At 72.5% G+C, this 56419-nt stretch carries 54 protein-coding genes (1 of these 54 running past the window's edge); 40 read left to right on the top strand and 14 right to left on the bottom strand.

What is annotated here, in order from left to right:
• The 8 genes from ACIRB4_RS13890 to ACIRB4_RS13855 form a co-directional block, all read left to right on the top strand.
• Nucleotides 1–895, top strand: partial view of a helix-turn-helix transcriptional regulator gene (locus tag ACIRB4_RS13890; RefSeq protein WP_403290955.1) — the 3' portion only. Its footprint begins 62 nt before the window's first position; only the last 895 of its 957 coding nucleotides appear in the window; its start codon lies off the left edge, out of view; it ends in the stop codon at nt 893–895.
• 16 nt (nt 896–911) lie between these two features.
• Nucleotides 912–1868 (top strand): helix-turn-helix transcriptional regulator, encoded by a 957-nt coding sequence (locus ACIRB4_RS13885; protein ID WP_403290953.1) that lies wholly within the window; start codon nt 912–914, stop codon nt 1866–1868.
• A 140-nt stretch (nt 1869–2008) separates the two neighbouring features.
• Nucleotides 2009–2272, top strand: coding sequence for a hypothetical protein (locus ACIRB4_RS13880; RefSeq protein ID WP_356895589.1), 264 nt, complete (start codon nt 2009–2011; stop codon nt 2270–2272).
• Between the two features lie 137 nt (nt 2273–2409).
• Nucleotides 2410–2607, top strand: coding sequence for a hypothetical protein (locus tag ACIRB4_RS13875; RefSeq protein ID WP_403290950.1), 198 nt, complete (start codon nt 2410–2412; stop codon nt 2605–2607).
• A 186-nt stretch (nt 2608–2793) separates the two neighbouring features.
• A complete protein-coding gene (tatA, locus tag ACIRB4_RS13870) occupies nt 2794–3078 on the top strand; it encodes a Sec-independent protein translocase subunit TatA (RefSeq protein ID WP_403290949.1) in 285 nt (94 codons plus the stop codon).
• 100 nt (nt 3079–3178) lie between these two features.
• Nucleotides 3179–4081, top strand: coding sequence for a twin-arginine translocase subunit TatC (tatC, locus tag ACIRB4_RS13865; protein ID WP_403290947.1), 903 nt, complete (start codon nt 3179–3181; stop codon nt 4079–4081).
• A gap of 136 nt (nt 4082–4217) precedes the next feature.
• On the top strand, nt 4218–7046 hold the full coding sequence (locus tag ACIRB4_RS13860; RefSeq protein ID WP_403290945.1) for a DEAD/DEAH box helicase: 2829 nt from the start codon (nt 4218–4220) through the stop codon (nt 7044–7046).
• A 160-nt stretch (nt 7047–7206) separates the two neighbouring features.
• Nucleotides 7207–8622: a cytochrome P450 gene (locus ACIRB4_RS13855; RefSeq protein ID WP_403290943.1), complete on the top strand. Its 1416-nt coding sequence runs from the start codon at nt 7207–7209 to the stop codon at nt 8620–8622.
• A 91-nt stretch (nt 8623–8713) separates the two neighbouring features.
• Here the strand turns inward: ACIRB4_RS13855 and ACIRB4_RS13850 are convergent, their stop codons facing one another.
• Together ACIRB4_RS13850 and ACIRB4_RS13845 are read right to left on the bottom strand one after the other, a co-directional pair.
• The gene (locus tag ACIRB4_RS13850) at nt 8714–9178 is read right to left on the bottom strand and encodes an ABA4-like family protein (RefSeq protein WP_403290940.1); all 465 of its coding nucleotides are present in this window, start codon (nt 9176–9178) and stop codon (nt 8714–8716) included.
• The gene (locus tag ACIRB4_RS13845) at nt 9175–10128 is read right to left on the bottom strand and encodes a hypothetical protein (protein ID WP_403290938.1); all 954 of its coding nucleotides are present in this window, start codon (nt 10126–10128) and stop codon (nt 9175–9177) included. Before ACIRB4_RS13845 ends, ACIRB4_RS13850 begins: the two co-directional genes overlap by 4 nt.
• 130 nt (nt 10129–10258) lie before the next feature.
• Between ACIRB4_RS13845 and ACIRB4_RS13840 the strand changes: the two genes are divergently transcribed.
• Nucleotides 10259–10891: a MerR family transcriptional regulator gene (locus tag ACIRB4_RS13840; RefSeq protein WP_403291229.1), complete on the top strand. Its 633-nt coding sequence runs from the start codon at nt 10259–10261 to the stop codon at nt 10889–10891.
• Nucleotides 10892–11296: 405 nt separating this feature from the next.
• On the opposite strand, the gene ACIRB4_RS13835 is transcribed toward ACIRB4_RS13840, so the two are convergent.
• Both ACIRB4_RS13835 and ACIRB4_RS13830 read right to left on the bottom strand, forming a co-directional pair.
• Nucleotides 11297–12133 (bottom strand): siderophore-interacting protein, encoded by an 837-nt coding sequence (locus tag ACIRB4_RS13835; protein WP_403290936.1) that lies wholly within the window; start codon nt 12131–12133, stop codon nt 11297–11299.
• An 82-nt stretch (nt 12134–12215) separates the two neighbouring features.
• Entirely contained in the window at nt 12216–13121 is a 906-nt protein-coding gene (locus tag ACIRB4_RS13830) for a 5'-3' exonuclease H3TH domain-containing protein (RefSeq protein ID WP_403291227.1), read from the bottom strand.
• Nucleotides 13122–13512: 391 nt separating this feature from the next.
• On the opposite strand from ACIRB4_RS13830, the gene ACIRB4_RS13825 reads away from it, so the two are divergent.
• The 4 genes from ACIRB4_RS13825 (at nt 13513) to ACIRB4_RS13810 (ending at nt 17866) form a co-directional block, all read left to right on the top strand.
• On the top strand, nt 13513–14586 hold the full coding sequence (locus ACIRB4_RS13825; RefSeq protein ID WP_403290934.1) for a glycine betaine/L-proline ABC transporter ATP-binding protein: 1074 nt from the start codon (nt 13513–13515) through the stop codon (nt 14584–14586).
• Nucleotides 14579–16390, top strand: coding sequence for an ABC transporter permease/substrate binding protein (locus ACIRB4_RS13820; RefSeq protein ID WP_403290932.1), 1812 nt, complete (start codon nt 14579–14581; stop codon nt 16388–16390). Before ACIRB4_RS13825 ends, ACIRB4_RS13820 begins: the two co-directional genes overlap by 8 nt.
• Before the next feature lie 196 nt (nt 16391–16586).
• On the top strand, nt 16587–17138 hold the full coding sequence (locus ACIRB4_RS13815) for a helix-turn-helix domain-containing protein (RefSeq protein WP_403290930.1): 552 nt from the start codon (nt 16587–16589) through the stop codon (nt 17136–17138).
• The gene (locus ACIRB4_RS13810) at nt 17135–17866 is read left to right on the top strand and encodes a helical backbone metal receptor (protein WP_403290927.1); all 732 of its coding nucleotides are present in this window, start codon (nt 17135–17137) and stop codon (nt 17864–17866) included. The genes ACIRB4_RS13815 and ACIRB4_RS13810 overlap by 4 nt, the downstream gene beginning before the upstream one ends.
• Here ACIRB4_RS13810 and ACIRB4_RS13805 read toward each other — a convergent pair.
• Entirely contained in the window at nt 17793–18950 is a 1158-nt protein-coding gene (locus ACIRB4_RS13805) for a TDT family transporter (protein WP_403290924.1), read from the bottom strand. The two genes, ACIRB4_RS13810 and ACIRB4_RS13805, sit on opposite strands and share 74 nt — an antisense overlap.
• Before the next feature lie 70 nt (nt 18951–19020).
• Between ACIRB4_RS13805 and ACIRB4_RS13800 the strand changes: the two genes are divergently transcribed.
• A complete protein-coding gene (locus ACIRB4_RS13800) occupies nt 19021–19953 on the top strand; it encodes a LysR family transcriptional regulator (protein ID WP_403290922.1) in 933 nt (310 codons plus the stop codon).
• Between the two features lie 154 nt (nt 19954–20107).
• Here ACIRB4_RS13800 and ACIRB4_RS13795 read toward each other — a convergent pair whose 3' ends face one another.
• From ACIRB4_RS13795 to ACIRB4_RS13785, 3 genes are all read right to left on the bottom strand, one after another.
• Complete coding sequence (locus ACIRB4_RS13795) at nt 20108–20794, bottom strand: gamma-glutamyl-gamma-aminobutyrate hydrolase family protein (RefSeq protein WP_403290919.1); 687 nt, start codon at nt 20792–20794, stop codon at nt 20108–20110.
• A 29-nt stretch (nt 20795–20823) separates the two neighbouring features.
• The gene (gene eat, locus ACIRB4_RS13790) at nt 20824–22266 is read right to left on the bottom strand and encodes an ethanolamine permease (protein WP_403290916.1); all 1443 of its coding nucleotides are present in this window, start codon (nt 22264–22266) and stop codon (nt 20824–20826) included.
• Nucleotides 22267–22558: 292 nt separating this feature from the next.
• Nucleotides 22559–23287: a FadR/GntR family transcriptional regulator gene (locus tag ACIRB4_RS13785; RefSeq protein ID WP_403290913.1), complete on the bottom strand. Its 729-nt coding sequence runs from the start codon at nt 23285–23287 to the stop codon at nt 22559–22561.
• Between the two features lie 78 nt (nt 23288–23365).
• Here ACIRB4_RS13785 and ACIRB4_RS13780 point away from each other — a divergent pair, with 78 nt between their 5' ends.
• From ACIRB4_RS13780 to ACIRB4_RS13765, 4 genes are all read left to right on the top strand, one after another.
• Complete coding sequence (locus tag ACIRB4_RS13780; RefSeq protein WP_403290910.1) at nt 23366–24736, top strand: glutamine synthetase family protein; 1371 nt, start codon at nt 23366–23368, stop codon at nt 24734–24736.
• 19 nt (nt 24737–24755) lie between these two features.
• On the top strand, nt 24756–26129 hold the full coding sequence (locus ACIRB4_RS13775) for an aldehyde dehydrogenase family protein (protein ID WP_403290907.1): 1374 nt from the start codon (nt 24756–24758) through the stop codon (nt 26127–26129).
• Nucleotides 26130–26134: 5 nt separating this feature from the next.
• Nucleotides 26135–26932 (top strand): 3-oxoacyl-ACP reductase, encoded by a 798-nt coding sequence (locus ACIRB4_RS13770; RefSeq protein ID WP_403290904.1) that lies wholly within the window; start codon nt 26135–26137, stop codon nt 26930–26932.
• A 116-nt stretch (nt 26933–27048) separates the two neighbouring features.
• Nucleotides 27049–27963: a DUF2510 domain-containing protein gene (locus tag ACIRB4_RS13765; protein WP_403290901.1), complete on the top strand. Its 915-nt coding sequence runs from the start codon at nt 27049–27051 to the stop codon at nt 27961–27963.
• A 24-nt stretch (nt 27964–27987) separates the two neighbouring features.
• Here the strand turns inward: ACIRB4_RS13765 and ACIRB4_RS13760 are convergent, their stop codons facing one another.
• Nucleotides 27988–29190, bottom strand: a complete 1203-nt coding sequence (locus ACIRB4_RS13760; RefSeq protein WP_403290899.1) for an amino acid deaminase/aldolase — start codon at nt 29188–29190, stop codon at nt 27988–27990.
• Nucleotides 29191–29452: 262 nt separating this feature from the next.
• Nucleotides 29453–29899: a hypothetical protein gene (locus ACIRB4_RS13755; RefSeq protein WP_403290896.1), complete on the bottom strand. Its 447-nt coding sequence runs from the start codon at nt 29897–29899 to the stop codon at nt 29453–29455.
• A 120-nt stretch (nt 29900–30019) separates the two neighbouring features.
• Here ACIRB4_RS13755 and ACIRB4_RS13750 point away from each other — a divergent pair, with 120 nt between their 5' ends.
• From ACIRB4_RS13750 to ACIRB4_RS13740, 3 genes are all read left to right on the top strand, one after another.
• Nucleotides 30020–31408 (top strand): hypothetical protein, encoded by a 1389-nt coding sequence (locus ACIRB4_RS13750; RefSeq protein ID WP_403290894.1) that lies wholly within the window; start codon nt 30020–30022, stop codon nt 31406–31408.
• A complete protein-coding gene (gene mycP, locus ACIRB4_RS13745) occupies nt 31405–32604 on the top strand; it encodes a type VII secretion-associated serine protease mycosin (protein ID WP_403290891.1) in 1200 nt (399 codons plus the stop codon). The genes ACIRB4_RS13750 and mycP overlap by 4 nt, the downstream gene beginning before the upstream one ends.
• A gap of 89 nt (nt 32605–32693) precedes the next feature.
• The gene (locus ACIRB4_RS13740) at nt 32694–33428 is read left to right on the top strand and encodes an SseB family protein (RefSeq protein ID WP_403290889.1); all 735 of its coding nucleotides are present in this window, start codon (nt 32694–32696) and stop codon (nt 33426–33428) included.
• A gap of 54 nt (nt 33429–33482) precedes the next feature.
• Here ACIRB4_RS13740 and ACIRB4_RS13735 read toward each other — a convergent pair whose 3' ends face one another.
• Nucleotides 33483–33851: a DUF1844 domain-containing protein gene (locus ACIRB4_RS13735; protein ID WP_356895643.1), complete on the bottom strand. Its 369-nt coding sequence runs from the start codon at nt 33849–33851 to the stop codon at nt 33483–33485.
• Between the two features lie 308 nt (nt 33852–34159).
• Between ACIRB4_RS13735 and infC the strand changes: the two genes are divergently transcribed.
• The 10 genes from infC to ACIRB4_RS13685 all read left to right on the top strand — a co-directional run bounded on the left by infC (nt 34160) and on the right by ACIRB4_RS13685 (nt 45477).
• The gene (infC, locus tag ACIRB4_RS13730; RefSeq protein ID WP_403290886.1) at nt 34160–34879 is read left to right on the top strand and encodes a translation initiation factor IF-3; all 720 of its coding nucleotides are present in this window, start codon (nt 34160–34162) and stop codon (nt 34877–34879) included.
• Nucleotides 34880–35004: 125 nt separating this feature from the next.
• A complete protein-coding gene (rpmI, locus tag ACIRB4_RS13725) occupies nt 35005–35199 on the top strand; it encodes a 50S ribosomal protein L35 (RefSeq protein WP_019884943.1) in 195 nt (64 codons plus the stop codon).
• A gap of 105 nt (nt 35200–35304) precedes the next feature.
• On the top strand, nt 35305–35691 hold the full coding sequence (rplT, locus tag ACIRB4_RS13720; RefSeq protein WP_356895645.1) for a 50S ribosomal protein L20: 387 nt from the start codon (nt 35305–35307) through the stop codon (nt 35689–35691).
• A gap of 323 nt (nt 35692–36014) precedes the next feature.
• The gene (locus ACIRB4_RS13715) at nt 36015–36854 is read left to right on the top strand and encodes a TrmH family RNA methyltransferase (RefSeq protein WP_403290882.1); all 840 of its coding nucleotides are present in this window, start codon (nt 36015–36017) and stop codon (nt 36852–36854) included.
• 81 nt (nt 36855–36935) lie between these two features.
• On the top strand, nt 36936–38051 hold the full coding sequence (locus tag ACIRB4_RS13710) for an ATP-binding protein (RefSeq protein ID WP_403290880.1): 1116 nt from the start codon (nt 36936–36938) through the stop codon (nt 38049–38051).
• A gap of 166 nt (nt 38052–38217) precedes the next feature.
• Complete coding sequence (pheS, locus tag ACIRB4_RS13705) at nt 38218–39345, top strand: phenylalanine--tRNA ligase subunit alpha (protein WP_403290877.1); 1128 nt, start codon at nt 38218–38220, stop codon at nt 39343–39345.
• Complete coding sequence (gene pheT, locus ACIRB4_RS13700) at nt 39345–41858, top strand: phenylalanine--tRNA ligase subunit beta (protein WP_403290874.1); 2514 nt, start codon at nt 39345–39347, stop codon at nt 41856–41858. Before pheS ends, pheT begins: the two co-directional genes overlap by 1 nt.
• 350 nt (nt 41859–42208) lie before the next feature.
• Nucleotides 42209–43285 carry a PP2C family protein-serine/threonine phosphatase gene (locus ACIRB4_RS13695; protein WP_403290872.1) on the top strand — a complete coding sequence of 359 codons (1077 nt, stop codon included), beginning with the start codon at nt 42209–42211 and terminating at the stop codon, nt 43283–43285.
• 269 nt (nt 43286–43554) lie between these two features.
• Complete coding sequence (locus ACIRB4_RS13690; RefSeq protein WP_403290870.1) at nt 43555–44895, top strand: transcriptional regulator; 1341 nt, start codon at nt 43555–43557, stop codon at nt 44893–44895.
• Nucleotides 44896–44946: 51 nt separating this feature from the next.
• Complete coding sequence (locus ACIRB4_RS13685; protein WP_403290869.1) at nt 44947–45477, top strand: NUDIX hydrolase; 531 nt, start codon at nt 44947–44949, stop codon at nt 45475–45477.
• Nucleotides 45478–45543: 66 nt separating this feature from the next.
• Here the strand turns inward: ACIRB4_RS13685 and ACIRB4_RS13680 are convergent, their stop codons facing one another.
• A complete protein-coding gene (locus ACIRB4_RS13680; protein ID WP_403290868.1) occupies nt 45544–46404 on the bottom strand; it encodes a 3-hydroxybutyryl-CoA dehydrogenase in 861 nt (286 codons plus the stop codon).
• A gap of 172 nt (nt 46405–46576) precedes the next feature.
• Here ACIRB4_RS13680 and ACIRB4_RS13675 point away from each other — a divergent pair, with 172 nt between their 5' ends.
• Nucleotides 46577–47827 carry a glycoside hydrolase family 10 protein gene (locus ACIRB4_RS13675; RefSeq protein WP_403290866.1) on the top strand — a complete coding sequence of 417 codons (1251 nt, stop codon included), beginning with the start codon at nt 46577–46579 and terminating at the stop codon, nt 47825–47827.
• Between the two features lie 92 nt (nt 47828–47919).
• Here ACIRB4_RS13675 and ACIRB4_RS13670 read toward each other — a convergent pair whose 3' ends face one another.
• The gene (locus ACIRB4_RS13670) at nt 47920–48114 is read right to left on the bottom strand and encodes a DUF1918 domain-containing protein (protein WP_403290864.1); all 195 of its coding nucleotides are present in this window, start codon (nt 48112–48114) and stop codon (nt 47920–47922) included.
• Between the two features lie 96 nt (nt 48115–48210).
• Nucleotides 48211–49179 (bottom strand): DMT family transporter, encoded by a 969-nt coding sequence (locus ACIRB4_RS13665; protein ID WP_403290862.1) that lies wholly within the window; start codon nt 49177–49179, stop codon nt 48211–48213.
• Between ACIRB4_RS13665 and ACIRB4_RS13660 the strand changes: the two genes are divergently transcribed.
• The 8 genes from ACIRB4_RS13660 to argC all read left to right on the top strand — a co-directional run bounded on the left by ACIRB4_RS13660 (nt 49178) and on the right by argC (nt 56235).
• A complete protein-coding gene (locus ACIRB4_RS13660) occupies nt 49178–50614 on the top strand; it encodes a PLP-dependent aminotransferase family protein (protein ID WP_403290860.1) in 1437 nt (478 codons plus the stop codon). The genes ACIRB4_RS13665 and ACIRB4_RS13660 overlap by 2 nt on opposite strands.
• A 206-nt stretch (nt 50615–50820) precedes the next feature.
• A complete protein-coding gene (locus ACIRB4_RS13655; RefSeq protein ID WP_403290857.1) occupies nt 50821–51396 on the top strand; it encodes a histidine phosphatase family protein in 576 nt (191 codons plus the stop codon).
• A 152-nt stretch (nt 51397–51548) separates the two neighbouring features.
• Nucleotides 51549–52751: a methyltransferase gene (locus ACIRB4_RS13650; protein ID WP_403290855.1), complete on the top strand. Its 1203-nt coding sequence runs from the start codon at nt 51549–51551 to the stop codon at nt 52749–52751.
• Nucleotides 52752–52980: 229 nt separating this feature from the next.
• Complete coding sequence (locus ACIRB4_RS13645; RefSeq protein WP_403290853.1) at nt 52981–53229, top strand: hypothetical protein; 249 nt, start codon at nt 52981–52983, stop codon at nt 53227–53229.
• Between the two features lie 649 nt (nt 53230–53878).
• Entirely contained in the window at nt 53879–54241 is a 363-nt protein-coding gene (locus ACIRB4_RS13640) for a PRC-barrel domain-containing protein (protein ID WP_403290851.1), read from the top strand.
• A gap of 148 nt (nt 54242–54389) precedes the next feature.
• Nucleotides 54390–54683 carry a hypothetical protein gene (locus ACIRB4_RS13635; protein WP_403290848.1) on the top strand — a complete coding sequence of 98 codons (294 nt, stop codon included), beginning with the start codon at nt 54390–54392 and terminating at the stop codon, nt 54681–54683.
• 77 nt (nt 54684–54760) lie between these two features.
• Complete coding sequence (locus ACIRB4_RS13630; protein WP_403290845.1) at nt 54761–55069, top strand: hypothetical protein; 309 nt, start codon at nt 54761–54763, stop codon at nt 55067–55069.
• A 137-nt stretch (nt 55070–55206) separates the two neighbouring features.
• Entirely contained in the window at nt 55207–56235 is a 1029-nt protein-coding gene (argC, locus tag ACIRB4_RS13625; protein ID WP_403290842.1) for an N-acetyl-gamma-glutamyl-phosphate reductase, read from the top strand.
• The last annotated feature ends 184 nt before the right edge of the window (nt 56236–56419 follow it).

Below are 56419 nucleotides of genomic sequence, written 5' to 3'. Positions count from 1 at the left end.
CCCGCTGAGCAAGCGTGAGCTCCGCGGCTCCATCGAGGCCTACCTCGACGCGGGCGGAGACGACGCCTTCAACCGGATGTTCGAGCGCGACAAGGACGATCTGCGCGAACTCGGTCTGGTGATCGAGACCGTCGAGAACCTCGAGGGCGAGACCGGCTACCTCGCGCGCCGCGACTCCAACCGGCTCCCGCCGATCACCCTCGACGCCGAGGAGGCCGCCGCGCTCGGCCTCGCCGCCAAGGTCTGGCAGCAGGCCCGCCTCGCCGGGGCCGCCAGCGGCGCCCTCCAGAAGCTCCGCGCCGCCGGCATGCCCGAGGCGGAGGACTCGTACGACATCCAGCACAGCGCCCTCGAACCGCGCATCCCGGTCCACGAGGCCGCCTTCGAGCCGCTGATGCTCGCCTGCCGCGACCGGCGGCCCGTCGTCTTCGACTACCGCAAGGCCACCGCCGCCCGCCCCGAGACCCGCCAGGTCGAACCGTGGACGCTGGAGTGCTGGCGCGGCCACTGGTACCTGGCCGGCTGGGACCGCGACCGCGGCGCCGAGCGCGTCTTCCGCCTCTCCCGTATCACCGGCAAGGTGCGCTCCCGGGCCGGCGCCTTCACCGCGCCCGTGCCCGATGTCGTCACCGTCCGGGAGACCGTCGAGAGCTGGGCGGGCGAGACCGCCACCCGTTCCGCCCGGATCCGGCTGCGCGCCGGCTGCGGCTACCCGCTGCGGGCGCGCGCCCAGTCGGTACGGGAAGGGGCGGACGGCTGGGACGAGCTGGAGATCCCGTACGGGCACGGCCTCGACGCCTGGCTGGTCGAGTTCGGCCCCGATGTCGTCGTACTGGAACCCGCGGACCTGCGGGCCGATGTGGTGGACCGGCTGCGCGCCGTGGCCAAGGGCTGAAGGGGAGACGTACGGCATGGCCGCGAACGCGATCGACCAGACGAGGCGGATGCTCTCCCTCGTCACCTACCTGCGGGAACGCCCCGGCGCCCATGTCGCCGACGTGGCTCGCGCCTTCGGGATCACCGAGGACGAGCTGATCTCCGACCTCGATGTGCTGCCCATGTGCGGCACGAGCTTCCGGGGCGGCGATCTGCTCGACATCGACACCGACGGTGACCGGATCTGGTGGCACAACCCGGACGACGTCGCGGAGCCGCTGCGGCTCGCGGCCGACGAGGCGACCGCCCTGCTGGTCGCCGCGCGCGCCGTGTCCACGCTGCCGGGGCTGCGCGAGAGCGACCGTGAGGCGCTGCTGCGGGCCACCGCCAAGCTGGAGGCCGCGGCCGGGGAGGCCGCCGGGGCCAGCTCCCGGCTCTCGGTCACCTTCGAGTCCGAGGGCGGGGTCTTCGCGGAGGTCGACCGGGCGATCTCCGAGCGCCGGCGGCTCTGGGTGCGCTACTACTCACCCGCGCGGGACGAGCTGACCGAGCGGGAGGTCGACCCGATCCGGCTGTTCGCCGTGGGCCACACCTACATGGAGGCCTGGTGCCGGCTCTCCGAGGCGCGCCGCACGTTCCGGCTCGACCGCGTCGCCGAGATCCGGATCCTCGACGAGCACGCGGCCCCGCCGGAGATCGAGCTGCGTGATCTCTCCGAGGGGCTGGTCCAGCCGTCCGCGGAGGATCCGGAGGTCGTGGTCGAGGTCGGTCCCGGCGGCCGGTGGGTGGCCGAGTACTACCCGCACGACCGGGCCGAGGAGCTCGCCGACGGAGGGCTGCGGATCACGCTGCGGACGCCCGTGCCCGCCTCGCTGCGCCGTCTCGCGCTGCGGCTGGGCAGCGACGGGCGGATCGTCTCCCCGGCCGAGCTCGCCGAAAGCGCGCGGGAGGCGGCGACCGCCGCACTGGCGGCCTACGACGGCGTGGAGTGACCCCGCCGGAGTGGCCCCCCTCCGAGCGGGGGAGCGAGGGGGGTAAGGGGGAATGTGACATTCAATGTGACATTCCTCGTGCAGTCGACGCTGTTGCTTCTGTGAGCCGACAGACCGCGCGAGCGCGGGAGTCGAGAGAGATGAGGGAAATGTCCGTGATGCACGGAATGACAGCGTCGATCGCGCCGGTCCTCTTCAAGGCCGCCTGCCCCGACTGCCGCTCCCGCTGCGAACTCTCCGCGAGCGCCCTGCGCCTCGCGATCGGGGCCAGCCGCCGCACCACGTTCTACTCCTTCACCTGCCCCGAGTGCGGCAGCACCGTCCGCAAACCCGCCGGCGAGCGGATCATCGAACTCCTCACCGGAGGCGGCGTACGCACCCTGCGCCTGCACTCCACCGTGTGACCCCGCACTCCACCGCTGACTCTGAGCTCCACCGCCTGGCCCTGAACTCCACCGACCGACCGTCTGACCGTCCGACCGGCCGGGCCCGGCGCCCGTCCCGCACGCACCGGCACCCCCACAACCCCTAGGCTCGCCCCATGTTCTGGCCCATGCTCGCCATCGCACTCGGATTCCTGGGGATCTCCGTCCTCGGCGTCCTCGGCATCAAGGTCTTCCTGGAGGCGCAGCGGCTCGGCCGCCAGGTCGCCGGCACCGCCGAGCGCATCAACCGCGCCGCCGAAGACCTCGAAAAGGCCGCCGCCGACCTGGCCGCCACCGGCGAGGCGCTGCGCTGATCCCGTGCCGTACGCTGCGTAAAGCGACCCTCGCACAGGAGTGCGGACCGCAATCGTGAGTATGCACAGGCATTGCCCCCCGTTTACTCCTGCGGGTTACGATCGCAGACAGCGCGGTGGCCGGACGCATGTCCGACCCGCCGGGCACCGCACACCATGTCGCCTCGGTGAAGAAGGTAAACAGCTATGGGTAGGCTCGGCCCCACCGAGATCATCCTCATCCTCGTCGTCATCATCCTGCTGTTCGGCGCCAAGAAGCTCCCGGACATGGCCCGTTCGCTCGGCAAGTCGGCCCGCATCCTCAAGAGCGAGGCCAAGGCGATGAAGTCCGACGACCAGAAGAGCGCCCCCGCCGACCCCCCCCACCCCGGCACCCCGGACCAGGCCGTACCGCGCACCATCCAGGCCGCGCCCGGCGACGTCAGCAGCTCGCGTCCCGTGACCGAGCCGTCGGACACCACCAAGCGCTGACCGGTCCGCCGCCGCCGCACCGAGCGGCGGCTGCCGCACGAGATGAGGACGTGGGTTGCTCAAGTCTGCCCGCAAGCAGGAGAAGGATCCCGAGGGTCGCATGCCCCTCGTGGAACACCTGCGTGAACTTCGCAACCGCATGGCGAAAGGCCTGCTGGCCGTCGCCGCGGTCACCGTCGTGGCCCTCGTGTACAGCGAGGAGCTGATGCAGTTCCTGACGAAGTCCGTGCCCAAGTGCGGACCCAACGTCACGAGCGACGGTGGAAACTGCGCGATCGTCTCCTTCAACACGCTGATCGCCCCCTTCAGCACGACGATCCAGGTCAGCCTCGTGACCGGCCTCGTCGTCGCGAGCCCGATCTGGCTCTACCAGCTGTGGGCCTTCATCGCGCCCGGCCTGCACAAGAACGAGAAGAAGTACACCTACGCCTTCGTCGGCGCCGCGGTCCCGCTGTTCTCGGCCGGCGCCTACCTCGCGTACCTCATCCTCCCCATCAGCGTCAAGGTGCTCATCAGCCTCACGCCCGGCGGCTCCGCGAACATCCTCTCCCTCGGTGACGTCCTCGACTTCACCCTGCGGATGGTGCTCGTCTTCGGCCTGGCCTTCGAGCTCCCCCTCATCCTGGTGATGCTGAACCTCACCGGCGTCCTCACCGGGCGCCGCATGGCGGGCTGGTGGCGCGCCGTGATCATGGGCGTCTTCGTCTTCGGCGCCATCATCACCCCCACCACCGACCCCGTCGGCATGATCGCCCTCGCCGGGCCGATCACCGTCCTCTACTTCGCCGCCGTCGGCTTCTCGCTGCTGAACGATCGGCGCCGCAGCCGCAGCAACCCCGACGCCGCACTCGACGACGACGAAGCATCCAGCATCGACCTCACCCCCGAGGCCGTCGGAGCCGTCGAACCGGTCAGCGCCACCCCCGCCCTGCCCGAACAGGCCACCGGCGCACCGGACGGCGCCCGCGCGCTCCGGCAGAGCGGTTACGACGACATCACCTGATGGTCCGGCCCGGCCCCCTCACCGCGCGTCGTGTACCCGCGAGGGCGTGTCCTCGCCCGGTCGCCCGCCCACCGAGAACAGCCGGTCATTAAAGATCGCGTCACTGTCAGAGGGGGCGGGTAGGCTCGACAGCAAGATGACAGAGGACCTCACACCAGCCGAAGCGTACGCAGCTGCCCGGATGCGCAACGCCGAGCAGGCCACCGCGCTGGCCCCCTTCCGCGAGATGTACGAGTTCGATCTGGATCCCTTCCAGATCGAGGCCTGCCAGGCCCTCGAAACGGGCAAGGGCGTGCTCGTCGCGGCGCCCACGGGCTCGGGCAAGACCATCGTCGGCGAGTTCGCCGTCCACCTCGCCCTTCTCCAAGGGCGCAAGTGCTTCTACACGACACCCATCAAGGCGCTGTCGAACCAGAAGTACGCCGACCTCGTCAAGCGGTACGGTCCCGGGAAGGTCGGCCTCCTCACCGGCGACAACAGTGTCAACGGTGACGCCCCGATCATCGTCATGACCACCGAAGTCCTCCGCAACATGCTCTACGCGGGGTCCCAGGCCCTCTCCGGCCTCGGCTATGTCGTCATGGACGAGGTGCACTACCTCTCCGACCGCTTCCGCGGCGCCGTCTGGGAAGAGGTGATCATCCACCTCCCGGAGTCGGTGACGCTCGTCTCACTCTCCGCGACCGTCTCCAACGCCGAGGAATTCGGCGACTGGCTCGACACCGTCCGCGGCGACACCGAGGTCATCGTCTCCGAGAGCCGCCCCGTCCCCCTCTGGCAGCACGTCCTCGCCGGCCGCCGGATGTACGACCTCTTCGAGGAGGAGACCGACCACGGCGGCCGCGGCGCCTCCCGCCGCGAGGTCAACCCCGATCTGCTCCGCCTCGCCCACACCGAGAACTCCCGCACGTACAACCCGCGCGACCGGCGCCGCGGCAAGATGATCCGCGAGGCCGACCGTGAGCGCGAGCGCCGCCAGCGCTCCCGCATCTGGACGCCCGGACGGCCCGAGGTCATCGACCGGCTCGACGCCGAGGGACTCCTGCCCGCCATCACCTTCATCTTCAGCCGCGCCGGCTGCGAAGCCGCCGTCCAGCAGTGCCTCTACGCCGGACTGCGGCTCAACGACGACGAGGCCCGCGCACGCGTCCGCGAGATCGTCGAGGAGCGCACCGCCTCCATCCCCACCGAAGACCTCAACGTCCTCGGCTACTACGAATGGCTGGAAGCCCTGGAACGCGGCATCGCCGCGCACCACGCCGGGATGCTCCCGACCTTCAAGGAAGTCGTCGAAGAGCTCTTCGTCCGCGGCCTCGTCAAGGCCGTCTTCGCCACCGAGACCCTGGCTCTCGGCATCAACATGCCCGCGCGCTCCGTCGTCCTGGAAAAGCTCGTCAAGTGGAACGGCGAACAGCACGCCGACATCACCCCCGGCGAGTACACCCAGCTCACCGGTCGTGCGGGCCGCCGAGGCATCGACATCGAGGGCCACGCCGTCGTCCTGTGGCAGCGCGGCCTCGACCCCGGCCACCTCGCCGGACTCGCCGGCACCCGCACGTACCCGCTCCGCTCCAGCTTCAAGCCGTCCTACAACATGGCCGTCAACCTCGTCGACCAGTTCGGACGGCACCGCTCCCGCGAACTGCTCGAGACGTCCTTCGCGCAGTTCCAGGCCGACCGGTCCGTCGTCGGCATCTCCCGCCAGGTCCAGAAGAACGAAGAGGGCCTGACGGGCTACCGCGAAGGCATGACCTGCCACCTCGGAGACTTCGAGGAGTACGCACGGCTCCGCCGTGAACTGAAGGACCGCGAGACGGAACTGGCCAAGCAGGGCGCCGCACAGCGCCGTGCCCAGGCCGCCGCCTCTCTGGAGCGACTCAAGCCGGGCGATGTCATCCACGTTCCCACCGGCAAGTTCGCCGGACTCGCGCTCGTCCTGGACCCCGGCATCCCGGCGGGCCGGACCAACGGCCATCGCGGCTTCGAGCACCACGACGGGCCCCGTCCTCTCGTCCTCACCGCCGAACGTCAGGTCAAGCGGCTCGCGTCGATCGACTTCCCGATCCCGGTGGAAGCACTGGAACGCATGAGGATCCCCAAGTCCTTCAACCCGCGCTCCCCGCAGTCCCGTCGCGACCTCGCCTCCGCCCTGCGCACCAAGGCCGGACACATCAACCCCGAGCGGCAGCGCAAGCAGCGCTCCGCCGCCGCCGACGACCGCGAGATCGCCCGTCTCCGCAGCGAGCTCCGCGCCCACCCCTGCCACGGCTGCGACGAGCGCGAGGACCACGCCCGTTGGGCCGAGCGCTACCACCGCCTCCAGCGTGACACCCGCCAGCTGGAACGGCGCATCGAAGGCCGTACGAACACCATCGCGCGCACCTTCGACCGGATCGTCGCCCTCCTCACCGAACTCGACTACCTCCGCGGCGACGACGTCACCGACAACGGCAAGCGGCTCGCCCGGCTCTACGGCGAACTCGACCTGCTCGCCAGCGAATGCCTCCGCGAAGGCGTCTGGGAAGGCCTCAACCCGGCCGAACTCGCCGCCTGCGTCTCGGCGTTGGTGTACGAAGCACGGCAGGCCGACGACGCCGTACCGCCGAAGCTGCCCACCGGCAAGGCCAAGGCCGCGCTCGGCGAGATGGTGCGGATCTGGGGGCGGCTCGACGCACTGGAAGAAGAGTTCAAGATCAACCAGGCGGAGGGGGTCGGGCAGCGCGAACCCGACCTCGGGTTCGCCTGGGCCGCCCACCAGTGGGCCTCCGACAGGGGACTCGACGAAGTCCTGCGCGAGGCCGAGATGCCCGCCGGCGACTTCGTCCGCTGGTGCAAGCAGGTCATCGACGTCCTCGGGCAGATCGCCGCGGCGGCGCCCAAGGAGAACAGCACGGTCGCCAAGAATGCGCGCAAGGCCGTGGACTCGCTCCTGAGAGGCGTCGTCGCCTACAGCTCGGTCGGCTGACGGAGCATGTGACACCAGCGCGGAGAGGGGCCCGTGGTCGACACCACGGGCCCTTCGCCTTGCTTGTCCACAGGCGGTTGTCCACAGGGGTGGCGGAGTGTCGCGGCTCTCCGATTCCATGGAGTCACACACCGGGCGACACCGCTGGGGGGAAACGCGCGTGACCACGCAAGCCCGTCCGACCACCGTCGAGAGCACAGCGGCCGGACAGAAGATCGTGCCGGGACCACGAGGCATGCCGCTCCTGGGAAACCTTCCGGAATTCGGCAAGGACCCCCTGGCCTTCTTCGAGCGCCTCCGCGCCCGCGGAGACCTCGTGAGCTGGCGATTCGGTCGCAGCCCCGCCCTCTTCATCGCCCACCCCGACACCATCGGGGAACTCCTCACCGAAGTCGAGCGGACCTTCGACCAGCCCGACCTCGGCATCGCCTTCCGCACCCTCCTCGGCAACGGCGTGGTCGTCGCCAAAGGCGCCGACTGGCGCCGCAAGCGCTCCCTCGTCCAGCCGTCCGTCCGGCCCCGGCAAGTACGCTCCTACGCCGCCACCATGGCCGAATGCGCCGTCGCCCTCGCCGACCGCTGGACCGACGGACAGCGCGTCGACATCAAGAAGGAGATGACCGCCCTCACCCAACTCATCGCCGTCCGCACCATCTTCGGCGCCGACACCGCAGCCGACACCGAAGCCATCGGCCGCGCCATGGATGTCGCACAGAAGGAGATCGGCGCCGAGTTCAGCGGCATCGGAGCCCTGCTCCCGGACTGGGTGCCCACCCCCGGCCGCGCCCGCGTCACGCGAGCCACCGCCGTCATCGACACCGAAGTCGCCCGGGTCGTCGCCCGTCACCGCGAGGGCGACAGCGAACGGCCCGACCTCCTCAGCCGCCTCCTCGCCGCCCGGGACGAGACCGGCGCCCGCCTCTCCGACCGGGAGATCCGCGACGAGACCGTCACCCTCTACATCGGCGGGCACGAGACCACCAGCTCCACCCTGGTCTGGGCCTGGTACCTCCTCTCGCGCCATCCACGGGTCCGCGACGCACTCACCGAGGAGCTCGACCGAGTCCTCGGCGACCACGAGCCGGGCTTCGACGACTACTCCCGACTGACCTACACGCAGGCGGTCGTCAAGGAGACGCTGCGGCTCTACCCCACGATCTGGCTCATCACCGGCATCGCCAAGGACGGCGCCAGCCTCGGAGGGACACCGATACCCCCGGGCACACGGGTGTGGAGCAGCCAGTGGGCCACCCACCGCGACGGCCGCTGGTTCACGGACCCGGAGGAGTTCCGTCCCGAACGCTGGCACACGCCCGGCAGTGCCGGGAACGAACCGCCCGAGGAGATACCCGAGTACGCCTGGTTCCCCTTCGGCGGCGGCCCCCGCGTCTGCCTCGGCACCCGCTTCGCGATGGTCGAAGCCGTCCTCGTTCTCGCCGTCCTGGCCCGCCGCTTCACCCTCACGGTCGACCCGGGCGAGATACGCCCCGTACCCAGCCTGACCCTCCAACCGGACCGCGACCTCCACGCCACGGCCAGAACCCGCCCGCGCCGACGAGCCACGGACGCCCGCTAGCAACGCCGACGCTCGGAGCGGGGCCCGGGGCCACGTCGTCGGGGGCGGGCGGGTGGCCGGCCGCACCCGCCCTCGGCCCATAAGGGGTTCGTCACACCGCCGCGTCCGGTGAGGGATGAACTCCCTGCGGAGCTACGGGAGATGGCTTCCTCGTGGCGCGCAGGGCGAGGAACACCAGGAGCCCGATCGGTGAAAGAAGGATCGTCAGCACCAGCAGCGGGCCCGTCAGCAGCGGCGAGAGCCGGAGGCGGCGCGCCTCCCGGTACATCCATTGGCCGAGCAGCAGGTCCCAGGCGATGACCTGCGCCCAGATCGCCCCGGCACCGTTCGCCAGCGCCGTCAGATCCCGGAAGGTGTCGATGTCCGGACCGCTGACCGCGGTCCACAGCTCCGGGAAGACCGGGATCGCCATCGCCAGATAGACCGCCAGGATCGGTACGACGGTCAGCGGCGAGGCCGCGATCCGCTCGGTGCCCCGCCATCCCGGCGCGAAGATCATGAGCAACCAGACAGGAGCGGCGAGCAGGAACGACAGCTCGAAGAGGAAGCCGGTCATGCCGCGACATCCTGGTCGGCGCGGGAAGGCGCGGTACGTGACGGGGTCCGCAAGGCCGCTCCCGTGCCCACCGCCGCCAGGAGGGCGAGGGTGCCTGCCGCGGCGAGCGTGGTGCCGTCGGGGTCGAGGAGGGCCTGACCCCGCAACGCCTGCCAGGTGAGGAGGACGAACACCGCCGCGTACGTACCCGAGGCCCCGAGCGTCAGCCGCAGGCGTACCCGCTCGTCACGCAGGCTGGCGAAGCGCGGGGCGAGGGCCACCAGGACGAGTAGGAGCAGAGGGATCGCCTGAAGGGCGTGCATGCCGAAGAAGTGGGCGACACGCAGATCACCGCCGGTCGAGGACCAGCCGGTCACCGCCATCGACGGACCGCCGTCCGGGACGCCGACGCTGTGGGCGCCGACGATCCCCGCGTCGTCGCCCGACGCGAGCTGCTCGGGGGTGGGCCGGACCATCAGGAAGCCGATGGCCGCGCCCGCGAGGGCGATCAGGGAGCCGAGGCGTACGGACCAGGCGGTGGCGCGGTCCAGGATCCGGGCCCGCAGCAGCAGTACCGCGATCATCAGGGCGGCGAGCCAGAGGAAGACGATGGTGATGCCCATCGCCTGGAAGACGGCCGCGTCGAAGGCGGTCTCGTTGTTGAAGTGGCTCTGCCTGCCGCGGATCACCTGCCCGACGATGAGCACCATCTCCGCGGCGCTCGCCACGGCCACCACGGTGCCCGCCCACCAGGCGGCCCGGCGGGCGCGGGGGAGGAGGGAGATCATCCAGGCCAGCGTCATGCAGTACGCGACGAAGGACACGGCGAACTTGAACGGCTTGTACCAGATGGGCGCGCCGACGAGGACACGGTCGTCGAAGAGCAGGCCGCCGGCCGAGATCAGGGCGGTCAGGACCATCGCGGCGGAGAACCAGACCAGTGGCCGGTGGAGTTCGCGGAGTCGCGGCATCGATAAGGACATGGAAACCCCCGGAGTGAACTATAGGTAGTGGCGCTCGCCGCTATCTGATAGCGCCACTATCTATGATGGAGGGGTGGGGCTGCAAGGCCTGGGCGAGGGTGGAAAGGTGAACGCGACTGTGCGTATCGGGGAGTTGAGCCGCAGGACGGGAGTGTCGGTGGCGACCATCAAGTACTACGTACGGGAAGGGCTGCTGCCGGCCGGCCGGTTGACCAGCCCCAACCAGGCGTCGTACGACGAGACGCACGAGCGGCGGCTGCGGCTGATCCGGGCGCTCCTGGACGTGGGAGGGCTCTCAGTCGCCGGCATCCGCGAGGTCGTCGAGGCGATCGACGACACGGAGCGGCCCGTGCACAAGGTGCTGGGGGCGGTGGCGGACCGGGTCGTGCCGCGCTACACCGAGGAACCGGGCGAAGGTGTCGTGGCCGCCCGGAAGTCGGTGGCCGAGCTGGTCGAGCGGCGCGGCTGGCGGACACGTCCGGACAGCCCGGCGGGGGAGGCGCTGGCCGTGGCGCTGGCGGCACTGGAGGACGTCGGCCACGGCGGGTTCGCGGAGGTGCTCGACGCGTACGCGGAGGCGGCGGAACGGGTGGCGCGGACGGACCTGGAGTACGTGGCGCGGAATGTGCGGCGGGAGGAGCTCGTGGAGAGCGTGGTGGTGGGGACGATGCTGGGGGACGCGATGTTCGCGGCGCTACGGAGGCTGGCGCACGTGGACGCGTCGGACCGGGTCTTCGGCGAAGAGGTGTGACGGGGGGTGCGGGGCCGCCCCTTGGGCGGCGACCGCCTCCCCGGGGCGGCGGCTGGGCCTCCGGCCGGCCGGGCTGCGGGGACTCGTGGCTGTGCGGACCCCAGGGGCCCGGGCCTCCGGCTGACCGAGAGGTGCCGGGCCACATCCTGAGCCTCCGGCCGACCGGGAGGCGCCGGGCCTCGGCCTGGCCCTTCGGCCGACCGGGTGCAGCCCTCGGCTGGTACGAGCCGGACTCCCGACGCACGGCCCGGCTCTCCGGATGCTCGGACCCGCGCCCGGCCCTGCGGACGCTCGCGACCGCGCGCGGCCCTGCGGACGCTCGCGACCCGCGCCCGGGCCCCGCGGATGCCCCGACCTTCGGCCCCGGCCCCCAGACGCCCGACCGGCCCCGCCTGCCCAGCCGGCCTACGACTCCTGTTCCCGCTCCACCTGGTCGTTCCATTCGCGCTTGATCGCGCGCCAGGCCTCGTCCGTCTTGCCCACGCGCCAGTAGCCCGAGATCGAGAGCCGCTCGCGCGGGATGGCCCGCTCCAGGCGCAGGTGGCGGCGGAGTTCCTTCACGAAGCCCGCCTCGCCGTGGACGAAGGCGTGGACGTCGCCCGGCGGGAAGTCCAGGCCGCGCACCGCCTCCAGCAGGGCCTCGCCCGTCGCCCGGTCGCCCCGGTGGAGCCAGGTGACCTCCACGCCCGCCGCCGTCGCCAGCTTCTGCTCCTCCGCCGCGTCCGCGATCTCCAGGAACGCGTGTACGGCCGTGCCCTCCGGCAGCCGTTCCAGCGCCACCGCGATCGCCGGCAGCGCGCTCTCGTCACCCACCAGAAGGTGCCAGTCGGCAGCCGGGTCCGGCGCGTAACCGCCACCCGGCCCCAGGAAGCGGATCGTTTCGCCGGCGCGGGCCCGAGCCGCCCACGGGCCGGCCAGGCCCTCGTCGCCGTGGACCACGAAGTCGATGGTCAGCTCGCGGTGGACCGGGTCCCAGTTCCGTACCGTGTACGTCCGGGTGGTGGGCCACTGGTCGCGCGGGAACTCCTCGCGGATCCGCTCCATGTCGAACGGCTCCGGGTAGCTGACGCCCTCGGCGGCGAAGAGCAGCTTCACGTAGTGGTCGGTGTAGTCACCCACCTCGAACGCGTCGAGTCCGCTCCCGCCCAGCACCACCCGCACCATGTGCGGAGTGATCCGCTCCGTGCGCACCACCTGCGCCTCGTGAGCCTTGGGTGCCTTGCGCGCCGGCTGCTCTGCCACGACCGTCTCCCTGGCTTGGTCAACTTAGGTTTACCTAAGCTAGCATCCCGTGGCCCCCGGGGACAGAAGTCGTCGGCCGCCGTCAGCGCTCCAGCACCGACAGCAGTCGGCCCACCGCCCCGCCCAGTCCCCACCGAGCCACCAGCGCCTGCAGCGCCGCCGGGTCACGCGGCCCGCTCGGCAGGGCCGGGTCGAAGTCCGGCAGCGATACGTCACCGGCCACCCGGACGACGGTGGGGGCCACGTCGAGATACGCCGCCGCTTCCACGATCCCGCGCCGTTTCGCCGGTGTCAGCTTGGACGTGCGGTCGACGGCGGCCGCGCGCACGCCCGCCAGGTCGCCGTACTCGGTGATCAGCTGCGCGGCCGTCTTCTCGCCGATGCCCTTCACCCCGGGCAGCCCGTCACTCGCGTCTCCGCGCAGCGCCGCGAAGTCCGCGTACTGGTCGGGCCGCACCCCGTACTTCGTACGGATCAGCTCCCCGTCGACCAGATCACAGTCGCCCACGCCCTTGCGCGGATACAGCACCCGCACACCGCGCTCGTCGTCGACGAGCTGGAAGAGGTCGCGGTCTCCCGTGACGATGTCCACCGGGCCCTTCGCCCGCCCCGCCAGCGTCCCGATGACGTCGTCCGCCTCGTAGCCGGCGGCGCCGACCCTGGCGATGCCCAGGGCGTCCAGGACGGCCTCGATCACCGGCACCTGCGGCGAGAGCGTGTCCGGGATCTCCTCCTCGTCCGGACCCGTCTCCGCCACCACCGCCACCCGGTGCGCCTTGTACGACGGGATCAGGTCCACCCGCCACTGCGGCCGCCAGTCGGCGTCCCAGCAGGCCACCAGCTCGTCGGGGCGGTGGTCCTGTACGAGCCGGGCGATGAAGTCGAGCAGTCCGCGCACGGCGTTGACCGGGGTGCCGTCGGGGGCCCGGACCGAGTCCGGCACACCGAAGTAGGCACGGAAGTAGAGGGAGGCGGTGTCGAGAAGCATCAGGCGTGGCGTCACACCCCGATCATGCCGCACCCGACCGACACCCACCCCGACCGACGGCCGACGACGCACGACCAACGCCCCACCCCGTCCAACGCCCCACCCCGACCGACGCCCCACCCCGACCGACGCCCCGCGCCGCACCCAGACCTGGCGATCCGTCACGTCCGGCGTCCCACGCCCACCGACCACCCACCCCCCTCCCCGTGACCCCCGTCACCTTTCGGTTTGCGCCCCAGGCCCCCGGGCAGGAGCGCGCCCGGAGCGGACCCGGTACGGGATTCAACGAACGAATCGCCGTGCTCAGGGAGACGCGGGCCGACACCGCCCCGCTCCACGGCCCGGCTGCGGGGGTGGCGGGCCGTTTTTCGTTTCGACGCGTGAGGTGTATGTGTCCAGGCTCCAGGCCGACCACCTGTACAAAGTGTTCGGCAGACGACCCGAGGAAGCCGTCAAGAAGCTGGCCGAAGGGGCGGACCGCGACGAGCTCCGTGCCGACGGCGCGACGGCGGCGGTCATCGACGCGTCCTTCACCGTCGAGCCCGGCCAGATCTTCGTCGTGATGGGTCTCTCCGGGTCCGGGAAGTCCACACTCCTGCGCATGCTCAACGGACTGCTGGAGCCCACCGCCGGCCGCGTCCTCTTCGACGGCAAGGACCTCACCGCGCTGAGCCCCCGCGATCTGCGCACCGTACGGTCCACCAAGATCAGCATGGTCTTCCAGCACTTCGCGCTCTTCCCGCACCGCAGCGTGCTGGAGAACGCCGCCTACGGCCTGGAGGTCCAGGGCGTCCCGCGCGCCGAGCGCCACGCGCGCGCCGCCGAGGCCCTGGAGCTGTGCGGCCTCGCCGGCTGGGAGAAGTCCTGGCCCGACGAGCTCTCCGGCGGCATGCAGCAGCGCGTCGGGCTCGCCCGGGCGCTCGCCACCGACGCAGACCTGCTCCTCATGGACGAGTCGTTCAGCGCCCTCGACCCGCTGATCCGCCGCGACATGCAGGACCAGCTCCTCGAACTGCAGAAGCGGCTCAAGAAGACCATCGTCTTCATCACCCACGACCTCAACGAGGCGATGCGCCTCGGCGACCGGATCGCGGTGATGCGCGACGGCCGGATCGTCCAGCTCGGCACCGCCGAGGACATCCTGATCCGCCCCGCCAACGACTACGTCACCTCCTTCATCCAGGACGTCGACCGCTCCCGTGTCCTCACGGCCGCCGCCGTGATGACCACCCCCGAGCACCCCGCGCCGGACGCCTGCGACTGCGAGACCGTCGGCCCCGACACCCTCGTCGCCGACCTCTGCGCGGTCAGCGCCCGCGTCCCGCACCCGGTGGCCGTCAAGGACGCCGACGGCGCGGTCCTCGGAGTCGTACCGCAGTCCCGGCTGATCGGCTTCATCGGGGACGAGCAGCGCCCGCCCCTTGCCTGCACCACCGGCACCGAGGAGGTGGCCGCCCATGCCTAGGCTCCCCCTCGGCAACTGGGTCGACAGCGGCGTCGACTGGCTCCAGGCCCAGCTCTCCTGGCTCTTCGACGCCATCAGCACCGGCGTCACCGGTCTCTACGACGGGATCGACGCGGTCCTCTCCGCACCCGAGCCGCTGCTCTTCGCCGGCATCCTCGCCGTCGTCGCCTGGTGGCTGCGCGGTCTGGCCGCCGGTCTGCTCGCCTTCGCCGGCTTCGCGCTCGTGGACTCCATCGAGTTGTGGGACGACGCCATGTCGACCCTCTCCCTGGTCCTCGTCGCCACCCTCGTCACCCTGGTGATCGCCGTCCCGCTCGGCATCTGGGCGGCCCGCTCCAAGACCGTCAGCGCCGTACTGCGCCCGGTCCTGGACTTCATGCAGACCATGCCGGCGATGGTCTACCTGATCCCCGGCATCATCTTCTTCGGCGTCGGCGTGGTCCCCGGCATCATCGCCACCATCGTCTTCGCCCTGCCTCCGGGCGTCCGCATGACCGAACTCGGCATCCGCCAGGTCGACGGCGAACTCGTCGAAGCCGCCGAGGCGTTCGGCACGACCCCGCGCGCCACCCTGCTGCGCGTGCAGCTGCCGCTCGCCCTGCCCACGATCATGGCCGGCATCAACCAGGTGATCATGCTGGGCCTGTCGATGGTCGTCATCGCCGGCATGGTCGGCGGCGGCGGGCTCGGCGGCGCGGTCTACCGCGCCATCGGCAACGTCGACATCGGTCTCGGCTTCGAGGCGGGCATCTCCATCGTCATCCTCGCCATGTACCTGGACCGGATCACCGGCGCGCTCGGCCGCCAGGTCTCGCCGCTCGGCCGCCGGGCGCTCGCCAAGGCGCGCGCCGCGGTCTCGGCCCGCACCGGGGCCAAGGTCTGGGGCCACCGCCCGCAGCCCGTCACCGCCCTCGTCGGCGTCGTCGTCCTCGCGCTCGTGGCGGGCGGCATGGGCTTCCTCGGCGCCGGCAAGCAGGCCGGCACCGCCGCCTCCGACGGCGAGAACACCGGTCACGGCAAGAAGATCAGCCTCGGCTACATCCCCTGGGACGAGGGGATCGCCTCCACCTTCCTCTGGAAGGAACTCCTGGAACGGCGCGGCTACGAGGTCGACACCAAGCAGCTGGAGGCCGGCGCGCTCTACACCGGCCTCGCCGGCGGCCAGATCGACTTCCAGACCGACGCCTGGCTGCCCGTCACCCACGCCCAGTACTGGGAGAAGTACCGGAACAAGCTTGAGGACCTCGGCTCCTGGTACGGACCCACCTCCCTGGAACTGTCCGTACCGTCGTACATGAAGGACGTCGACTCCCTCGACGACCTCAAGGGCAAGGCCGGACAGTTCAAGGGCCGGATCGTCGGCATCGAGCCGAGCGCCGGAATGATGGGCATCCTCAAGGACAAGGTCCTCGACGACTACGGCCTGAAGGGCGAGTACAAGGTCCTCGACGGCTCGACGCCCGGCATGCTCTCCGAGCTGAAGCGCGCGTACGACAAGAAGGAACCGGTCGTCGTCACGCTCTGGTCGCCGCACTGGGCGTACGCCACCTACGACCTGAAGAAGCTCAAGGACCCGAAGGGCAGCTGGGGCAAGGGCGACGGCGTCCACACCCTCGCCCGCAAGGGCTTCACCGCCGACAACCCGGAGATCGGCTCCTGGCTGAAGAACTTCCGGCTGACCGAGAAGCAGCTCACCGATCTCGAAGCCGTCATCCAGGAGACCGGCAAGGGCAAGGAGCAGGAGGCGGTCCGCGCCTGGCTGGAGAAGAACCCCGGCCTCGTCGAGAAGCTGACCCCGCAGTAGGGGTCCGGCCGAGGTCCGGTCGAGGGAATTCTGACTCCTGTCCGAAAAGGGGTGGTCGCCGAGCGTATTCGGCGGCCACCCCTTTTCGCCACGACGCGAAACCACGCCCCAAAGCTGCGTAAGGTGCAGGTAACCGACCAGTACGCGGCACACGGCACACGCGTCACGGCACGAGGGCACGAGGGAGGGAGCCGGCATGGACGACAAGGAATCACCGCGCGTGGGCGTGGCCGTCAAGAGGCGGCGCAGAGCGCTTCAGCTCACCCTCGCCGTCGTCGCCTCCCGCAGCGGGCTGTCCGTCCCCTTCCTCAGCCAGATCGAGAACGAGCGAGCCCGCCCCAGCACGCGTTCCCTCCAGCTCGTCGCCGAGGCCCTGGACACCACGGCGGGCGAACTGCTCGCCGCCGCCGAGTCCGCCCGTACGGTCGAGGTGGTCCGGGCCGGCGAGGCAGCGGACGACATGCCCGCCGGGGTACGCCCCCTGGTGCGGGGCCGGCACCAGCTGCACGCCCTGGAGTTCACCGGCGAGCAGGACGCCGGACGTGAATTCCAGCACCGCAACGACGAGTTGCTCCACGTCGCCGAAGGCTCCGTCGAGGTCGAGGCCGAGGGGCGCGCCTACCGCCTCGCCCGCGGCGACACGCTCCACCTCTCCGGAGGCGTACGGCACCGGTGGCGCTGCACCGAGCCCGGCACCCGCCTCCTCGTCGTCGCCGTCGCCGACCACATCGAGGCCGGCGACGTATGAGCCCGGTGGCCCGTGTCGTCTCGCTGGTCCCCTCGCTGACGGAGGCCGTCGCCGTCACCGCCCCCGCCGCCGTCGTTGCCGCCACCGACTGGTGCACGCACCCGGCCGCTCTCGACGCCGTACGGATCGGGGGCACCAAGAACCCCGACGTCCCCGCGATCACCGCCCTGCGCCCCGACCTCGTGATCGCCAACGAGGAGGAGAACCGCGCCCCCGACCTGGCCGCCCTGCGCGCCGCCGGCCTGGACGTGCTGGTCACCGAGGTCCGCACGCTCGACCAGGCGTTCAGCGAGCTCGACCGGGTGCTGCGGGCCTGCGGTGCGACCGCGCGGCCCCGCTGGCTGGACGAGGCGGAGCGGGCGTGGGCCGCCGTGGAGCCGGCCGCACCGCCGCGGACCGCCGTCGTGCCGATCTGGCGCCGCCCCTGGATGGTCCTGGGCCGCGACACCTTCGCCGGGGACCTGCTCGCGCGGCTCGGGGTCGACCAGCTGTACGCCGATCACGCCGAGCGCTATCCGCGCGTCCCCCTCGACGAGCTCCGGACCGCCGGAGCCGACCTCGTCGTCCTGCCCGACGAGCCCTACCGCTTCACGCCCGACGACGGGCCCGAAGCCTTCCCCGGGACGCCCGCCGCGCTCGTCAGCGGACGCCATCTCACGTGGTACGGGCCGTCACTGCGCGAGGCGCCGGCCGTACTGGGCCGGGCCCTGCGAGCAGCGCGCCGCTGACCAGCCCCCGTACGGTGTGGCAGCCGGATACCAGCCAGGCCGCGACCAGGAACGCGTACAACCCCACCGCCAGCCAGCGGAAGACATCGAGCCCGGTGTGCAGCGCGAGCCCCTCCGCGCCCGTCACGCAGGTGCCGACCGGGAAGGTGAACGCCCACCATGTCATCGCGAAACCCATGCCCTGGCGCCGCGCCCGCACCACCATCGCCCCCGCGAGGGCCAGCCACAGCAGCGCGAAGCCGGTCACGGGCACGCCGTACAGGACGGCGAACGCGGCGAATCCCGTGGCGTACGGAGCGGGCAGCACGCCCGGGGCGGCGTCGGCGAACTTGCTCGCGGCGGTGGTCGACTGGCCCAGGGGGCCGAGGACCAGGAAGAGGGTCGGGGTGAGCGCGAGCGGCAGCGGGCCGCCGGTGACCAGGCGGCCGAAGATCAGCGGCAGCATGACGAGGGTCGCGAGCAGGCTGATGCCGAACATGGCGTGGCAGGCGATCAGGAGCGTCTGCTGGGCCTGCCCGGCGGGCAGATGCGGCACGAGCAGCGGGCCGAGCGCGGCGGAGACCATCGGCGCGACGACGGGCAGCAGCCACACCGGTGAGGCGCTCTCGATCCGGTGACGCGCCACCATGAGGTACGGGATCGTCACCGCGGCCGCCAGGCCGACGGCCGTGCCGGCGGTGAACAGGACGGTGTCGACGGCGACGGCCGCCGGGAGCCCGATCCAGTCCTTGCCGACGATCATCGTGCCGCCGCCGACCGCGAGCAGAGCCATCGACAGGCAGCCGTAGAACGGGGCCACGGCCGGGTCCATCAGATGCTCGCGGGCCCGGTCGCGATGGTGTGCCCAGTGCAGGGCGCGGGCCGTGAGCAGGGCCAGGAGCAGGGCGAGGGAGAGCGCCCAGACGGCCGTGCAGGCGGTGCGGAGTCCCGGGACGTGCACGGGGAGGGTCGCTCCCGCGGTGGCGACGATGGCGGTGCCCATCACGCAGGCGTACCAGTGGGGGCCGAGGTGGCGGACCGCGGCCGCCCGCACGCCGGGGGTGGTGGCGAGGGGGGCCGGACGGGAAGGCGCGAGGGTTGCCATGGACCCACCATCGTACGGGTGCGCGGTCCCGGCCAGGGATCTCGATGCTATGACGTCATAAGCTGACTTTATGAGCAGTGCGAGCAGTGAGAGCGGTATGACGGCCCCCCTGTCCCACCGGGTCCCGGACCTCGGGGCGCTCGAACTGCTCCTCGCCGTCGCCCGCCACGGGAGCCTGGGGCGGGCCGCCCGGGAGGTCGGGATCACCCAGCCCGCGGCGAGCAGCCGGATCCGTTCCATGGAGCGGCAGCTCGGGGTGGCCCTGGTGGACCGCTCACCGCGCGGTTCCCGGCTCACGGACGCGGGCGCGCTGGTGACGGACTGGGCGCGCCGGATCGTGGAGGCGGCGGAGGCGTTCGACGTGGGTGCGCAGGCGCTGCGCGGACGCCGCGACTCGCGGCTGCGGGTCGCCGCCTCGATGACGATCGCCGAGTACCTGCTGCCGGGGTGGCTGATCGCCCTGCGCGCGGGGCGGCCCGACACGGCCGTGTCGCTGCTGGCCGGGAATTCGGCGGCGGTCGCCGAGCGGCTGTTGGCGGGCGAGGCGGACCTCGGGTTCGTGGAGGGGCTCGCGGTGCCGGAGGGGCTCGACGGCGCGGTGGTCGCTCACGACCGGCTCGCCGTGGTCGCCTCCCCGTCCCACCCGTGGGCCCGCCGTCGCAGGCCGCTGGAGCCCGGCGAACTGGCGGCCACCCCGCTGATCCTGCGCGAACGCGGCTCGGGCACCCGCCAGGTCCTCGACTCCGCCCTCTCCGCCCACGGCGGCCTCGCCCAGCCGCTCCTGGAACTGGCGTCCACCACGGCCGTGAAGGCGGCGGCGGTCAGCGGCGCGGGCCCGGCGGTCCTGAGCGAACTCGCGGTCGCGGAGGAACTGGCCTCTCGCCGCCTGGTCGCGATCCCGGTCGAGGGCGTCCTGCTGCGCCGCGACCTCCGAGCGGTCTGGCCCACCGGCCACCGCCCGACGGGCCCGGCACGCGACCTGCTCTCGCTGACCCGGGGGTGACCCGGCCGGGGGCCGCCCGGCCGTGCGGCAGGGCGGACGGCTCCCCGGAGCGCCCGCCCGCGGGAGCGCCCGGTCCTAAGACCCCCAAGGGCCAACCAAGGCCCCGGCAAGAGCCCCAAGGGCCCAACCAAGGCCCCGGCAAGAGCCCCAAGGCTCAGTCGCCCCCGCCCGCCGCCCGCACCAGGCCCCGCATCACGCGCGGGTCCTCGCCCATCTCCGGGTGCCACTGCACGCCCAGCACCCAGGCCGGGTCCGCCAGTTCCACCGCCTCCACCGTGCCGTCCTCCGCGTACGCCGAGGCCGCCAGGCCCGTGCCGAGGCGGTCCACCGCCTGGTGGTGATAGGTCGGTACGGACGTCAGCTCGGGCACCAAGGAGGCGTACCGCGAGCCCGGGACCGGCTTCACCGCGTGGCGGCCGATCACACCGACCGACTCCACATGACCGTCCAGGTGCTGCACGAGCGTGCCGCCGAGCGCCACGTTCAGGAGCTGCATCCCCCGGCAGATGCCGAGCACCGGGACTCCGCCGGAGAGCGCCGCCTCGATGAGCGCCAGTTCCCACGCGTCCCTCTCCCGGGCGGGCGGGCCGGTACGCGGGTCGGGCGCGGCCCCGTACCGTACCGGCTCCACATCCGCGCCGCCCGCGACCACCAGGCCGTCGAGCCGCGCCACCACCCCCGCCGCCGAGGCCGGGTCGTCCGGCGGGAGCATCGCCGCCAGGCCGCCGCTCGCCTGCACCAGGCGCGGATATTGTGCGGGAAGGAGCGCGGCGCGCATGTCCCACACACCCCAGCGGGCCTGGTCCAGATAGGTCGTCACGCCGATGAGCGGCTTGGTCACGTCATGCCTCCGGGAGAAACGAGGGGGAGTCAGGGGCGTTCCAGCTCGGCCTCGGCCGCCGCCAGCGCCGCGAACTCCTCCTCCGGCGCCTTGGCCACCAGATGGTGGCGACTGTAGAACGCGAAGTAGGCGAGGGCGATCACGTAGACCCCGAGCGCGATGAACGCCGCGTCCTTGTCCACCAGGAACGTCGCCACCAGCGCCGACAGGGCGAGCGCGAACGCCACCGACGAGGTCACGACACCGCCCGGGGTCCGGTACGGCCGGTGCAGCCCGGGCTCCCGGCGGCGCAGCACGATGTGGGAGAGCGCCATCAGGGCGTACGAGATGGTGGCGCCGAACACCGCGATGTTCAGCATCCGCGCCCCGTTCCCGGTGCCCGCCGCGAGCGCGAAGCCGATGGCGCCCGGGATGAGCAGTCCCAGGTACGGCGATCTGCGACGGCTGGTCAGGGACAGGAACCGGGGCAGGTACCCGGCCCTGGACAGGGCGAAGAGCTGCCGCGAACCGGCGTAGATGAGGGAGAAGAACGACGCCACGAGCCCCGCGAGACCGGCGTAGTTCACGAACCGGCTGAGCGCCGTCGGCTCCCCGTCGCCCTGCAGCGCCACCACCAGCGGGTTGCCCGCCTCCTGGATGGCCGCCGAGCCGCGAGCCCCCGTCGCGGCGAGGAAGGTCACCACGGCCAGCAGCACCAGGACGCCCATGGAGATCGCCAGGGCCTTCGGCATCGAACGGACCGGGTCCTTCGCCTCCTCCGCCGCGAGCGGCACGCCCTCCACGCCGAGGAAGAACCACATGCCGAACGGGAACGCCGCCCAGATCCCGAGGAGCCCGTACGGCAGCCAGGAGTTGGCGCCGAGCGCCGTGTCGTCGACCGGGATGTCGTTCAGCCCGTCGACGTGGAAGTCGCTCAGCGCGCCCAGGGCGAAGACGACCAGGGCGGCGACCGCGATCGCCGTCACGACGAGGCTGAAGCGCAGGGCCTCGCCCACGCCCCACAGATGGATCCCGATGAAGATCACGAAGCAGGCGAGATAGACCGGCCAGCCCGACTCCAAGCCGAACAGGCCGAGCGATTCGACGTAGTCGCCGATGAAGATGGAGATCGCGGCGGGGGCGAGGATGTACTCGATGAGGATGGCGGTGCCGGTCAGGAACCCGCCCCAGGTGCCCAGCGCCCGGCGAGCGAAGCCGTAACCGCCGCCCGCGGTGGGCAGGATGGCCGAGAGCTCCGCCAGCGCGAAGACCAGACAGGCGTACATCGCGCCCATCAGGACGGTGGCGACGGCCAGCCCGCCGAAGCCGCCCTTGGACAGGCCGATGTTCCAGCCGGAGAAGTCGCCGGAGACGACATAGGCGACGCCGAGGCCGGTGAGCAGCAGCCAGCCGGCGCTGCCGCGCCGCAGGGCGCGGCGTTCGAGATAGTCGTCGGGCGCGGTCTTGTCCCCGGTGGTGTCTTCGAGCGTCATGGCAGCGTCAGCTCCCCGCAGCGGGACCAATGGATTGGCCCCATACCTTTGCGTTGACCCTGACGGAACGCAACCCCCGTGCGTTACTTTCGCGTTACGGGCGGCGCCAAATTTCTCGGGGCTCGGTTCTCCCCCTGGCTTCGCCGGGGGGACCCCACAGGGCGCTTGGTGCGTGCGTCGACGGTCGGCCGTGCTCGGCGGCTCGTTCCTCGCCGCCTGCGCGCGTTCTCCCTTTCGACGCCCGCGCGCACTTCGGCTCACTCGCCTGTCGTAGGCGCCGTCGGTTTGGGGGTCAGGTCAGGAAGCCCCGCAGCAGCGCCGCCGTGCCGCCGCAGTGTTCGCGCATCACCTCGCGCGCCGCGTCCACGTCGCCGTCGAGGATCGCCTCCACCAGGGCGGTGTGCTGGTGCTGCGAGTGCTCCAGATTGCGTACGAGCAGCGGGATGCAGTCCAGCAGGTCGTTGACCGTCGCCCGGACGGCCGCGTACTGCGCCGTGAGCGACGGCGAACCCGACAGCTCGGCCAGAGTGAGGTGCAGCAGCGTGTCCTGGCGGCGGTAGTCGGCCAGCGGGGCGTCGTGCGTCGCCGCGAGCGCCGCGCGCAGCCGTCCCGCGCCCGCCTCGTCGAGGCCGTGCGCCGCGCAGAGCCCCGCCGCGCCGACCTCCAGGACCTCCCGGAACCGCAGGGTGTCCTCGACGTCGACGGAAGCGATCCGGCGCCGCAGCTCGTCCTCGCCGGCCGTCTGCGGACGCTGCCGCACAAACGTTCCGCCGTACCGTCCGCGCCGGCTCTCCACGAGCCCCTGCTCCTGGAGGACCTTCAGCACCTCGCGCAGGGTCACCCGGCTGATCCCCATCCGCTCGGCCAGCTCCCGTTCGGCCGGCAGCCGCTCCCCGCCGGGAACGAGCCCGAGCCGTACCACCTGCAGGATCTGCTCCAGGGCTTCCTCGAAACCGTTGCCCGCCCGGACGGGGCGCAGCACGGGCGTCAGCCGGTCCGCCGATTCACTCGTACTGGACACGTTCTGGTTTCCCCTTCCCAAGCAATGGTCTTCCGCAATACCTTATGGCTCCCGGCAGGCCGAAGGAGGAGTAATCCCGTGGCAGACCGCAAAGCCCCGCTCTCCGTCGAGGAGCTGCGTGCCCTCGTCGCGAGCGGTGAGATCGACACCGTGGTCCTGGCCTTCCCCGACATGCAGGGCAGGCTCCAGGGCAAGCGGTTCGCCGCACCGTTCTTCCTCGACGAGGTCCTCGACCACGGCACCGAGGGCTGCAACTATCTCCTGGCCGTCGACGCCGAGATGAACACGGTCGACGGATACGAGATGTCCTCCTGGGACCACGGCTACGGCGACTTCGCCATGCGCCCCGACCTCTCCACCCTGCGCCGCGTCCCCTGGAACGAGGGTACGGCGATGCTCATCGCCGACCTCGCCTGGAGCGACGGCTCACCCGTCGTCGCCGCACCCCGCCAGATCCTCCGCCGCCAGCTGGAACGGCTCGCCGAACACGGCTACACCGCCCACGTGGGCACGGAGCTCGAGTTCATCGTCTTCAAGGACAGCTACGAACAGGCCTGGGACGCGAACTACCGGGGCCTGACCCCCGTGAACCAGTACAACGTCGACTACTCCATCCTGGGCACCGGCCGCGTCGAACCCCTCCTGCGCCGCATCCGCAACGAGATGGCCGCCGCCGGACTGACCGTCGAGTCCGCCAAGGGCGAGTGCAATCCGGGACAGCACGAGATCGCCTTCAAGTACGACGAGGCCCTCGTCACCTGCGACCAGCACGCCGTCTACAAGACGGGCGCCAAGGAGATCGCCGCCCAGGAGGGCGTCTCGCTCACCTTCATGGCGAAGTACAACGAGCGCGAGGGCAACTCCTGCCACATCCACCTCTCCCTGCAGTCCATCGACGAACCGGGCCGCAACGTCATGGCAGGTGACGGACCGGACGGAATGTCCGACGTCATGCGCCACTTCCTCGCCGGACAGCTCGCCGCCCTGCGCGACTTCTCCCTCCTCTACGCCCCCAACATCAATTCCTACAAACGCTTCCAGCCCGGCTCCTTCGCCCCCACCGCCGTCGCCTGGGGCGTCGACAACCGCACCTGCTCCCTGCGCGTCGTCGGCCACGGCCGCTCCATGCGCTTCGAGAACCGCCTCCCCGGCGGGGACGTCAACCCCCACCTCGCCGTCGCCGGACTGGTCGCCGCCGGCCTGTACGGCATCGAGCAGCGCCTCGAACTCCCCCCGGCCTGTGACGGCAACGCCTACACCGCCGACTACGCCCACGTCCCCACCACCCTGCGCGAGGCCGCCGAACTCTGGGAGACCAGCGCCATCGCCAAGGCCGCCTTCGGCGACGAGGTCGTCGCCCACTACCGCAACATGGCACGCGTCGAACTCGACGCGTACGACGCCGCGGTGACCGACTGGGAGCTGCGCCGCTCCTTCGAACGCATGTGAGGACGATGTGAGGACCACCTTGCTTCAGGTACTGAACCCGGCGACCGAGGAGGTCGTCGCGACCGTCCCCGCCGCCACGCCGGCCGACGTCGACGCCGCCGTCGTGCGAGCGGCCGATGCCCAGCGCGGATGGGCGGCCGCCGCCCCCGCCGACCGGGCCCGGCTGCTGCGCCGCTTCGCCGCCGTCGTCGACGCCCACAACGAGGAGCTGGCCCTCCTCGAGGTCCGCGAGGCCGGCCACACCATCGGCAACGCCCGCTGGGAGGCGGGCAACGTCCGCGACCTGCTCGACTTCGCGGCCGGGGGAGTGGAACGGCTCAGCGGCCGCCAGATCCCCGTCGCCGGCGGCCTCGACATCACGATCCTCGAACCCCTCGGCGTCGTCGGCGTGATCGCACCCTGGAACTTCCCCATGCCCATCGCCGCCTGGGCCCTCGCCCCGGCCCTCGCGGCCGGCAACGCCGTCCTCCTCAAGCCCGCCGAGACCACCCCGCTGACCGCGCTCCGGCTCGCCGAACTCGCCCTGGAGGCCGGACTCCCCGAGGGCCTCTTCCAGGTCCTGCCGGGCGAGGGACCCGTCGCGGGCGACGCACTCGTCCGGCACCCCGGCATCGCCAAGATCGTCTTCACCGGCTCGACCCGCGTCGGCAAGTCGATCATGGCGAAGTGCGCGGACCAGGTGAAGCGCCTCACCCTGGAGCTCGGCGGCAAGAGCCCCAACATCGTGTTCGCCGACGCGGACATCGAGGCGGCGGCCGCGGCGGCGCCGATGGCCTTCCTCGACAACAGCGGCCAGGACTGCTGCGCCCGCACCCGCGTCCTCGTCCAGCGGTCCGTGTACGACCGCTTCATGGAGCTGTTCACCCCCGCCGTCGAGGAGATCGTCGTCGGCGACCCGGCCGACGAGCGGACCCAGATGGGTCCGCTGATCTCGCGAGCCCAACTGGAGCGCGTACGGGCGTACGTCCCCGACTCCGCCCCCGCCATCCGTGGCAAGGCCCCCGAGGGCCCCGGCTTCTGGTTCCCGCCGACCGTCCTCACCGACGTCGCCGAGGACGCGCCCTGCGCCGTCGAGGAGGTCTTCGGACCGGTGGCCGTCGTCCTGCCCTTCGAGGACGAGGCCGACGCGATCCGGCTCGCCAACGCCACCGACTACGGCCTGTCCGGCTCCCTCTGGACCCGCGACGTCGCTCGCGCCCTGCGCGTCTCGCGCGCCGTCCGGGCGGGGAACCTCTCCGTCAACTCGCACTCCAGCGTCCGCTACTGGACCCCGTTCGGCGGCTACAAGCAGTCCGGCCTCGGCCGCGAACTCGGCCCCGACGCCCTGACCGCCTTCACCGAGACCAAGAACGTCTTCATCAGCACCGAGAGCACCGAGAGCACGGAGGCCTGAGCACCATGACCGACACCGTCACCGACACCGAGAACGTCTGCCGCCGCCTCGTCGGCCGTACCGCCGTCATCACCGGGGCCGGCAGCGGCATCGGACTCGCCGCCGCCCGCCGGCTCGCCTCCGAAGGCGCCAACGTCGTCTGCGGCGACATCGACGAGACCGCGGGCAAGGCGGCGGCGGAGGAGGTCGGCGGCACCTTCGTACAGGTCGACGTCGTCGATCCCGAGCAGGTCGAGGCGCTCTTCAGGACCGCGTTCGACACCTACGGCTCCGTCGACATCGCCTTCAACAACGCGGGCATCTCGCCGCCCGACGACGACTCCATCCTCACCACCGGACTGGAGGCATGGAAGCGCGTCCAGGACGTCAACCTCACCTCCGTCTACCTCTGCTGCAAGGCCGCCCTGCCCTACATGCGGCGGCAGGGCCGCGGATCGATCATCAACACGGCCTCCTTCGTCGCCATCATGGGCGCGGCCACCAGCCAGATCTCGTACACCGCCTCCAAGGGCGGCGTGCTCGCCATGTCCCGCGAACTGGGCGTCCAGTTCGCCCGCGAGGGCATCCGCGTCAACGCGCTCTGCCCGGGGCCCGTCAACACCCCGCTGCTCCAGGAGCTGTTCGCCAAGGACCCGGAGCGCGCCGCGCGCCGCCTCGTCCACATTCCGGTCGGCCGGTTCGCCGAGGCCGAGGAGATCGCGGCCGCCGTCGCCTTCCTCGCCAGCGACGACTCCTCCTTCATCAACGCCACCGACTTCCTCGTCGACGGCGGCATCTCGGGCGCGTACGTGACGCCGCTCTAGCCGTTCAGACCATCCCGCCCCCCACCCCACGACAGCCGGGCGCCGCGCAGGTGCCCGGCTGTCGTGCTCCCGGGACTCCGTGTACGGGTCATGAACACGCCCTCTAGGCTGGCCGGATGAGCATGACGACCCCTCCCCCCACGCCCGGCGGCGTACCCCCGGGCTGGTACCCGGACCCGGCCACGCCCGCCGTCGAACGCTGGTGGGACGGTACGACGTGGAGCGCCCATACCCGGCCCGCAGCGGTGCCTCCTGCGTCGTCGCCCGGCCGCGGCCGGACCGTCGCCCTCGCCGCGGTGGCGGCCGTCGTCGTGGCGGCCCTCGTGGTCGCGGGCGTCGTCGCCCTCGACGGTGACGACGGGGAGGAACCCGGGACGGCCGGCCCGCCCGCGACGACGAGCGCGAGCACCACGGGCCCCGCCCCGACCTCGCCGCCCTCCACCAGCCCGGCGGCCGAGGACCCCACCCGGGTCGCCGATCCGCTCAACGGCATCACCCTGCCCGTCCTCAAGGGCTGGGAGAAGCCGAAGTACATCTCGGGCGGCGTACCCACGATCGCCACCACGGGCACCTACCCCTGCCCCGGAGCCGCCGATGTCAACTGCCGTCGCGGCACGGTGAACTCCCGTACGGTGTCGGGCACGGACGCCGCGACCCCCGAAGCGGTCGCCAAGGAGGACATCGCCCTCGCCGCCGACGCCTTCTTCGAGGAGGACGTCCTCGGCAACAGGCCGTACGGCGGCATCGTCTCCCACAAGGTGGTCGCGGCCCGCCCCGCCGTCGTCGCCGGACGCACCGGCTACCTCGTGCGCTGGCAGCTCACCACCGGCAAGGGCCCCGGCGCCTACGTCCAGTCGCTGGCCTTCTCGTCACCGCTGGGCAGCGAGTCCCCCGTCGTCGTGCGCTTCGCCTTCGACGCGGGTCCGGAAGGGCCGCCGCTCGCCGCGATGGACGAGATCACGAAGGGGATCCTCCCCATCGGCAGCACGACGAGCGGCGGGGTGGGCGCGCCCCTCACTCCGGGATCCTGACCTCGCCCACGCCCGTGGTGGGGCTCAGAGGAAGGTGCGGCCCTCACCCCGGTACGTCGGCACGGTCGCCGTGACCCGGTCGCCCTCGACCAGCCGCAGACTGTCGAACCGCTCGCACAGCTCCCCGGCCTTCGCGTGCCGGAACCACACCTTGTCGCCGATGAGGAGATCGTCGGCGGGGCCGCCGATCAGCGGGGTCTGCACCTCGCCCGGCCCCTCCCGAGGGTCGTACCGCAACCCCTCCGGCAGGTACGGGACGGGCAGCCGGTCCACGCCGGCCGCGCCGGACGCGGGATAGCCGCCACCGAGCACGGTCACCACCCCGACGCCGGGCCGGCGGACGACGGGCTGGGCGAAGAGGGCGGCCGGGCGGCCGGTGAAGGACGTGTAGTTGTCGAAGAGGCGCGGCACGAAGAGGCCCGACCCGGCGGCGATCTCCGTCACCGCGTCCTCGGCCGCCGTGTACTGCACGCTGCCCGTTCCGCCGCCGTTGACGAACTCCAGGTCCGGCGCGACCGCCCGTACCGCCCGCACCACGGCCGCGCGCCGCTCAGCCAGCTCCCTGCGGGCGGCCGACTGCATCAGCCGGATCGCCCGGGAGCGCAGCGGCCGCCCGGCGACCGCGTCCCCGACCCCGGCGACATGGCCCTCGTACGCCATGATCCCGACGAGCCGGAAGCCGGGCCGGCGGACGACGGACCGGGCCAGCTCGGCGAGCTGGGCCGGCTCGCGCAGCGGGGAACGCAGCGCGCCGACCCGCACCCGGCCGCCCAGCAGCCGGAGCGAGGTGTCCAGCTCCAGACAGACGCGGATCTCCTCGCCGCCGCCCGCCCGGGCGTGGTCGATCAGATCGAGCTGCGCCGGGTCGTCGACCATGACGGTGACGGCGGCGGCGAGCTTGGGGTCGTTCGCCAGCTCGCCGTACGCGGTGCGGTCGGCGGAGGGGTAGGCGAGGAGGACGTCGTCGAACCCGGCCCTGGCGAGCCAGAGGGACTCGTCCAGCGTGAACGACATGATCCCGGCGAACCCCTCGCGCGCCAGGACCCGCTCCAACAGCGCCCGGCACCGCACGGACTTGCTGGCGACCCGGATCGGCTTGCCACCGGCCCGGCGGACGAGGTCCTCGGCGTTGGCGTCGAACGCCTCCAGGTCGACGATCGCCACGGGCGCGTCGAGGTGGGCGGTGGCCCGGTCGTACCGGGCTCGGTCGGCGGCACGGGGAGTCATGGCCCGAGCTTGCCAGACGGGTTGGGGGCGGGGTAGCCCCTGGGTTCCCGTGCTGGGGGGAACAGCCCGTAGAGTGACGGGCATTGCCAGGACGACCAGGGGGACGGGTATGACCACCGACGCGCACCCTCCCGCGTCCCGCATCACCGACGCGCTCCTCCCACCCGCACGACCCCCGGCGGCGGGCGCGCAGGGCGGGGCCGCCTTCCCGCCGCGTACGGCGGCAGGTACCGAGGACCAGTCCGCCCCGGCGCCGCGCGCGTCAGGCACCGAGGGCGTATCCGCCTCCGCTCAGCCGCGCCCGGCTGCGGGCGCTGAGGGCGTGTCCGCCTCCGCCCAGCCGCGCCAGTCGGGCGACGCCTCGCACGCGACTCCGCCGCGTACGGCGGCAGGCGTCGATGGCCGGGTCGCCCCGGTGCCGTGCACGGGCGCAGGCGGCGCCGGCCTGTCCGCCTCCGGTCAGCCCGGTCCGTCCGCCGGTGGCTCGCGCGTCACCGCGCCGCGTCCGGGTGCCGGCACCGAAGGCCCATCTGCCTCTGGCCAGCAGCACCCGGTAGGTGCCGCGGGCAACGGCGGCGTGTCCGCCCCGGCTCAGCCGCGTCCGGCCTCGGGCGCCGAGGGCCGGGTCGCCCCGGCGCCGCGCCCGGCCGCAGGCGGCGACGGCGTGTCCGCCTCTGCTCAGCCCGGTCCGTCCCCCGCTGGTTCCCACGTCACCGCGCCGCGTTCGGGCGCCGGCATCGAAGGCTCGTCTGCCCCTGCTCAGCCGCGTCCGGCAGGCGGCGACGGCTGGGCCACCCCGGCGCCGCGCCTGGCCGCAGGCGCCGAGGGCGTGTCCGCCCCGGCTCAGCCGCGTCCGGCCGGCGATGCCTCGCAGGTGACGTCGTCGCGTACTGCCGCAGGCACCGAAGGCTCGTTCGCCGCCGGCCAGCCCCGTCCGTCCGCCGGTTCGCGTGCGAACGCGCCCACCCCGCCGCGCCCGGCGGGCGACCGGCCCACAGGGCCTGCCGGGAACCCGCACGGCTCCGCCGTCGACGGCGTCCCGCCGCGTCCGGCGCGCGACCCGCGTACGGCGGCTGTCGGCGAGCCCGCTTCCGCCGGGCGTCCTGGGGCGCGCGGCGGCGCCTCGTACGAGGGCTCCGGCGCCGACGGCGTGCCCGCCGTCGAGACGACTACACGGTTGCGCGCCATCCGTGACACCGACCCGCCGCCCGCCGCCCGCCCCCTGCCGGTGACCGCCCCGCGGCGGCCGGAGGATGACGAAGTTCCGTCGGCCCCCCGCCGCCCGGGCACGGGCCCCGGCCGCCCCGCGCGCTTGCCGGAGGAGGCCCCGTCCGCCGCCCGCCCGGGCGCGAGCCCCAGCCGCGCGCACGCCGGTTCTGCGCAGGCGTACGGGCCCTACGGTGCCCCTCAGGCGTACGCCGTGCCGCCCGAGACGCTTGTCGAGACGACCACGCGGCTGCGGCCGATCCGCGAGCGCCGGGTCGGGGCGGTCGTCGCGGCCGGGGTGTGTCTCGTCGTCGGTCTCGGGCTGATCGGCGGCGCCGTCACCGGGGTCGTCCTCGCCGCCACGAACGTGGGAAAGCCCGCCGAGCCCGTCGGCTACTCCCAGGCCAAGACGCTCTGGCACAGCGCCCCCGTGGACACCCTCTTCCCGCGCACCCTCTCCGGCGCCGACGCCGGCCCCGGGGAGGCCGCCCGGACCTGGACGCGCGTCGTCGTCGCCCCCGACGCCGCCTGCTCGGCGACCGTGCTGCCCGCGAGCGTCCTCACCGCACTGAGCCCCGTCGGCTGCGACCGCGTCCTGCGCGCCACGTACACCGACGCCACCACCAGCAGCGTCATCACCGTGGGCCTGGCCTTCACCGGGGCCGAACCCGCCGCCATGCGGACCCTGGGCGGTACCCAGCTCGGCACCGACGTGCCCCCTCCGCTCTCCGCCCCCGGCACCGTCGCCGAACGCTTCGGCGCCGACCAGCGCGCCAGCTGGTGGACGCGCTCCCTCGCCGACCTGCCGGTCGTCGTCTTCTCCGTCTCCGGGTTCGCCGACGGCCGCCGCATCGACCAGCCCGAGCCCGCCGCGGAGGCCATGGCCGCCGACCGGACCTCCGCCCCCGCTCAGGCCGGTCTCGGCCACGAGGCCAAGGGCGTCGCCGACGGCATCGAGCGCGGCCTGCGCAAGACCGTCGCCGAAGCCGTGAAGAAGGACGAAGACCGGTGAGCCCACGCCGTACCCGCCGCCGCCCCCGCGCCGCGGCCGCGACCCTCCTCGCCGCCGCCTTCACCGTCCTTCCCGCGACCACCACCCCCGCCCACGCCGACACCATCCGGGCCCGCCAATGGGGCCTGGAGGCCCTGCGCACCCAAGAGGCGTGGCGCACCACCGAAGGCGAACGCGTCACCGTCGCCGTCCTCGACACCGGCGTCGACGCGGACCACCCCGACCTCGCCGGCTCCGTCCTCCCCGGCACCGACCTCATCGGCTTCGGCGCCCAGCGGGGCGACCGCGCCTGGGCCCGCCACGGCACCGCCATGGCCGGCATCATCGCGGGCCACGGCCACGGCCCCGGCCGCCAGGACGGTGTCCTCGGTGTCGCGCCCGGCGCGAAGATCCTGCCCGTCCGGGTCATCCTCGAAGGCACCGACAAGGCCCGCGAGAAGGCCCGCAAGTCCCGTGGCACCGCTCTCGCCCAGGGCATCCGCTGGGCGGCCGACCACGGCGCCGACGTCATCAACCTCTCCCTCGGCGACGACTCCGAGTCCGCCCACCCCGACGCGGGCGAGGACGCGGCCGTCCAGTACGCCCTCGCCAAGGGCGTCTCCGTCGTCGCCTCGGCCGGCAACGGCGGCGAGAAGGGCGACCACATCTCGTACCCCGCCGCCTATCCCGGCGTCATCGCCGTCACCGCCGTCGACCGCTACGGCACCCACGCCTCCTTCTCCACCAGCCGCTGGTACGCCACCGTCAGCGCCCCCGGCGTCCACATCGTGATGGCCGACCCCGACCGGCGCTACTACGAGGGCTGGGGCACCAGCGCCGCCGCCGCGTTCGTCTCCGGCGCCGTGGCGCTCGTGCGCTCCGCCCACCCCGACCTGACCCCCGCGCAGGTCAAGAGGCTCCTCATCGACACCGCCCGGAACCGGCCCAAGTCCGGCCGCAGCGACGCCAAGGGGTACGGGACGGTCGACCCGGCCGCCGCGATCAGGGCCGGGGCCGCGCTCAAGGGCGCCGACCCCAAGAACGCCGCCGCCGGTTACGAAGGGCGGTACTTCGGGCCCGGACCGCTGCCCGCACCCGAGGACAGCGAGTCCATCGGCCTGCTCGCCCCGGCCGCCGGAGGCCTCGGCGCGCTGCTGCTCGTGGCCGCGGCGCTCCTGTGGCGCGCCGGCCTCCCCGGCCCGCGCCCACCCCGCTGACCGGCCCCGTGCCCACCGCACCCACCATGCCGACCGCGCCGACCGGTCCCGCGCCCACCGCCCTGACCGTGGACGGTTAGGCTCGTCGGGTGGCGCTCAAGAACATCCCTGACCCCGGTTTCTCCGACGACGACGGCACCGCCGATCCGCGGCTCGCCGCGGCCCTCGCGGCCTGGGCGGAGGACAGAACCGCCCACGGCCCCGTCCTGGAGGCCCTCCGGAACGCGCGCCTGATGGTTCCCGTCGTGGCCGTGCTCGGAGAGGTCGAGGAGGACCCCGAGACGGGGCTGCGCCGCGAGAAGACGAGCGACATGGCCGTGCCCACGCTCACCGCGGGCGACCGGCGGGCCCTGCCCGCCTTCACCTCGATCGCCTCGCTCGCACTGTGGGACCCCGCCGCCCGCCCCGTCGCCGTACCGCTGCACCAGGCGCTCCAGGCCGCCGCGCACGAGAAGGCGGACACCGTGGTCCTGGACCTCGCCGGACCGGTGCCGTACCAGCTGACCGGCCCCGCGCTGCTGGCCCTCGCGGAGGGCCGCGACAGCGCGGACCCGCTCGACGACCCGGCGGTACGGGAGGCGGTGCGCGCCGCCGTCGCCGCCGAGCCCGCCGTCCTGCGCGCCCATCTGGGGCCCGGCAGCGCCGACGGCACCCTCGCCCTCGTCCTGGCCGAGGACGCCGCACCGGCCGAGGCGGCCCAGCGGGTCGCCCGGCTGCTGGCCGCCGACGAAACGCTGAGGGCCCGCCTGGTGCGGGGCCTGGACCTGGCACTGCTGCCAGCCACGGCCACGCCTCCCGGCGAGCCCTTCTACCTCAGGAAGTGACGAGGGGCGGGTGCGCCGGCCGACCGGCCGGCGCACCCGCCCCCGCGCGACGCTCTAGCCGTACACCGGCCCGGTGTACTTCTCGCCCGGGCCCTGGCCCGGCTCGTCCGGGATGATCGAGGCCTCGCGGAAGGCCAGCTGCAGGGACTTCAGGCCGTCCCGCAGCGGCGCCGCGTGGAAGGAGCTGATCTCCGTCGCGCCGGCGTCCAGCAGACCCGCCAGGGCGTGGACCAGCTTGCGCGCCTCGTCGAGGTCCTTGTGCTCGTCGCCCTCCTCGGTGAGCCCGAGCTTCACCGCGGCGGCGCTCATCAGGTTGACGGCGACCGTCACGATCACCTCGACCGCCGGGACCTCCGCGATGTCGCGGGTCATGGCGTCGAAGTCGGGGGAGTCCGTGGGCTCGGTGTGGGGCGTTTCGCTCATGCCCCACACGATAAGCCGCCCCCGGAGGCGCGACGCCCGCGCCCATGGTTAGCGCACCCGCCCGCCGGGTGCTAACCTTGTGTAACGACCGGCCGGACACGTGTGTGCCCGGCCCACAAGTGGAGGCTCCGACTTCCCACCTGGCCGCCCTCGCGGGCGGCGGGTCACCGGTCAGGTGGCGCCCATCGTTCCGTACGGACGATGGAGCCGCCCGATGTGCGCCCCGCGGTTGACCGCGGCGGTGCTCCGGTATTCCCCTGGAGCCCCGCCTGTGTCCCGTCCGGGGCATTTTTCGTGTTCCGGCGCGGTTGGTCTCACTAAACAGACGTTGCGCGTCCGTCCGCCAGGCGGTCGCGTGGTGCTACCGAGGAGGATCCATCAGCGCCGAGCCCCGCATCAACGACAGGATTCGCGTTCCCGAGGTGCGACTTGTCGGACCCAGCGGCGAGCAGGTCGGGATTGTTCCGCTTGCCAAGGCCCTGGAGCTCGCACAGGAGTACGACCTCGACCTGGTCGAGGTCGCGGCGAACGCCCGTCCGCCCGTGTGCAAGCTCATGGACTACGGGAAGTTCAAGTACGAGTCGGCCATGAAGGCCCGTGAGGCGCGCAAGAACCAGGCGCACACGGTCATCAAGGAGATGAAGCTCCGGCCGAAGATCGACCCGCACGACTATGACACCAAGAAGGGTCATGTCGTCCGGTTCCTCAAGCAGGGCGACAAGGTCAAGATCACGATCATGTTCCGTGGTCGTGAGCAGTCCCGCCCCGAGCTTGGCTTCCGTCTGCTGCAGCGACTGGCGTCGGACGTCGAGGAGCTTGGCTTCATCGAGTCCAACCCGAAGCAGGACGGCCGGAACATGATCATGGTTCTTGGCCCGCACAAGAAGAAGACCGAGGCGATGGCCGAGGCACGCGAGGCCCAGGCCGCGCGCAAGGCGGAGCGTCAGGGCGGTTCGTCCGACACCGCCGAGGACGCCTCCGCCGAGGACGCCCCGGTCGAGGCTCCGGCCGAGAACCCCGAGGCGTGACCCGAGGGGCTGCCACCCAGGCAGCCCCGGGGCCCCGCCCGGAACCACCAAACGAAGATCTGACGCTCCCGGTTGTCCGGTGCCCGCACCGGGGGGAGCGCCACTGACGAGGAGATAACGGCGCGATGCCGAAGAACAAGACGCACAGCGGTGCCAAGAAGCGCTTCAAGATCACCGGCTCCGGCAAGGTGCTCCGTGAGCGCGCCGGCAAGCGCCACCTGCTCGAGCACAAGTCGTCCAAGCTGACGCGTCGCCTCACCGGCAACGCCGAGATGGCCCCGGGCGACGCGGCCAAGATCAAGAAGATGCTGGGCATCTGATTGATCTCCGGCTCTCGGTGACCGAGAGCCACCGGCCCAGTCCGGGCCCCATTCGTTTCCGGGTCGTGTGAGTCCAACCACGACCCCGCTACAAGGAGTTAACAAGTGGCACGCGTCAAGCGGGCAGTCAACGCCCACAAGAAGCGCCGGGCGATCCTCGAGCAGGCCAGCGGTTACCGCGGTCAGCGTTCGCGCCTGTACCGCAAGGCCAAGGAGCAGGTCACCCACTCCCTGGTCTACAACTACAACGACCGCAAGAAGCGCAAGGGCGACTTCCGTCAGCTGTGGATCCAGCGCATCAACGCCGCTGCCCGCCAGAACGGCATGACGTACAACCGCCTCATCCAGGGTCTGAAGGCCGCCAACATCGAGGTGGACCGCAAGATCCTCGCGGAGCTGGCCGTCAACGACACCAACGCGTTCGCCGCGCTGGTCGAGGTCGCGCAGAAGGCTCTGCCGGCCGACGTCAACGCCCCGAAGGCCGCCGCCTGATCTTCCAGGCCGCAGCACTTCGCCCGGACCCGCAGGCCCCGCGCCTGCGGGTCCGGCGCGTTCCGGGCTCCCGGGCCGCCTGCCCTGACCGGACCGGTTCAGGGCTTCCGGGCCGCTCCGGGCTGCTGGGCCGCCTCGGCCGACCGGACCGTTCCGGCTCCGTGGCCGTCCCGGCCGAGCCGGGCCGTTCCAGGCGCCCGCCCCGCCCGCCCCGCCGGACCACCGGGACCTCCGCCTCCCCGGACCGCGCGCCCGCCCGCCGTACCGCAGCCACAACCCCCTCGCACCCCTCTCGTACGTACGAAAAGAGAGCCGCCGACCCCATGGGCACCCCCGAGCTGATCTCCCCGCGTTCGCCGCGCGTCGTCGCCGCACGGCGGCTCGCCAAGCGCAACTTCCGGGGCAAGGACCGCCTCTTCATCGCCGAGGGGCCGCAGGCCGTCCGCGAGGCCGTCCACCACCGCGGCAGCGCGGGTGAGCCCACCCTCGTCGAGCTCTTCACCACCGTCGAGGCCGCCGAACGGTACGCCGGGATCGTCGACGCCGCCCGCGAGGCCGGGGCCCGCGTCCACCACGCCTCCGACGCCGTCCTCGCCGAGGTCTCCCAGACCGTCACCCCGCAGGGCCTCGTCGGCGTCTGCCGCTTCCTCGACTCGCCGTTCGAGGAGATCCTCGCCGCCCGCCCCAAGCTGGTCGCCGTCCTCGCCCACGTCCGCGACCCCGGGAACGCCGGCACCGTCCTGCGCTGCGCCGACGCCGCCGGGGCCGACGCCGTCGTCCTCACCGACGCCTCCGTCGACCTCTACAACCCCAAGTCCGTCCGCGCCTCCGTCGGCTCCCTCTTCCACCTCCCGGTCGCCGTCGGCGTCCCGGTCGAGCAGGCCGTCGCCGGACTCAAGAGCGTCGGCGTCCGGATCCTGGCCGCCGACGGAGCCGGCGACGACGACCTCGACGACGAACTGGACGCCGGCACCATGGGCGGACCCACCGCCTGGGTCTTCGGCAACGAGGCCTGGGGCCTGCCCGAGGAGACCCGCGCGCTCGCGGACGCCGTGGTGCGCGTGCCCATCCACGGCAAGGCCGAGAGCCTCAACCTCGCCACGGCCGCCGCAGTCTGCCTCTACGCCTCCGCGCGCGCCCAGCGCCCCCGAACCACCGCCTGAGGGGTCCACCGCGTCACCTTCAACTAGTAGGGTGACGGGCTCGGGGGCCCACTGCGCTACATGGAGGGGTGGGGAACGGGGATGACGGTCGGCACGGACAGGCCCGCGGACGGACGGGGGGCCACGCCGCGCGCCCACGAACCCTGGCCCGGCATCGACCCGGACGACCTGCCCGACGGTCTCGTCGTCGCCGACGAGACCGGCCGTGTCATCTGCTTCAACGCGGCCGCCCGCCGGATCACCGCCGTCCCCGGCGACGAAGCCCTCGGCCGTCCGCTGGACCAGGTCCTCCCCCTGGAAGACCTCAAGGGCCGCCGCTGGTGGGCGCTCACGGACCCGTACGGCGGGCTCGCCACCCGCCGCGGCCAGCCCGAGCGCAATCTGCTGCTGCCCGGCGGCCGCGAGGTGCTCGTCTCCGCCCGCTACGTCCGCGAGCACCCCACCGGGCCGGTCCGCCGGGTCGTCGTCTGCCTGCGCGGCACCGAGGCCCGGCGACGTACCGAACGCAGCCACGCCGAGCTCATCGCCACCGTCGCCCACGAACTGCGCTCCCCCCTGACCTCCGTCAAGGGCTTCACGGCGACCCTGCTCGCCAAGTGGGAACGGTTCACCGACGACCAGAAGCGGCTCATGCTGGAGACCGTCGACGCCGACGCCAACCGCGTCACCCGGCTCATCGCCGAGCTCCTCGACATCTCCCGGATCGACTCCGGCCGGCTGGAGGTGCGCCGCCAGCCCGTCGACATCGCCGCCGCCGTCGGCCGCCACATCCAGGCCCACACCACCGGCGGGCAGTCCCCCGACCGCTTCTTCGTCCGGGTCCACCCCCAGCTGCCCGATCTGTGGGCCGACCCCGACAAGATCGACCAGATCCTCGGCAACCTCCTGGAAAACGCGGTGCGCCACGGCGAGGGAACCGTCACCATCGAGGTGGCACCCCGCGACACCACCGACGGAGAGAAGGGAACGGCGGTCACCGTGAGCGACGAAGGCCCCGGCATCCCCGAGGAGTCGATGGGACGCGTCTTCACCCGCTTCTGGCGGGGAAGCAAGCGCGGTGGCACCGGACTCGGCCTCTACATCGTCAAGGGCATCGTCGAGGCCCACGGCGGCACCATCACCGTCGGCCGCGGCCCCCGGGGCGGCGCCGAGTTCCGATTTATCCTGCCCGTCGGCGCCCCGGCCTATCTCGCCTGACGAGATCACCAGCCGCCCGGCCCCCACGGGCTCATTCGCGTCCTCGCACCCCGTTAGACTCGACCTTTGGCACGTTTGCGCCCTTGTCGTCGAGCAGGGCCTCGGGGGCCCGGGGGTGTCCCCCGGAAGGGCACAGTCAGCCAGCCGAACGGAAGCACGGGAAGAGATGTCCGCACCCAATAAGTCGTACGACCCGGTCGAGGTCGAGGCCTTGAAACCGGAAGAGATCGAGCGCATGCGGGACGAGGCGCTCGCCGCCTTCGCCGCCGCGGGTGACCTCGACGCGCTCGCGCACGCGAAGACCGCGCACACCGGTGGCACCTCGCCGCTCGCGCTGGCCAACCGGGAGATCGGCGCGCTGCCGCCGCAGGCCAAGGCAGCGGCCGGCAAGCTGGTGGGCCAGGCCCGCGGCGTCGTCTCCAAAGCCCTCGCGGCCCGCCAGACGGAGCTGGAGGCCGAGCGCGACGCCCGTGTGCTCGTCGAGGAGGCGGTGGACGTCACGCTGCCCTACGACCGCACCCCGGCCGGCGCCCGCCACCCGCTGACCACGCTCATGGAGCGGGTCGCCGACGTCTTCGTCTCCATGGGGTACGAGGTCGCCGAAGGTCCCGAGGTCGAGGCGGAGTGGTTCAACTTCGACGCCCTCAACTTCGTACCGGACCACCCGGCGCGCCAGATGCAGGACACCTTCTTCGTGCAGGGCCCGGAGGGGACCACCGGTGACGAGTCCGGTGTCGTCCTCCGTACGCACACCTCCCCGGTGCAGGCCCGCACGCTCATCGACCGGGAGCCCCCGGTCTACGTCGTGTGCCCCGGCCGCGTCTACCGCACCGACGAGCTCGACGCCACGCACACCCCGGTCTTCCACCAGATCGAGCTGCTCGCCGTCGACGAGGGCCTGACCATGGCCGACCTCAAGGGCACCCTGGACCACATGGTCCAGGCGCTCTTCGGGCCCGACATGAAGACCCGGCTCCGCCCGAACTTCTTCCCGTTCACCGAGCCGTCCGCCGAGATGGACATGCTCTGCTACGTCTGCCGCGGCGAGTCCGTCGGCAACGCCGACCGCCCCTGCCGCACCTGCGGCAGCGAGGGCTGGATCGAGCTGGGCGGCTGCGGCATGGTCAACCCCAAGGTGCTGATCGCCTGCGGCGTCGACCCGGAGAAGTACAGCGGCTTCGCCTTCGGGTTCGGAATCGAGCGGATGCTGATGTTCCGCCACAACGTCGATGACATGCGAGACATGGTCGAGGGTGACGTCCGGTTCACCCGGCCGTTCGGGATGGAGATCTGATGCGGGTCCCGCTTTCTTGGCTGCGGGAGTACGTCGACCTGCCGGCGACGGAGACCGGACGTGACGTCCAGGCCAAGCTCATCTCGGCAGGACTCGAGGTCGAGACCGTCGAGCAGCTCGGCGCCGGCCTGACCGGCCCCCTGGTGGTCGGCAAGGTCCTCACCATCGAGGAGCTGACGGAGTTCAAGAAGCCGATCCGCTTCTGCACCGTCGACGTCGGCCAGGCCAACGGCACCGGCGAGCCCCAGGAGATCATCTGCGGTGCCCGGAACTTCGCCGAGGGCGACAAGGTCGTCGTGGCCCTGCCCGGCGCCGTGCTGCCCGGTGACTTCCGGATCGCCGAGCGCAAGACGTACGGCCGGGTCTCCCGCGGCATGATCTGCTCCGGTGACGAGCTCGGCATGGGCGACGACGGCACGCACGGCATCATCGTGCTCCCGCCGGAGTACGAGGTCGGCATCGACGCCACCGAGCTCCTGGAGCTGTACGACGAGGTCCTCGACATCGCCGTCACCCCCGACCGCGGCTACTGCCTCTCGATGCGCGGCGTCGCCCGCGAGACCGCCATCGCCTACGGCCTGCCGCTGCGCGACCCGGCGCTCCTCGACGTGCCCGCGCCCAACTCGTACGGCTACCCGGTCCAGATCGCCGACCCGATCGGCTGCGACCGCTTCACCGCGCGCACCGTCGTCGGCCTGGAGCCGGAGGCGCGCACGCCGATCTGGATGCGGCGCCGCCTGCAGAAGGCCGGCATGCGCCCGATCTCGCTCGCCGTCGACATCGCCAACTACGTGATGCTGGAGCTCGGCCAGCCGCTGCACACCTACGACCGCACCCGGCTCGACGGCCCCATCGGGGTCCGCCGCGCCGAGCACGGCGAGAAGATCACCACCCTCGACGGCACCGTTCGCGTCCTGGACGGCGCCGACCTCGTCATCACCGACAACCGCGGGCCGATCGGCATCGCGGGCGTCATGGGCGGTGCCAACACCGAGATCGCCGACCACGCCGACGCCGCCAGTGCGACGACCGAGGTCGTCATCGAGGCCGCGCACTTCGACCCGATCTCCGTCGCCCGCACGGCCCGCCGCCACAAGCTGTCCTCCGAGGCGTCCAAGCGCTTCGAGCGCGGAGTCGACCCGCAGGCCACGGCAGCCGCCGCACAGCGCACCGTCGACCTGCTCGTGCTCCTCGCGGGCGGCACCGCCGAGGCCGGCGTCACCGAGCTCATCGCGCCCTCCGCGCCCCGTACGGTCGCCATGCCGGCGGACCACCCGGACCGCGTCGCGGGCGTGGCCTACGGCCGCGAGACCGTCGTCCGCCGCCTCCAGGAGATCGGCTGCGACGTCTACGGCCAGGACGAGCTCGTCGTCACGGTCCCCTCGTGGCGCCCCGACCTGAACGAGCCGAACGACCTCGCCGAAGAGGTCATCCGGCTCGAGGGGTACGAGAACCTGCCCTCGACGCTGCCCAAGCCGCCGGCCGGCCGCGGGCTGACCGAGCGCCAGCGCACCCACCGCCGCGTCGGCCGCGCCCTGGCCGGCGCCGGCTACGTGGAGGCGCTGAACTACCCGTTCATCGGCGAGCAGGTCTTCGACCAGCTCGGCCTGGACGCGGACGACCCGTGCCGCCGCGTGGTCACGCTCGTCAACCCGCTCTCCGACGAGGAGCCCGCGCTCCGTACGGCCCTGCTGCCGGGCCTGCTCGGCGCGCTGCGCCGCAACGACGGCCGCGGCTCGCACGACCTCGCGCTCTTCGAGACCGGTCTGGTCTTCCGGGCGGGCGAGAAGCCGGGCGTCGCGGTGCGGCTCCCCGTCGACCGCCGCCCGACCGAGGCGGAGATCGCGGAGGTCAACGCCGCGCTGCCCGAGCAGCCCCGGCACGCCGCCGTCGTCCTCGCAGGCGCCCGCGAGCAGGCCGGCTGGTGGGGCAAGGGCCGTCCGGCCGACTGGGCGGACGCGGTCGAGGCCGCCCGCACGGTCGCCCGCGAGACCGGTGCCGAACTGATCGTGCGCCAGGGCCAGTACGGCCCGTGGCACCCCGGTCGCTGCGCCGAGCTGCTCGTCGTCCTGGACGGCGAGGAGCGGACCGTCGGTTACGCGGGTGAGCTGCACCCGCGCGTCGTGAAGGCGTTCGGTCTGCCGGCCCGCACGTGCGCGATGGAGCTGAACCTCGACCTGGTCGAGCAGGCGGTGACGGGCCCGCTCAAGGCGCCCCGGATCTCCTCCTTCCCGGTCGCCACCCAGGACGTCGCCCTGGTCGTCGACACCGCGGTGCCGGCCGACGCGGTCGAAGCCGCGCTGCGCGACGGCGCCGGTGAACTCCTGGAGTCCATCCGGCTGTTCGACGTGTACACCGGCGACCAGATCGGCGAGGGCAAGAAGTCCCTGGCGTACGCGCTGAAGTTCCGCGCCACGGACCGCACCCTCACGGTCGACGAGGCCACCGCCGCCCGTGACGCGGCCGTGGCCCTCGCCGCCGAGCGCACGGGCGCCACGCTGCGCGGCGCCTGATCGCGGACCCTGGGAGAGGGGGCCGGCCGGGTGGCACACACCGGGCCGGCCCCCTCCGGCGTTCCCCGGGCCCGGGGCCCTGCCGGGACGGGTATACGGCTGCGGGCCTCGGCACGGGACGGGTATACGGCTGCGGGCCTCCGTACGCGTATACGGCGACCGTCTGTCCGTGCGAGCCGGCGTCCTCCGCCGTGCGGGGCGGCGTGCCGAGGGCGCTCACTCCTTCGGGTGAGATGCCCGGAGGGTGTTCCGCCGTGCCCGGTGCCGTCGGGAGAATCGACGCGGCCGCAGGGGCGGGTCTGTGTGCCGCAGGGCTTTCGGGCGCCGTAGGGCCTCAGGAAGGGCCGTGCATGATCCGTACCAGGTCGTTGCTCTCCGATGGCTCACGGCTACGCCGTCTGGGCCCCCTCGCCCTTCCCACCCTCTGGGGTGCGGTCGCCGTCACCTGGAAGCTCGCCTGTCCGCTGGCCCAGCAGCCGGGAACGGCCATGCGGGTCGCGACCAGCGTCGTCTTCTTCACCGTGGGCACCGGTCTTGTCCTGGGGATCCGGTGCGGCCCCGCCCGTGAGCTGGCGCGGGTGCGCGCCATCGCGCACGCCACTCAGCGGGTGCTGCTGCGCCCGCCGCCGCCCCGGCTCGACGGTCTCACCGTCGCGGCCGGCCAGCTCTCCGCCTCGCGCGGCGCGGCCGTCGGAGGCGATCTGTACGAGGCGATCGCCACGCCGTACGGGGTGCGGATCGTCATCGGCGACGTACGGGGACACGGCCTCGCCGCCCTCGGCGCGGTCGTGGCCGTGCTCGGCAGCTTCCGGGAGGCCGTCCACGACGAGCCCGAGCTCGGCGGTGTGCTGCGCCGCCTCGACCGGGCGCTGGGGCGGCATCTGCGCGAGCGGGCCCGTGAGGAGCATCCCTCCCGGGCCGGGCGTGAGCCGGAGCATCCGGCGGCCGAGGAGTTCGTCACCGTCCTGCTCCTGGAGATCCGTGCGGACGGGGAGGTGTACGCCCTCAACTGCGGTCACCCCGGCCCCTACCGGATCGGGGGCTCCGTCGAGGCCGTGCCGGTCGGCGACCCGCTGCCGCCGCTGGGCGCCTTCCCGCTGCCGGACGAGCTCTCCCCGTACGCCTGCACCCGCCTCCTGCCGGGCGAGGCGCTCTTCCTGCACACCGACGGAGCCGAGGACGCCCGCGACGCCGCCGGGCGCTTCTTCGCTCTGGAGGCCATGCTCGCCCAGGCGGTCCGGGACGCGCCCGTCCCGCCCGCCGCGCTGGTCCGCCGTGTGCACACCGCGCTGCTGCGGCACACCGGCGGCCGACTCGCCGACGACATGGCGCTGTTGGTCGTCCGCAACGACCGGGCCCGGGTGCCGGCGCAGCCCGCCGAACCCGGGCTGCGCCGTACCCGGCCCTCACCCTCCCCCCACCGGTGAGCGCCGGTGAGGGACGGGTCCGGCCGGACGGCGCCACCCGTCCTGCCACGGAGTGTCGGGCAGATCGGCAGGGCGGGCGGCGCGGGACGGGCCACCGCACTGTACGAGGGGGAGCCGGCGGCCCGGTCGCCTTTCGGCGAGGCGCCCAGTCAACCGTTCGCGGCCGTCCGGCGGCAGAGCGCGCGGACGGGAGGAACGGGCACTTCATTCACACCCCGTGCGAAACCGCCTGCCATCGATGTGGGCGGACCGAGCCACCGGAGGGGCCCATGCTGCCCAACACCCTGCTCGACGCCCTGCTGGACGAGGCGGGCATGTCGAACGCCGGTCTGGCCGCCCATGTGAACCAGGCCGGCCGCGCCCGTGGCCTCACCCTGCGGTACGAACACACCGCCGTCGCCCGCTGGTTGAAGGGCCAGCGGCCGCGCGGCCAGGTGCCCGACCTGATCTGCGAGGTGCTCGCCGCACGTCTGCGCCGGGCGGTCACCCTCGACGACATCGGGCTCGGTGTGCCCGGCGGCGCCGCCCCGGCCCACGGCTCGCCGCTCTCCTCGTTCGTCGAGCGAGCCACCGCCCTGTGGCGCTCCGACGAGCAGCAGCGGCCGCACATACTCGGCGCGCAGGCCGTCACCGGTACGCCCGCGGTGATGCCCGTCTGGGAGTGGGAGAACCCGCCGGAGGACTCCGACGTCTCCCGCGACGGCCTGACCCGGGTCTCGATGGCCGACATCACGATGCTCCGCGCGGCCCGGGCGCACTACGAGCAGATGTACCGCAAGGCGGGCGGGGTTGCGACCCGGGTGCGGATCGTCGGTTTCCTCAACGCCGAGACGGCGCCGCTGCTGCGGGGGGCGTACAGCGACAGTCTGGGCCGGCAGCTGCACCGTGCCACGGGCGGTCTGGTGGCGGTGGCCGGGATCTGCGCGTACGACTCCGACGCGCTCGGGCTCGCCCAGCGCTACTTCCACCAGGCGCTGCGGCTCGCGAAGGCGAGCGGCGACCGGGGGCTGGGCGCGTACGTGGTGGCGCTGCTCGTCAATCAGTCGCTGTTCATGGGGGAGTTCCGGCAGGCGGTGGCGTTCGCCGAGGCCGCGCTGCGGTCGGCAGGGCGGCAGATCACCCCCGCGCTCGCCGCCGACCTCTCCGCGATGCAGGCGAAGGCGTACGCCCATCTCGGGGACGGTTCGGCGGCGTTGGCGTGCATCCGGCGGGCGGAGGCGGAGGCGGAGCGGATCTCTCCGGGGCATGAGCCGGCCGAGACCGGCTATGTCCAGCCGGGGCTCGTCAATGTGCAGGTCGCCGAGGCTCTGCTCAGTCTGGGTGATCTTCCGGCGGCGCGTGAGCACGCGGTGGCGGCCGTGGGGACACCGGCCCACGACCGGGGGCGGGTGCACCGGCTGGCGATGTTGTGCCAGATCGAGCTGCGCCAGGGGGAGGCCGACCAGGCGGCGCGGAGGGCGGTGGAGATGACCGAGCGGGCCCGGGGCATGGAGTCGCAGCGGCTGCGCGACCGGCTGCGGCTGGTGCGGGAGCATCTTCTGGCGAGCGACTGCGCGGACGCGCGGGAGGCGGCCGCGCTCATCGATGGGGCGCTACGCGTTCCCCTCTGACCCCAGGACTGCTGCCATATTGCCACCGACCAATCGGAAGGTGGCAGAAACGTGCAGTGGACGAAACTAAGCGAACAACCGGTCTATGAGAACCGCTGGTTCCGGGTGAACCTCGCGGACGTCGAGCTCCCGGACGGCCGCCGCCTCGACCACTATCTGATCCGGTTGCGGCCCGTCGCCGTGGCGACCGTCGTCAACGAGGACGACGAGGTGCTCATGCTGTGGCGCCACCGTTTCATCACCGACAGCTGGGGCTGGGAACTGGCCGCCGGTGTCGTCGAGGACGGCGAGGACCCGGAGACGGCCGCCGCCCGCGAGATGGAGGAGGAGACGGGCTGGCGGCCCGGGCCCCTGCGCCCTCTCCTGACCGTGGAGCCGTCCAACGGCCTCACCGACGCGCGGCACCACCTCTACTGGGCGGAGCACGCCACGTACATCGGTCCGCCCGAGGACGACTTCGAGTCCTCACGGCGGGAGTGGATACCGCTCAAGCTCGTCCCCGACATGATCGCCAGGGGTGAGGTCCCGGCCGCCAACATGGCCGCAGGGCTGCTGATGCTGCACCATCTGCGACTCGGCTGACCGGCCTCGGGGACGCGGAACGGCCCGTACCTGTGCGGGTGTACGGGCCGGTCGGCGTCGGCGGGGTCAGGGGTACGGGTAGAAGCCCGAGCCGGTCTTCCGGCCGAGCCGGCCCGCGTCCACCATCCGCTGGAGCAGCGGGGGAGCGGCGTACAGCGGCTCCTTGTACTCGGTGTACATCGAGTCGGCGATCGAGGCGATCGTGTCCAGACCGATCAGGTCGGCGAGCTTGAGCGGGCCCATCGGGTGGGCACAGCCGAACTCCATGCCGTTGTCGATGTCCTCGCGGCTCGCGATGCCCGACTCGAACATCCGGATCGCGGAGAGGAGGTACGGGACCAGCAGCGCGTTCACCACGAAGCCGGACCGGTCCTGGGCGCGGATCGCGTGCTTGCCCAGCACCTTCTCCGCGAAGATCTGCGCCCGGCTGATCGTGCCCTCGGAGGTGGTGAGGGCCGGGATCAGCTCGACGAGCTTCTGCACCGGGGCCGGGTTGAAGAAGTGGATGCCGATGACCTGGTCGGGCCGCGAGGTCGCCACGGCCAGCTTCACCAGGGGGATCGAGGAGGTGTTGGAGGCCAGGATCGCGTCCTGCCGGGTCACCACCTGGTCGAGCACCTGGAAGATCTCGGTCTTGACCTGCTCGTTCTCGACGACGGCCTCGATGACGAGATCGCGGTCGGCGAACTCGCCGAGGTCGGTGGTGAAGCTGAGGCGCGCCAGCGTCGCGTCGCGCTCCTCGTCGCTGATCTTGCCGCGTTCGGCGGCCTTCGACAGCGAGTTGTAGAGCCGCGTGCGGCCGATCTCCAGCGCCTCGCCGGTGGTCTCGGCGACCTTCACCTCAAGGCCGCTGCGGGCACACACCTCCGCGATGCCCGCGCCCATCTGGCCGCAGCCCACCACTCCGACGCGCTCAATGTCGGCCATGGAGTCCGTCACCTCGTGCCTTTCGCTCTTCTCTGGCGGCGGGCCCCGTGTGATTCCGGTGCGTCCGCCTCGACCCCACGACGTTACTCCGCCCGGGCGGATGATCGATCGTCCGGGGCGGGCATGCTCTGCCTGGATGGGTGTGACGTGTCCGACACTTGAGGGGTGCCATATGGGATCTATCGGTAGAAGAGGGTTCGTCGCGGGCACCGTTTTTGCGGCGTTCGCCACTATGGGCGGAGAAGGCGCGGGTGCCGCGGCGGGAGGCGCGCGTCCGGTCCGCGACTTCCGGGGCGTGTGGATCGCCACCGTCTCCAACCGCGACTGGCCCTCTCGCCCCGGTCTCACCGCCGACGAGCAGCGGGCCGAACTCCTGGCCCATCTGGACATGGCCGTGGAGCGCCGGCTGAACACGGTGATCCTCCAGGTCAGGCCGACGGCCGACGCGCTGTGGCCGTCGCCGTACGAGCCGTGGGCGCAGTGCCTGACGGGGGTCCAGGGCCGCGACCCGGGCTGGGACCCGCTGCGCACGGCCGTCGAGGAGGCCCACGACCGGGGTCTGGAGCTGCACGCCTGGTTCAACCCGTACCGTGTGGCTCATCACACGGACCCGTCCCGGCTGGTGGCGGACCACCCGGCCCGGCTCCACCCGGAGTGGGTGCTGCCGTACGGCGGGAAGCTCTTCTACAACCCCGGCCTGCCCGAGGTCCGCGCCTTCGTCCAGGACGCGATGCTGGACGCCGTCCGCCGCTACGACATCGACGCGGTGCATTGGGACGACTACTTCTACCCGTATCCGGTCAAGGGCGAGGTCTTCGACGACGACGCCGCCTACGAGCGCTACGGCGGGGACTTCCCGGACAAGGCGGCCTGGCGGCGGAACAACACCGATCTGCTGGTCTCCGGCATGGCGGCCCGGATCAAGGAGATCAACCCGGACGTCGCCTTCGGGGTGAGCCCCTTCGGAGTGTGGCGCAACGCCGCCACCGACCCGGAGGGCTCGGACACCCGCGCGGGCGTGCAGACCTACGACGACCTGTACGCCGACACGCGCAAGTGGATCCGGGAGGGCTGGCTGGACCACGTGATCCCGCAGCTGTACTGGAACATCGGTCACCCGGCCGTGGACTACGCCAAGGCGCTGCCGTGGTGGGACGCGGTGGTACGGGGCACCGGCGTCGCTCTCCATGTCGGCGAGGCGCTGTACAAGTGCGGCGACCCGGCGCAGCCCGCCGCCTGGCAGGACCCCCAGGAGCTCTCCCGCCATCTGACGCTCGCCGCCCGGTACGCGTCGGTCGGCGGCCACTGCTACTTCGCCGCGAAAGAGGTCGCGGCGGACCCCATCGGGGCGATGGCCGCCGTGGTGGCGGACCACTACCCGACCAGGGCGCGTCCGCCGCGCCGGCGTTCCGGGCCGGAGTGACCGTCAGTCGTTCCGGGCCGGGAGTGATCGCAGTTCGTTCCGGGTCGTGGTCGTCAGTGATCGTGTCCTAGGACGTGGCCAGGGGCCTGCTCCTAGGACTTCTCGGGGTGCCGCACGACCGAGTCGGGCCCCGGCGACATCAGGGCCTCGTGACCGTCGTCGTCGAATCGCACGCGGTACGGGGGGGTGCCGTTCTCGCCCAGTACTTCCGTGATCTCGGCCGTACGGTCGTGCTGGCCGACGGTGCGGCCGTGCATCAGCAGCTTGTCGCCCACGCTCGCCTGCATCGGGTGGCCTCCTCGGGGCCGGGCTTCTACAACGGAGTCTACGTCCGCCATTGTGACCTGCGTCACCCCCTGCTGTCCTGTCGGCCCCACGGCGGCTCAGCTCTTGGCGCGCTGGGTCACCGCGATGCAGACCAGGACCGCCACCGCCGCGATCGGGGCGGCGGGAGTGAGCGGCTCGCCGAGCAGCGACACCGACCAGACCAGGGTCAGAAGCGGCTGGGCCAGCTGCAGCTGGCTGGCCTTGGGGATGCCGATCGCCGCCATGCCGCGGTACCAGACGTACAGGCCGAAGAACGTCGATCCGGCGGCCACCCAGACCAGGCCCACGACGCCGTGGACGGTCAGGTGCACCGGTTCGAAGGAGAGGGCGACGGCCGAGCCGATCGCCATCAGAGGCAGGCAGAGGATCAGCGCCCAGCCGATGACGTGCCAGCCGGGCATGACCCGCGCGAGCCGGCCGCCCTCGGTGTATCCGGCGGCGCACACGAGCAGCGCGCCGAAGAGGTACAGGTCGCCGGTGGACAGGGCGCCACCGCTCTGCTGGAGGGTGAAGCCGATGACGACCGCCGCTCCGGAGACGGCCGCGATCCAGAAGGTACGGGAGGGTCGGCGGCCGGTGCGGATCGCGGCGAAGGTGGCCGTGGTGAGCGGCAGCAGCCCGACGACCACGGCGGCGTGCGAGGTGGTGGAGGTCTGCAGGGCGAGCGTCGTCAGCAGGGGGAAGCCGACCACGACACCGCCGGCCGCCACCGCGAGGCCGGCCCAGTGGCGCCGCTCGGGCAGGGGCACCCGCATGGCGAGGAGGAAGGCGCCCGCGATGAGCGCGGCGAGCGTGGAGCGTACGGCGACCAGGGACCAGGGGCCGAAGCTCTCCAGTCCCCAGGCGGTGGAGGGGAAGGTGAGCGAGAACGCGACGACACCGAGTGCGGCGAGGAGGGTGCCGCGGCCGGCGGCCGGCGAGGCGGTGGGGCCGGCGCTGGAACCGGACGCGGTGGGACCGGTCAGGCTCGGACCGGCGTCGACCGCTATCGCACTGCGGGGAGTAGCGCTATTCTCTGCTGTCATGCAAGAGCGTAGCAGCGTGGCCGAGCTGGCGAAATCCCTGAAGGGGGAGCTCGACCGCTACTCACCAGGTGGCAAGCTGCCGTCGAGCAGGGCGCTCGTCGAGCGCTACCGCGTCTCGCCCGTGACCGTTACCCGCGCCCTCGCCCAGCTCGCCGCCGAGGGGCTGGTCGTCACCCGCCCGGGAGCGGGCGCCTTCCGCGCCGAGACGCGCGCGCCGACGCCGGTCGTGGGCGACACGTCCTGGCAGGAGGTGACGCTGAGCGCCGACACGGCCACCGAACTCGTGCCGAGGGCCGTCGACGCCTCCGGGGTCCTGGTCACCCTCTCCGCGCCCCCGCCGGGCGTCATCGAGTTCAACGGCGGCTATCTGCACCCCTCGCTCCAGCCCGAGCGTGCCCTGGCCGCCGCCCTGGCCCGCGCCGCCCGCCGCCCCGGCGCCTGGGGGAGGCCGCCCACCGACGGACTGCCCGAACTGCGCGAATGGTTCGCCCGCGCGATCGGCGGCACCGTCACCGCCGCCGAGATCCTCATCACCGCCGGCGGGCAGTCCGCGATCACCACCGCCCTGCGCGCCCTGGCCCCACCCGGCACCCCCGTCCTCGTCGAGTCGCCCACCTACCCGGGCATGCTCGCGGTCGCCCGCGCCGCCGGTCTCCGGCCCGTCCCGGTCCCGGCCGACGCCGAGGGCGTACGCCCCGATCTGCTGGAAGCCGCCTTCCCGGCCACCGGAGCGCGCGTCTTCGTCTGCCAGCCGCTCTTCCAGAACCCCACCGGAGCCGTGCTGAGCCGGGCGCGCCGGAGCGAGGTGGTGCGGATCGCCCGCGCGGCCGGCGCCTTCGTCGTCGAGGACGACTTCGCCCGCCGCCTCGTCCACGAGGACGCCGGGCCGCTGCCCGCGACCCTGGCCGCCGAGGACCCCGACGGCGTCGTCGTCCACGTCTGCTCCCTCACCAAACCGACCTCCCCGAGCCTCCGCGTAGGCGCCCTGGCCGCCCGGGGCCCCGTCCTGGAACGCCTGCGCGCCATCCAGGTCGTCGACAGCTTCTTCGTCCCCCGCCCCCTCCAGGAGGCCGCACTGGAACTGGTCGGCTCGCCCGCCTGGAGCCGCCATCTGCGCGCGGTGTCCCAGGAGCTGAAGAGCCGTCGCGACACGATGACGGGCGCCCTCGCCCTCCACCTCCCCGAAGTCGCCCTGCCCCACATCCCCTCCGGCGGCTACCACCTCTGGCTCCGCCTTCCCGACGGCCTCTCCGAGGCCGCTCTGCACGCCACCGCCCTGCGCACCGGTGTCGCCGCCGCCCCCGGCCGCCCCTACTTCTGCGCGGAACCCTCCGCCGGTCACCTCCGGCTCGGCTTCGCCGGTGTCGCGGGCGCCGCGGAGATCGTGGAGGGCGTACGGCGGCTGCGGACGGCCGTCGAAGAGCTGGCGCTGTGACCCGCCCCCGAAAGGGAGATGGCCACCTCGCTGGCGGCCGCCGACGCCCACGACGGGTACGAGAAGGTCGGGTTCGAGCCACTTCGAGACCCTGACAAAAGAACGGTTCTCGGTCTCAACCGTCCCTTTGGCCGCCTCGCACCCCCGTGCGACGCGGCGCATATGCCCCCTTGACCTGCCAGGCCCCCGGCCTCACGATCGCGGCCATGGGTCTTCGGGTCACGCTGGTCGCAGCGGCGCGCAGCTCCTCCCTGCTCGCCGAGCGGTTCGACGACGACCGGCCGCTCGACGAGGCCGGCTGGTACGAGGTGCAGCTCGCCGCGCACACACTGGTCCCGCTCGGCGCGGCCGAGCTGCGCTACTGCTCCCCGACGCCCCGCAGTCGCGCCACCGGCACGGCCCTCGGCTACGCACCGCTCGCCCAGCCCGCCCTGCGGGACTGCGACATGGGCCGCTGGCGCGGTCGCACCCTCTCCGAGGTCGCCGCCCTCGAACCGGCCGCCGTCGACACCTGGCTCACCGATCCCCGCACCGCTCCGCACGGCGGCGAGACCCTGCTCGCCTTCATCTCGCGCATAGGGGGCTGGCTCGACACCCGGCCGGCGGAGGACGGCGCCATCGTCGCGGTCGCCGAGCCCGCCGTCGTACGGGCGGCTCTGGTGTACGCCCTGAAGGCGCCGCCCCTCACGTACTGGAACGTCGACGTCCGCCCCCTCTCCACCGTCACCCTCACCGGCCGGCCGGGCCTGTGGCACCTCCGACTCGCGGCGACGGCCGGCTGAGGCGCGTACGCCCCTCCGGCGCGGGGCCATGCGCGCAACGGCAGGCCGGAGACGTTTGGCCGTGGAGGCGACCCGAGCCGACCCGGGGGCGGATCGGGGGCGGACCGGGGGCCGTCCCACCGCCACCGCCGACCGGCTAGCCTGAGACCACGATGAACCGTTTGACCACGTCATGGGGCGAATTCCCACTCACCCGCTTCCCCGAGGATCCGCGCGACCCCCTCCGCGCCTGGGACGCCTCCGACGAGTACCTGCTGCGGCACCTGGCCGAGACGGAGACCGACCTGTCCGGCTCCGTCGCGGTCGTCGGCGACCGCTGGGGCGCCCTGGTGACCGCGCTGGCAGCCCCGCGGCCCGGTGAGACCACCCAGCCCACCGAGCTCACCCAGATCAGCGACTCCTATCTCGGCCGACGTGCGACCGCGGACAACCTCGCGCGCTGCGGGGCGGCCCCGGACGCGGTCCGGCTGCTCACCACGCAGGACCCGCCGCCCGCGCGGATCGACGTCCTGCTCGTCCGCGTCCCCAAGAGCCTGGCGCTCCTGGAGGACCAGCTGCACCGCCTGGCACCGGCCGTGCACGAGGGGACCGTGGTCATCGGCACCGGCATGGTCAAGGAGATCCACACTTCTACGCTCCGCCTCTTCGAGCGGATCCTCGGCCCCACCCGGACGTCGCTGGCCGTGAAGAAGGCCCGGCTGATCTTCTGCACGCCGGACCCGTCCCTGGAGCGCGGCGCCAACCCGTGGCCGTACCGGTACGACCTCCCGGGCGACGCCCCGGCCGTCGCCGGCCGGACCGTCGTCAACCAGGCGGGGGTCTTCTGCGCCGACCGCCTCGACATCGGCACCCGCTTCTTCCTGCGGCACCTGCCCACGGACCTCGGCCCCGCCCGGGTCCTGGACCTGGGCTGCGGCAACGGAGTCGTGGGCCTGGCCGTCGCGCTCGCCGAACCCGAGGCCGAGCTGGTCTTCACCGACGAGTCGTACCAGGCCGTCGCCTCGGCCGAGGACAACTTCCGTACCCACGCCGGAGCCGGCCGCAAGGCCGAATTCCTGGTCGGCGACGGTACGGCGGACCTTCCGGACGAGTCGGTGGACCTCGTTCTGAACAACCCGCCGTTCCACAGCCACCAGGCCACCACCGACCGCACCGCCCGCCGCATGTTCACCGACGCCCGGCGGGTGCTGCGGCCGGGTGGCGAACTGTGGGTGGTGGGCAACCGGCACCTCGGCTACCACATCACCCTGCGCCGGATCTTCGGCACCTGCGAACTGGTCGCGGGCGACCCGAAGTTCGTGATCCTGCGAGCGGTCAAGACGGCCGGGTCAGGGGGCCGCGGCCCGCGCGGCTGAGCCGACGTCGCACGTCCTTCCCCGGGGGGATGGGCTCGGCGTAGTCGGCGAGGAGGCCGTCCAACAGCCGGCGGCGGTATCGGCACGGACCGGAATGCGCGTACATCCCGAGCGGATCACTCAAGGTCAGGTGCAGGATGGCTGAACCGCGTCGCAACGGCGGCCCGGTCCCGCAGGCCGGGCCGCCCATACGAAGGCGGAGAACCGAGAAGAGGGAAGGGAACACGTGATGATCGACGAGGCTCTGGTCCGCGAGCTGCTGGACGCGACAGACGACGACTCCGCCCTGGTCCTTGTGGAGGGCCGCGCCCGGGTGGCCGGGCGGGACGCCCTCGACAGCGACGACCTCCGTGGCGCGGCGGTGGTGCTGACACGGGCGGAACTCGTGGATCGGCTGGGCACCGCGCACCCCGCCCCGCAGGAGCTGACCCTCGTGGCGGCGTCACTGAACGATGCGGTCGGCAAGCTCGGTGGTTGAGGCGCCCCCACCGGGGGATGGCCGGGTGCCTTAACCGGGCGGGTCCCACCTGCCCCCCGGCGCGGGAAGCCACGCATCTCCTGTACGCCCCCGCCAGCGGCGGCACCCGAGCCCTGGGGCGCCCCCTTCGTCGCCCCTGGCACCCAGGCGCTGTCCGTGCAGGGGAGTCGGGCTCTTCTCATGCCACCCGGTATGACCGGCATGGTGCCTGCCGGGCCCAGGAACTCCGTGATCGTGCACCCGGGAGACGCGCCGAGCCTGCGGGTGACCGGCTCCCTGGGTATCCACCACGGGTGCTGCGGACCCCTTGGTACCGGGGGCCGCAATCTGACGTGCACGTGCGGGGCGCTCGTCGCCACCCTCGCCGCGGACTGCATGGGTCCGCACGAACTGCACCTGGATCCGCATCGGATCTACGCCTTCACGCCTGACACATCAACGTGATCATGAATCGTCCGGCTCCGCCGACGGGCGTCCTGGGCGGACGCCTCAGCCGCATGAAGTGTCTCGGGGATCGGCGACGGGAGTTCCGCATGGGCGCACCCCCCCGGATACGAGCGGCGGAACGGGGCACGCGATGCAGGAGGCGGAGAGATCGCCCCGATGCGGGGGACGCCGCCATTGATTCCGAATAGGGAGATGTTCGTACGTGACTGAGAACGCGTGGAATTACCGGCCGTCCTTCAACTACGCAGTCGGCGCGGACCTCACCGGCTACAAGGTGGAAGCGGTCGACGGGAGCATCGGCAAGGTCGACAAGCACTCCGAAGAGGTGGACGACGCCTACCTCGTGGTCGATACCGGTATGTGGATCTTCGGCAAGGAGGTCCTGCTGCCCGCGAACACGATCTCGCGCATCGACGAGGAGGAGAAGAGCATCCGCCTGGACCTCTCCAAGGAACAGATCGAGAACGCCCCCGAGTTCCACCGCGAGAAGGACCTGGACGAGGTCGCGTACCGCGATCAGGTCGCGTCGTACTACGAGCACACGGGCGGCACCGGCCCCCTGTAGGACCCAGGTACACGAGAGGTCATCCGCATGGCCGAGTCCTGGATCTTCAGCGACGGCGCCCGTCCCAGCGTCGCCCGCGGCGGCGCTGGGGCCGGAACGGTAGGCGAACCGCCCGATAGGTAGCGCACATCGGGGTACACGGGTCGGCATGGCACCGAAGACCGACAACATCATGTCCTTGCGGGCCGTACGGCAGCTGCGCCGAGTCCGCACCTTCTACGCGGCAGGTGTCCTGCTGTGGACGGCCGCGGCGGCCTGGACGGGATGGACCCACCCCGGGAGCCGGCAGATGTGGGTTTCCCTACTTCTCCTGACCGTCTTCACCGGCCTGCTCGGCACCGCGTCCCTCTGGCTGCGACGCCTCCAGGCAGCCACGGGAAACAGGCCGGCGCATCACGCCGCACCGCGGCAGGCAGTCACCCCTCGCCATGCGAACGCCTGAACCCGAGCCCCGCAACACTGCGTTCCGGTGCGGGAAGCAGGTCGCCACCCCAGCTCCGTCCTACGCGAGGAGTCGTCATGACCACCTTCGTCATCACCGTTCCCGGTACATTCATCTCGGACATCACCGACTCCGCGCGCTCGGCTCTCGAACGGAAGCTGGCCGTGCGGCACACGGACGTCAGTGAGAGCGAAGGCCTGGACCTCCTCACGCTGAACGAGGACAACACCTTCTCCGTCCGCCTCGAGGTCGACGCCCCGGACCGGTACGAGGCCGAGCTGGACGCCACACGGCTCGTCTCTGCCGCGCTGAAGGAAGCAGGGATCGCGGAGGCTGACGCCCCGCTCGGCCCGCCCGCCGTCACTGGTATCGACAGCGACCTCTGACTCCCGCCTGGGCGTCGGCCCGCCACCTCCACCGACGACTCCGCCACCGGGGCCGGGCGGAACCCCGACGCACTCCTCCCTCCTTTGCATAAAACTGCGGCGACACGTATAGTCATGCTCTCCAGGAGGAGGAATCCATGACGGTACGAGCAGCAGTGGCAGGCGCGAGCGGATACGCGGGCGGAGAGCTCCTGCGTCTCCTCGTCGCCCACCCCCACGTCGAGATCGGCACCCTGACCGGTCACTCCAACGCCGGTCAGCGACTCGGCGGCCTGCAGCCGCACCTCCTGCCGCTCGCCGACCGCGTCCTCGCGCCCACCACCGCCGAGGAGCTCGCCGGGCACGACGTTGTCTTCCTCGCGCTCCCGCACGGCCAGTCTGCCGCCGTCGCCGAGCAGCTCGGCCCGGACGTCCTCGTCATCGACGTGGGTGCCGACTTCCGGCTGAGGGACTCCGCCGACTGGGAGAAGTTCTACGGCTCCGCGCACGCCGGCACCTGGCCCTACGGCCTCCCGGAGCTGCCGGGCGCCCGCGCCGGGCTGGAGGGTGCCAAGCGTGTCGCGGTCCCCGGCTGCTACCCCACCGCGGTCTCGCTCGCGCTCTTCCCCGCGTACGGGAGCGGTCTGGCCGAGCCCGAGGCGGTGGTCGTCGCCGCCACCGGGACCTCCGGCGCGGGCAAGGCGCTCAAGCCGCATCTGCTCGGCAGCGAGGTCATGGGCTCCATGTCGCCGTACGGCGTCGGCGGCGGCCACCGGCACACCCCGGAGATGATCCAGAACCTGAGCGCCGTGGCCGGGGAGCGGGTGAGCGTGTCCTTCACCCCGACGCTCGCCCCCATGTCGCGCGGCATCCTCGCGACCTGCTCCGCCAAGGCGAAGCCCGGCGTGACCGCCGAGGCCGTACGAGCCGCGTACGAGAAGGCCTACGCGGACGAGCCCTTCGTCCATCTGCTCCCCGAGGACCAGTGGCCTGCGACGGCGTCCGTCCAGGGCTCCAACGCCGTGCAGATCCAGGTCGCGTACGACGAGGCCGCGCACCGGATCATCGCGATCAGCGCCATCGACAACCTCACCAAGGGCACCGCCGGCGGCGCGGTGCAGAGCATGAACATCGCCCTCGGGCTTCCTGAAGCCACTGGACTGTCGACGATCGGAGTCGCTCCGTGAGCGACGCACGCGCAGCCGCCGGGCGGCACTTGATGACGATGCCCGCGCCTCTGTGCTGCGCGGGCGGAGAAGCGAACGGAGAAGAACAGTGAGCGACGCACGCGCAGCCGCCGGGCGGCACTTGATGACGATGCCCGCGCCTCTGTGCTGCGCGGGCGGAGAAGCGAACGGAGAAGAACAGTGA

Origin of the sequence: Streptomyces sp. NPDC093600, assembly GCF_044764755.1 — a bacterium.
Lineage (GTDB): Bacteria > Actinomycetota > Actinomycetes > Streptomycetales > Streptomycetaceae > Streptomyces.
The sequence above is the reverse complement of the archived record's forward strand: the minus strand, read 5'-3'. Positions and strand labels throughout refer to the sequence as shown.

Excerpts from the sequence above, each read along its gene's own strand:
- ACIRB4_RS13665 (WP_403290862.1), bottom strand. The coding sequence starts at position 49,179 with ATGACAGCAGAGAATAGCGCTACTCCCCGCAGTGCGATAGCGGTCGAC.
- ACIRB4_RS13850 (WP_403290940.1), bottom strand. The coding sequence starts at position 9,178 with ATGACCGGCTTCCTCTTCGAGCTGTCGTTCCTGCTCGCCGCTCCTGTC.
- pheT (WP_403290874.1), top strand. The coding sequence starts at position 39,345 with ATGCGGGTCCCGCTTTCTTGGCTGCGGGAGTACGTCGACCTGCCGGCG.
- ACIRB4_RS13680 (WP_403290868.1), bottom strand. The coding sequence starts at position 46,404 with ATGGCCGACATTGAGCGCGTCGGAGTGGTGGGCTGCGGCCAGATGGGC.
- ACIRB4_RS13830 (WP_403291227.1), bottom strand. The coding sequence starts at position 13,121 with ATGCTTCTCGACACCGCCTCCCTCTACTTCCGTGCCTACTTCGGTGTG.
- ACIRB4_RS13695 (WP_403290872.1), top strand. The coding sequence starts at position 42,209 with ATGATCCGTACCAGGTCGTTGCTCTCCGATGGCTCACGGCTACGCCGT.
- ACIRB4_RS13845 (WP_403290938.1), bottom strand. The coding sequence starts at position 10,128 with ATGCCGCGACTCCGCGAACTCCACCGGCCACTGGTCTGGTTCTCCGCC.
- ACIRB4_RS13645 (WP_403290853.1), top strand. The coding sequence starts at position 52,981 with ATGATCGACGAGGCTCTGGTCCGCGAGCTGCTGGACGCGACAGACGAC.
- ACIRB4_RS13810 (WP_403290927.1), top strand. The coding sequence starts at position 17,135 with ATGAGCCCGGTGGCCCGTGTCGTCTCGCTGGTCCCCTCGCTGACGGAG.
- ACIRB4_RS13650 (WP_403290855.1), top strand. The coding sequence starts at position 51,549 with ATGAACCGTTTGACCACGTCATGGGGCGAATTCCCACTCACCCGCTTC.
- ACIRB4_RS13760 (WP_403290899.1), bottom strand. The coding sequence starts at position 29,190 with ATGACTCCCCGTGCCGCCGACCGAGCCCGGTACGACCGGGCCACCGCC.
- ACIRB4_RS13630 (WP_403290845.1), top strand. The coding sequence starts at position 54,761 with ATGACCACCTTCGTCATCACCGTTCCCGGTACATTCATCTCGGACATC.
- tatA (WP_403290949.1), top strand. The coding sequence starts at position 2,794 with ATGGGTAGGCTCGGCCCCACCGAGATCATCCTCATCCTCGTCGTCATC.
- ACIRB4_RS13710 (WP_403290880.1), top strand. The coding sequence starts at position 36,936 with ATGACGGTCGGCACGGACAGGCCCGCGGACGGACGGGGGGCCACGCCG.
- ACIRB4_RS13675 (WP_403290866.1), top strand. The coding sequence starts at position 46,577 with ATGGGATCTATCGGTAGAAGAGGGTTCGTCGCGGGCACCGTTTTTGCG.
- rpmI (WP_019884943.1), top strand. The coding sequence starts at position 35,005 with ATGCCGAAGAACAAGACGCACAGCGGTGCCAAGAAGCGCTTCAAGATC.
- ACIRB4_RS13690 (WP_403290870.1), top strand. The coding sequence starts at position 43,555 with ATGCTGCCCAACACCCTGCTCGACGCCCTGCTGGACGAGGCGGGCATG.
- ACIRB4_RS13875 (WP_403290950.1), top strand. The coding sequence starts at position 2,410 with ATGTTCTGGCCCATGCTCGCCATCGCACTCGGATTCCTGGGGATCTCC.
- ACIRB4_RS13820 (WP_403290932.1), top strand. The coding sequence starts at position 14,579 with ATGCCTAGGCTCCCCCTCGGCAACTGGGTCGACAGCGGCGTCGACTGG.
- tatC (WP_403290947.1), top strand. The coding sequence starts at position 3,179 with ATGCCCCTCGTGGAACACCTGCGTGAACTTCGCAACCGCATGGCGAAA.
- eat (WP_403290916.1), bottom strand. The coding sequence starts at position 22,266 with ATGACGCTCGAAGACACCACCGGGGACAAGACCGCGCCCGACGACTAT.
- ACIRB4_RS13815 (WP_403290930.1), top strand. The coding sequence starts at position 16,587 with ATGGACGACAAGGAATCACCGCGCGTGGGCGTGGCCGTCAAGAGGCGG.
- ACIRB4_RS13770 (WP_403290904.1), top strand. The coding sequence starts at position 26,135 with ATGACCGACACCGTCACCGACACCGAGAACGTCTGCCGCCGCCTCGTC.
- ACIRB4_RS13635 (WP_403290848.1), top strand. The coding sequence starts at position 54,390 with ATGGCACCGAAGACCGACAACATCATGTCCTTGCGGGCCGTACGGCAG.
- ACIRB4_RS13860 (WP_403290945.1), top strand. The coding sequence starts at position 4,218 with ATGACAGAGGACCTCACACCAGCCGAAGCGTACGCAGCTGCCCGGATG.
- argC (WP_403290842.1), top strand. The coding sequence starts at position 55,207 with ATGACGGTACGAGCAGCAGTGGCAGGCGCGAGCGGATACGCGGGCGGA.
- ACIRB4_RS13880 (WP_356895589.1), top strand. The coding sequence starts at position 2,009 with ATGAGGGAAATGTCCGTGATGCACGGAATGACAGCGTCGATCGCGCCG.
- ACIRB4_RS13660 (WP_403290860.1), top strand. The coding sequence starts at position 49,178 with ATGCAAGAGCGTAGCAGCGTGGCCGAGCTGGCGAAATCCCTGAAGGGG.
- ACIRB4_RS13735 (WP_356895643.1), bottom strand. The coding sequence starts at position 33,851 with ATGAGCGAAACGCCCCACACCGAGCCCACGGACTCCCCCGACTTCGAC.
- ACIRB4_RS13655 (WP_403290857.1), top strand. The coding sequence starts at position 50,821 with ATGGGTCTTCGGGTCACGCTGGTCGCAGCGGCGCGCAGCTCCTCCCTG.
- ACIRB4_RS13765 (WP_403290901.1), top strand. The coding sequence starts at position 27,049 with ATGAGCATGACGACCCCTCCCCCCACGCCCGGCGGCGTACCCCCGGGC.
- ACIRB4_RS13670 (WP_403290864.1), bottom strand. The coding sequence starts at position 48,114 with ATGCAGGCGAGCGTGGGCGACAAGCTGCTGATGCACGGCCGCACCGTC.
- ACIRB4_RS13805 (WP_403290924.1), bottom strand. The coding sequence starts at position 18,950 with ATGGCAACCCTCGCGCCTTCCCGTCCGGCCCCCCTCGCCACCACCCCC.
- ACIRB4_RS13715 (WP_403290882.1), top strand. The coding sequence starts at position 36,015 with ATGGGCACCCCCGAGCTGATCTCCCCGCGTTCGCCGCGCGTCGTCGCC.
- ACIRB4_RS13800 (WP_403290922.1), top strand. The coding sequence starts at position 19,021 with ATGAGCAGTGCGAGCAGTGAGAGCGGTATGACGGCCCCCCTGTCCCAC.
- pheS (WP_403290877.1), top strand. The coding sequence starts at position 38,218 with ATGTCCGCACCCAATAAGTCGTACGACCCGGTCGAGGTCGAGGCCTTG.
- ACIRB4_RS13885 (WP_403290953.1), top strand. The coding sequence starts at position 912 with ATGGCCGCGAACGCGATCGACCAGACGAGGCGGATGCTCTCCCTCGTC.